Origin of the sequence: Streptomyces sp. Alt3 (assembly GCF_030719215.1) — a bacterium.
In the GTDB taxonomy this organism is placed as follows: domain Bacteria; phylum Actinomycetota; class Actinomycetes; order Streptomycetales; family Streptomycetaceae; genus Streptomyces; species Streptomyces glycanivorans.
Genome location: NZ_CP120983.1, coordinates 1,660,012 through 1,714,627, shown reverse-complemented (window position 1 = coordinate 1,714,627; position 54,616 = coordinate 1,660,012). Strand labels below are relative to the sequence as shown.

Here is a 54,616-nt window from a genome sequence, read left to right as displayed (position 1 = left end):
AGGGCTGGCGGGCGGTGGTGGAAGCCGCGCGTATCGCGGAGCTCTGTGGCTTCCACTCTATATGGCTAACCCATGGTGACTGTGGCGTCGCCGCGGCCCAGCCGAATCCTGTGCTCGTAGCCGCAGCCGTATCGGTCAGCACCCAGCACATCCGGGTGCGTGTCGAAAGAGCGGAGCAACCGGAACATGACCCTCTGCGAATAGCGGAGGACTGGTCAGTCGTGGACAACCTCTCGAACGCGCGCGTAGAGCTGCTCTCGAGGGTCGGGCGCCGAAAGGAGGGGGCTCATTCCGATGGTATCGATCGTGCCCGTGCGCAGATCCTCTCGACCCGTCACCTTTGGAGCGGAAAGCACGTGCTACGAGCCGGACCCGAGGAGGAGGAGTACAGCGTTCACACATACCCTGCTCCGCAGCATGCCGATCCGGTGTTCTGGCTTGCCGAGTGTGGCGATGGGCTTGGACTCAAACTTTCCGCGGAGTTGAACACCGGCGTCTACATCACCGATGACCTTACCTTCGATCAGATCGCGGAGCGGGTCGTGCTGTCGGAAGAACAGTTCCGGGCAGTGAACGGAAGGCCGGGGAGAGTGGCTGTCGCGGCTGGCACGGCACTGAGCCCGGAAGAGATCCAGGGAATCCATGCCCTCGGCGTCGAGGAAGTCGTACACGAGCTCGACATCGAAGCGGCCCGCGGCCGTCTCACAGAGGCCATTACAGAGCTCGCGCACACCAACGACTTGATGGCGATGAGCGCGATCGCGCGGCGAGACTGATCTCATCTTCATTACGCTTCAAGGGTGAGTGGATATGGGATACGACGACGTAGGTTCGCAAAGACTCAAGCAAGCCGTAGATCGTGCACTGGTGAAACCTGAGTGGTGTAGGTCGTACAGCGTATCGCCGGCTGAGGCGCGTACGCTCTACGGCGTCAACAATGAGCTTGTCGACGCGCTGATCGGTATGGGTTTTCCCTATAAGGGCAGGGGTGAGCAGGTCACATTCGATCCGCTGGACCTTGAAAATCTGGGGCTGGATCTGGAGCTGCCATCGGCGAGTCGTACCGCCATGTCGCTCTGGGCGAGGACATTCAAGAACCCGGCTCGCCTGGCCACAGCCCGCTGTGCCATACAGATTTCATGGTCCTGTCCGGTCCCAGAGCATACAGGGGATTGTGGCTGCGACTTCACCATGAGCCCTCGAATCAAAAATCAGTCAGCAGGTCTGGCAGTGCATGACAGTTCGGGCTGGAACGCAGACCTGGACGGACAGCTGTCGAATGACGACCATATATTCCAGGACGGTTTCGCCGCTCTTGTCGAGGAGGCGGAAAAGCTCCACTTCCATAGGCTCAGTCGCGAACTCGCGCAAGATATGGATTTTCTCTGCGAGCACCGCATCGCCGACTGCAGGTCAGCAAGCATGCATCTCGCTGGCGTGGCCGCCGAAGCCGGACTGGTGGTGCGTCAGGCATCGGGATACTTCGTGGGTACCCCTTTTCTCGTACCGCACATATGGCTCGACGTCGACGTGAACGGGCAGTGGATCGCTGCGGACCCGTTTTTTCTTCAGGCTCTCGCACGCTGGGGCGTGGTCAACCCGGAGGACTGGCCACCCACGAGATCTCCGCGCAACGTTCTGTGGCGGATTCGAAGCGACCACTTCGAAGAGCCCTTGATACGACATGGGGCAGCAGATGTACCCGTGAAACTTGTAGCCCGGATGAGTTATAAGCGCTGCATTTAGAGGCTGGAGGGTGAAATCTTGTTCAAGTTCAATTTCGGCGAGGTCGACCTGGTTGCCCTTGATATTCCAGGTGACTCCTCTGATCCTTCTTCTCCACCCGAAGATCTATACGACGTCATAGGAACCGGTGGCGACCGCTATCGCGATTGGTTCACTCGCATGTGTCTCTATACGGTGGGGAGGTCCTTCGACGCGGCCCAAGATGCCGCCAACCAGGTCATTGTCATCGGCACCGAGTACGGAAATACCCCTGCTCTCCTGGGACTTCAGCGTGCGGCAGAGTCCCAAGGGCGGCGAATGTCCTCGCAGTACTTCCCGAGCGCAACCTCGAGTTCCGCTGCGGCATTTCTGAGCATGCGCATCGGAGCCACCGGCGGAAACTATACGATCAACGCTGGCTTCCTCACTCCGATCATGGCATTTTGGCAGGCGCTGTGTGGTCTGGGATACCCGGAGAGCTCCGGGAGTAGGCTGCTCGTGGGTGACGTCTACTGCCCGGAATCCCGTGCGGACGCCGGGAAAGAAACACCGGAGCTCGTATGTGAGCCCGGGCTCGTGCATACATGCCTCACGGCGGGCTCCGAATTCGAAGCAGACTTTGAGTTCGATGCGCCGGACGAAGAAGACGAGATCGGCGAGCCGCCGCTTTCTCGGATATACCTGCGCGGGCCGATCGGGGCTACCCGCGATCGCTACGGCCGTAACAGTGCCTTCGCCCTGGCAGATCTTCTCCGGGCCTCCCGCCGCATGGAAATCGGAGAGAGCGTCAGCATGGAGTACCTCAGCTTCAGAGGGCCTCGCGGGAAAGTGACGATCACCCGCCTGTCAGAGCAAGGTGCGAATATGGGACGGAGTGGCCGATGACAGCCACCGTGTCGAGGGTGTTTGTGACGGGTGTCGGAATTATCTCACCCGCAGGAGCAGGCAGGCAGGCCTACTGGGACGGCCTCTGCTCAGCAGCACCCCACTTCGACGAACTGCCGCCCCTCTACGCGGGAATGAAGCCCGGAGCGCTGGGAGCATGGGTACCGGAGTCGGCCCGCGAGGCCGCTATCGCTGCGACCAAGAGCGAGGCGGGTGCGAAGCCTCGGTTGGCGGAGGTCTACGCCATGTACGCCGCGACGGAAGCCATCGAGGACGCCGGCTTCCTCGCCGGAGACCCCTCGCTGTCCCGATCTGTGGTGTGCGTCGGAACCAGTGACGGCCAGGCCGACGCCCTTGAGGCGATCTACGCGGGCAATGGTGACGGATCCTCACGTTTCTCGAGCGCCGGCATCCCGTCCTCCGTTGCCCAGGTCGTCGGAAGTGCCGGGCCGGCCTTCGCGGTACAGGCGACCTGCGCATCGACGAACGCCGCCCTCTCATGCGCGCGGGATGCGCTCGTTTCGGGCATAGCCGAGACTGCGGTGGTGGTGGGCTGCGATGCCTATTCGCAGAAGAACATTATCGGTTTCAGCAGCCTGCAGGCCATCGGTCCGACGGGATGCCGACCCTTCTCAAGGGACCGACGCTTCGTCACCCCCGCCGAGGGTGCAGGAGCACTGGTCCTTCAGACGGAGCGCTCCTTGCGGCAGGACCAGCATCCCTACGCGGAACTAGTTGCGGCATCGATCAGCAACGACGCCAGCCACCCGACAACGCCTGATCCTGCAGGGGTCAGGAGATGCCATCGCCGTGCGCTTGAAGAGGCGGGCCTCGAAGCGTCCCACATCGATGTCATCTACGCCCACGGCACCGGCAGCCGCATCAACGACGAGATTGAGGGACGCATCTTCGTCGACGACTTTGCCCACGCCGCGGTGACGGCCGTGAAGGGAACAATCGGGCACATGATGGGCGCTGCGGGCGCAGCCGGTGCCGTGGCAGCCTGCTTGACGCTGAGGCATTGCCTGGTGCCGCCCACCGTGGTCGATCCAAGCGAGATCGAACTCGACCTGAATCTCGTCACCGGGGCCGCCCGACCGGTTCCGAATGTCTGTTACGTTCAGAACAACGCATTCGGATTCGGCGGAAACAACGCGATCAGCATCTTTCGGCGGATGTCGTGAACGATCCGGTGCCCAAATCTGATTCGGGCGGCACTGCGGTGCCTGGGGCCCTGGGCGATCCCAACGCTCCGTTGCGTCTGTCGTTCGACGGACCCCTCGCGGTGATCACGATGGACAATCCGCCGCACAACCTCTTCGACGATGGAATGTGGCAGGCGTGGTTCGCAGCCGCCGACTGGCTGGAACACAATGTGCCGCGGGCCTTGTTGATCAGGGCAGAGGGGCGTGTCGTCAGCGCGGGTGTCGATGTCCGGATCTTCCGCGACACCCCTGCTGACAAGGTTGAGGAGTGCTGGCGCCGCAATCTGAGTATCGTCCAAACCTTGGAGTGGCTGCCGTGCCCTACGGTGTTCGCAGCCCATTCACTCACTCTCACCGCCGCCTTCGAAATCGCGCTGGCCTGCGACTTCATCGTTGCCGTGGGTGGTGCGCGGTTCGGATTGGTCGAGCGAAGAGTGGCGTTCACGCCTGCGATGGGCGGGACGCAACGCCTCGCTGAACGGGCAGGGGTCTCAAGAGCCCGGGAGCTCGTGATGACGGGCAGGCTGTACCGAGCATCGACGCTTGCGGACTGGGGGGTCGTCAACGCCCTGTTCGAGCCCGCGTCGTTCGCGGATGAAGCACACGCATTCTCGTTGGATCTCGCCACCGGTCCCACTCAGGCGCACGCGGCGACGAAGCAGGTCATCAGGGAGTACCTCCGTGGCGGCGTGGTGGCGGCTGACGTCGTCCTGCCGACAGTGGCGCACAGCGTCTCGAGGACCGCAGATCACGGTCACGCGGTGGCAGGATTCCTGACTCATGGTCCCGATCACGGTACCGAGTACTTCGGCCGATAATTCTTCTCACAACATCCTCAACAATCGGCCAGGCCGGAGAAAGGAAGCCTGATCGTGGATCTTAGTCTATTCTACTTCGCGGATGATTCGAACCGGCAAGTCGCACAACGTTACGAACTGTTGCTGCAAGGTGCACGGTTCGCCGACACTCATGGCTTCACTGCTGTGTGGACGCCCGAGCGTCACTTTCATCGCTTCGGTGGAAACTATCCGAATCCTGCTGTCACCGGGGCAGCCGTTGCGGCCGTCACGGAAAGGGTTGCGGTACGTGCTGGAAGCGTTGTCGCGCCGCTTCACAACCCCGATCAGATCGCCAGGGACTGGTGGCTGATCAACGCCTCCTCGAATGGGCGGGCCGGTGTGTCGCTTGCTTCAGGATGGAATCGTGGTGATTTTGTCCTGAACCCGACCAGATTTGAAGACCGCGTTCGGTCGACAATGGAGGCCGTGCATGCTCTGCGTAAAATGCGACAGGATGGCGACCCAGGAATTCCGCTCTGGCTTTCTTCCGGAGGCAGCCCTGAGACCTTTGCTGCAGCCGGCCGTCTCGGCGTCGGCGTGCTGACCCATCTGGCCTCCCAGTCCCCTGCGGTGTTGGCTCAACGGATCCAGGAGTACCGCAGAGCCTTTCGGGGCAGCGGAAGCCCGGGCATGGGACATGTCACGCTCATGCTCCACGCCTACGTGGGGCAGAGAAAATCCGAGGTTGAGCAGGAGATTCGCGGCCCGCTGGAGGAGTACCTCATGAGCGCGATGAACCTGATGCGGCCCGCTGATGGCTCCCGCGTGGATGCCCAGAGTCAACTTAGGCTCGCTCGCCTTGCGGTTCAGCCAGCGTATGAGAAGTACATGCACGATTGCAGTCTCATCGGCACGGTCGACCATGCCCTTTCCGTCGCCGAGGAGTTCAGCCGGATAGGCGTCGATGAAATCGCCTGCCTCATCGACTTCGGCCTTCCGGTGGAAGCCGTGTTGAGCGGTTTGAAGAATCTGGACGTCTTGCTTCGAGAAATGCAGGGAAGGACCTTGTGTTGATCTTTATTCAGACTCTTGACGTGCTGGCGGTGCGCGGTATTCCGGAGGTATGGATGCCAGGCCATTGAGCCTTTTCCAACCTCAGGCTGAGGCGTGGTGAAGGACCAGGACGGCCTTCACGATGTCGGTGATCCGGTTGGTGATGCAGCGGAGTTTCCGTAGCAGGCGCCAGCTTCAGGATGGCCATGGCCTGCTCGCCGAGGCAGCGGATCTTGGCGTGGGTGCTGTTGTAGCACCGTCTCCATCCCTTTAGGCGGCGGCCCCGGAACGGCACTCGCACGAGGCGGCCGGCGCCTTGATATGCCTTGTCCGCCCAGCATTTCAGCCCGGCGGTAGCGAGGGCTCGATGATTCCGTGGGTTCGGGCGGCGGTCAGATCGTGGGTGGCTGGGTGGCTCCGGGCAGGGCTGGCGGGGCCCACATCAGCCGCCCGAAAGGGTCGGTCAGGACCTGCACGTTCATGCCGTGCCGCTTGTGCTTACCGGAGTAGTACGGGGTATCGGCTGCGATCCGGTCGATCGTCAGCAGGGTGCCGTCCAGGATGACGAATGCCTTCGCCCGGATCACCTTCATGGCCTCGTCCAGGGTCGGCGCGAGGGCAGCCAGCGCCTCGACAGCCTCGTGTATGTAGCGGAACACGGTCGCGACTCCGATGCCGAACCCCGCGGCGAGCTGGGCATACGTATCGCCGCACCGCAGGTGGGCCAGGACCAGCAGAGCTTGGCGGCCGGCCGACAACCGACGCCATCGTGTCCCGATCTCTCGCCGCCGAGCGGCGAGTTGCCTGCTCAGGTATCTCAGGGTGCGGCTGGACAGATCGATCGAGGATGGGTAGACAAGCACGTGAAGCTCGTGGCAGACACGGGTGATCTTGGTCGAGAACCCGTCTACCAGGAGCTTCATCGTTCCGTACAGCCCTCACTCGTCAGCACCCTGACGCAGACATCAGGTTGGAAAGGGCTCACTCTCGGTCGGCACCGATTGGGCGCCGTGCGGACGGCGGCATTCGACGGCTCTCCAGGGGTGGTCGGCCTGGGGTGGTCTCCCACTGACTACCACCCGCTGGCCTGTGTCGAACAGATGGATAGGGTCGCGGTACCCGAGCTGGAGAGGTAGCCGCATGGACCACGAGATCGTGATCGCGCAGACGACGAGTGACGACGAGGATCTGGCGAAGTCCCTCGCCAGAGGCGCTGTTGAGAGCAAGTTGGCGGCGGGCGTCCACATTGATGCGCCCATCAGCGCCTTCTACTGGTGGCAGGGGAAGGTCGAGGCGGCTCAGGAGTGGCGGATCTCCTACATGACGTCGTCGGATCGCCTCCCCGCGCTTGAGGCATGGCTGCACGAGAGGCACCCGTACGACGTCCCTCAGTGGGTCACGCTGCCTGTGACCGGAGGGTCGGAGGCGTACCTGTCCTGGGTCGTCGACGAGACGCGCCCACGGTAGAGGTCTCCACTACAGCGCCTCGCTCTCACCGAGCCTGTGCGCTTCGACGCTTCACAGCGACGCGAACGTCAGCAGGTGGCTGGCCAGGTCATGCTCAGTGTCGGGGAGCCCGGCAGCGATGGCCTGGGCCCGCTGCCGGCCCATGGTGTTGGGCTTCGACTCCGCCGCCACGGCGAACTGGTGCGCGACGTAGGCCCCGCGCTCTACGTCGCCGCCGCGCAGGAGGGCGGACGCCAGGTCACCCAGGACGACCACACCGGACTCGGGTAGTCCACCGCCGAGGCGCTCGACTGCGGAGTCGGCGGTGGCCGAAAGTTCCTGACGCTTGAGTTCGCCGTAGACCGAGAGGGCCAAGGAGTCCATCCGGTACGGCGTCACGAAGCGGACCCACGCCTGCTCGCTCGTATGATCGGCGAAGTCATAGGCGAACTTGGCCTGGTCGAGAGCACGAAGGGCGCCAGCGTCATCGCCTGACTGAGCGGCCTCCTCCGCGTACCGGCCCAGGGCCCACGCTGCGGCGGTTGCATTGCCACGTCCGCGTACGTCTTGAGCTGCCTGCGAAAGCATCTCCAGCGCCTTCGCAGGGCTGGGGGCACCGTGGCTCGCGTAGCCCAGAGCGAGGGCGCGTAGCGGGGGGTGTCCAGCCTTCTTCGCGCACTCCGAGGTCACTCCGTAGTAGGAAGTGGCCTTGTCGTGCTCGCCGAGGTCCCAGGCAACCCATCCAGCAAGAGCAGCGGTCTCCCCCGCCGCGATGGTCAGGGCTCGCTCGTGGGCTCCGGCGCGGGGTAGGGCTGCGGTGATCGCGTCCAAGTGCGCCTCGACCCGAGCCTGCAGGCTGAGCGCGCTCTCGTTCAGCTCGGCCACGTGCAAGCGGGCCGCATGATCGATAAGCACCCCCGCGGACTCAGGGTCGATCTTGGAACCCTTGCTGAGTGCGTAGGCCAGCCGGCCCCACGGCTCGGCAGCCGCAGCCGCACCGATGGCCGCGCCTCCCAGCAGCGTTCGGCGTTTCACGTCGTCCAGGTCCTCCGCTTCGGCCTTGTTCTTCTCGCGCCGCCTGGCGCGGGCGGCTTTCGCCTCGCGAAGCAGCGGCTCCAGCGGGACGCCGCAGGCCAAAGCGATGTTCCCCAGGGTGTGGTCCGTCGGAACGTTGGCACCGTTCTCGTACCGATTGACCTCTCGGCGGGTCACCGTTGCCCGGCCGGAAGCGGCGTTGATCGCACCGGCCTGCTCGTCCTGCGTCCGATTCGCGTTACGCCGCAGGTGACGGAGCAGCTCGGCAAATGGATCCACTGCCATGAGTCTGACCCTATCCGTGGGAGAGAGCCAATACTCCCCTCAACTCCCCCTGTTTTTCCCCCTTGACAAAAAATTCCCCCCTCCGGTTTCCCCTGTTCCGGATCGCGCAGCCACGGTGCGATATGCGCATGACCACGCACCGGACAGCATCGCCACCCCGACCTGGGGGCGACGACGGTGGCGCCCACGTCGTCGGCGCCGCGACCGCTCGGTGTCCACTGGCCTCTCACGTCTTCGAGATGGTCATGAAGCCGGTGGATAAGCACGTCGCTCATGCACGACGAACCACGGCCACCGTCCTGAAGCAGTGGTCGTTGCCGGAGGCGTCGGCAGAAGACGCCCGGCTCGTCGTCTCGGAGTTGGTATCCAACGCGATCATCCACGGTTCCGGGGATGTCCGACTGCGACTGCGATACGACGACCACGAGCTTCGAATCCGAGTCACTGACGACAGCACCGCACCGGCGAGGCGACGACGTGCAAGTGCCGCCAGCCTCGGTGGTCGAGGGCTGCACCTCGTCGCCTGCCTGTCGCTTCGGTGGGGCGTCGCGGGCGGCGGCCGAACTACGTACGCGGTCATCCCCACTCTCACGGAGGCACCTCCATGTCGCCGCACGACGCAGTCAAGCACGGACCTGACGTGTTGAGCCTCGTTGCCTTCGACCGGGGGCGTGAGAAGCACACGGGCGGTGGGTCGCCGATTGCTGGCAATGACACCCGAGAGGGCCCTGCACCTCTCCCGGTGAAGCGCCAGTCCCGAGCTGGCCATCTCGGAGGCATCCGACAGCACTTCTACCGACAGGTCGTTGACACGCAGGACGATCAGCCGCTGCGTGTGCTGGCGTACAGCTTGGTACCGAGTCCGAGAACCCGACCCGACGAGGACTGGGGGACGCTGCAGGCTGAGGCCGACCAGCTCGGTTACGCGATCGCCGCCCGGCTCCACGATGTGGCTGTCCCGGTGACCACGACGTACTTCCCGGCGTCCAGTGCGAGCCAGGGCGTCTACATGCCGCCTTGGGATCGACCTGGTTGGCGGGAAGCCGAGCGGCAGCTCCGCGAGGGCTTGGCCGACGGCGTTATGGTCCTCGACCGGCACAACATCAGCTCCGATGACGACGAGTACCACGCCGTGATTAAACATCTGGGCGAGCACTGCCGGGCGTTTCTCCACCTCGTGATCTCCGAGGAGCCCGTCGCGCCGACTTGAAGGCGTCCACTGCTCTGGATGGACAGGAAGGGCTGGGGCTGGCGGCAGATCAGCGCCCAGATCGCCCTGATCGCCACCGCGAGCGTCGCGCTCGCCTTCACCTTCAAATACACCTGACCGAGGGCTGACCATGACTTTCGAGGGACACACCGATCGTGCGCCGCGCCTCCTGCCGCACCGCGAGCAGGGCGAAGCGCTCCTCGCCATCCGGGAGGCCGCCCCATCGGCGCCCAGCGAAGAGGGCATCGATCTCTTCGCCGTGCCCGCCGGTGAGGTTCGGGGGCGTGGCTTCAACCTCTCGTGCTTTCACTGGCTCTCGCGCCTGCCGGCCGCGCCGAACGGATCGGTCTCGCCTTCGACTGACGACCCGCAGGAAGCGGCCTGATTGGCCCGGCCCGGTATCCCGAGTTGGAACTCGAGCCGGCCTCGGCCCCCTGAGGCGCAACAGCCACCCTGACGAGAGGATGATCATGACCGTTCCCACTCACGAATCGCCACCGGCTCCGGCCGCGCCGAGCGACCACAGGTCGCGCGCTCTTCTTCTAGACCTCGACGGCGTCCTGCTCGACACGCGTCCGGTGATGCGGAAGGCGTGGCAGAGGGTCCAGGAGTTCCATGGCGTCGCGCTCCCCTTCCGCGACTACGAGCGCCACCTGGGTCGCGAGTTCGGGGACATCATGCAGCGATTGGGCCTGACTGACACCGAGGCGGTCCGCCAGACGTACGAGGCGGAGTCCGTGGCCACCGCGCATCTCGCGGAGGAGTTCGCCGGCATCGTCGAGACGCTCCACGCCTTCGTGGCCGCCGACTGGCGGCTGGGCGTCGTGACGTCCAAGCACGTCGACCGGGCGGCCCCGCTCCTCGCGCGCCTCGGGTGTCCCTTCGCGACCATCCGCACGCCCGCAGGAGCGGGCCGGACGAAGCCGGCCCCGGACCCGCTCCTCCTGGCGCTGGTCGACCTGGGAGTCGACCCTGCCTCCGCCGTCTACGTGGGTGACATGGCGGTCGACCAGGAGTCGGCCGCACGCGCCGGCGTCCCCTATGTACACGCTGCATGGGGCTACGGGCAGCCGACGGCTCCCGACCCCGAGACGGCCGCGTCGCCCAAGGAACTGCTGAGCCTCCTCCTCCCCGCCAAGCAGCTCGTCGAGGGGAGCACGGTGTGAGTCCCCGCACGACTGGCGGCCTCGGCCTGGTCCGCTCCACCAACACCGGGAAGCCGATGTGGGCTCTCGTGGGAACCGGTGCCCTGGCGCACGCGCGAACCGACCACGTCCACACCACGAACCTGGAAGCAACGACCGTCGACAAGCAGGTACTGCGCTCCGGCGTCGAAGACGTCATGGCAGCCCTCGACCACTACAGCGCCACACTGGCCTCCACCCCGGGCGGAGCCGGCTGGCTCCACGTCCAGCACGTCCCCGTGCGACGCTTCGTCGCCGAGATCGTGCGCAAGCTCCTGGCCCTGAACGGCTGGGCACCGTTCGCCTCGACCCCAGGGCCCCTGACCCTGGCCCCGTACGAAGGACTCGTGGGACTGCGTTCGAGCAGCTCGCGTGAGTACCTGGCCTACACCGTGACGTGGTCCGGCGTCGCGTACGTGCTCGGTGCTGCGGCACCGCACAACCCGACCCGCTCCGCCCAGCTCCGCAACCGCGCCCGGACGAGTACGGCGAACACGGAGCCGAGTCCGCTCCCCTCGGATCTCGGACGGCAGGACGTTCTGGCGCTGTCGTGGACCTCCCGTCACGCAGCCACGCTGACCCCGGTTCTCGCCGAACTGGCGCGCGGCGGGCAGAGGAGTCTCCTGCTCGATCTCGCCACTGATGCCGCCGAGCGGTGCAGCGCGGGATCGGTCACGGGTATCGAGCTGCGCTCGGCCCCGAGTGACCTCTTCACCCTCTCCGGCACCGCCGAGGGCCTCCACCGTCCCGACGACGAGCAAGTCGTCCAGGTGGAAGGCCACGGTGTCCAACTGGCCCGGCTCATAAGGCTTCTGTCGGTGCTCTTGGAGACCAGCGGGGGCTGCACCCAGCCATCGTGGCGGACGGTGGTGCGGGCGGAGAGCTGGCTCGACGACATGTTGTCGAGCACCCGGCCGCACACCGTCCTGCTGAGCAACGACACCAGCCCCCTGGGCGTGCTGGCCGCGCACGCCGCCGAGCGGCGCGGGGCGAACTCGGTTCACGTCCAGCACGGGGCCTGGACGGCGGAATCGGTCGCCTGGCCGGCCCTGCACAGCCGCGACATCATCGTCATGGGCGAGCGGGACCTCGCCCTGGGCCGAGGGTGGGCGCGCCACCCCGAGGCCGAGGTGCACGTCCTCGGGCAGCCCCGCTTCGACGTCCTCGCCGGCCTGAGCCGCCAGGCACAGCGCCGATACCTGGAGAAGCTGCTCGCCTCGGGGGGCCGCCGCGCGCCCGCCCGGATCGCGGTGTGGGCCTGCCAGCCCTTCAACCCCGATCACCTCAACTCCCACGCGGACCTCCTCCTGGACGGGCTCGCCGAGGCGGACGGCGACTGGGGGCTCGTCATCGCTCCACACCCGGCGCAGGGAGCCGACGCCTTCAACGCTCTGGTGAAGCGGGCCGGCGGGACGCCCCTCGCGGTGGCCGATCCCCGGGTCGGAGCACGAGGCTGCCTCGCCGGCGCTGACGCAGTAGCGAGCGCGTACTCGACGTGCGGGATCGAAGCCGCGCTGCTCGGCATCCCGGTCCTCGAAATCGGCCCGCCGGGCGAACGCACCCTGGGTCTGGCCGGTCACGGACTGGCGACCCGATGCGAGGCCACCGGTGAGGTCGCCGAAGCACTCTCCGGCGTGCGCGGGGGCCCCGCGCCGATCCCGCGGGCGGCCCTGGACGCGGTCTGCCGGTGGCGCGGAGACAGCGCCGCTCGGATCGCCCGACTCATCACCGACCGGGCCACCTCCGGCCCGAGGGCCGACGACTCCACCCACCACCACCCGGGCGCCGCTGCGTCGCCCAAGGACGAAGGAGCATCCGTCCGATGACATCCCTTACGGCCGACAGCATCGCCGAGCTGTTCTCCGGCGCCGTCACGCTGGCCAAATCCGGCGAGAAGATCAGCCCCCGGGGCATGGCCACCCACGAAGTCCGCGACGTGCACCTGCTGCTCACCCAGCCGCGTGCCCGCCTGCTCTACGCCCCGCCCGCCCGCATCGTGAATCCGGCCTTCGCCGTCGCCGAGACGGTCTGGCACCTGTCCGGATCCGACGCATCGTGGATCTTCGACTACAACAACCGGCTGCGGCAGTTCGCCGACGAAGGCGTCCTCCTGGGGGCGTACGGCCCCAGGATGCGGAACTGGGCCGGCAAGGTCGACCAGCTCGCCCGCGTCGTCGAGATCCTCCAGGCCGACCCCGACTCCCGGCGAGCCCTGATCCAGCTCTACGACCCGGCCCAGGACGCCGTCGGGCACAAGGACGTGCCCTGCACCCTCGGATTCCGGTTCCACCTGCGCGCCGGCCGCCTGCACATGGCGACCACGATGCGCGGCCAGGACGTATGGATCGGCATGCCGTACGACGTGTTCTTCTACACCGTGCTGCACGAGCTGGTGGCCGGATGGCTCGACGCGGAACTCGGCGAGTTCCACCTGCACATCGGCTCGCTGCACATCTACGACGAACACATCGAGCAGGCCGACACGCTCACCTCGCTGCCGGCGAGTGAGATCATGCCCGACCTGCGAACACCCTGGAACGGCTTCGACGGCCTGCTCGACCAGGTCGAGGCCCGTGACGTGACCGGCCACCCCGGCTGGGACGCGATGGCCGAGACCCTGCGCAGCTACCGGCTGTGGAAGGACGGCAAGCGCGAGCAGGCGTGGCGGGCGGCCGACACGGTCGACGGGCCCCTCGGCCAGGCCCTCACCGCCTGGTACGGAGAGCTGGAGCGACGCTCGACCAATCGCGCCGCGACGGCCGGGGCAAGGTGACCGCCGCCATGAAGCGCACCCCCTCCGTCGTCCTCGGCCTGTGCTCGTACACCCACGACTCGTCGGCCGCCCTTCTCGTGGACGGTGAACTCGTCGGCTTCGTCGAGGAGGAACGCCTCTCCGCGCAGAAGCACACCAAGCTCTACCCGGCCCGCGCCGTGGGGTGGCTCCTCGACCAGGCCAAGCTGAGTGCCAGCGACGTGGACGCCGTCGCCTACAACTTCCAGCCCGTCCGCTACCTCGCCGAGTCGCCCGCTGCCCTGCGCATGGCGCTGTCGCCGATGACCCGCGACCGCAGCCTTGCCCGCGCTCACGGGTTCGCCAAGGTCGCCCTGCGGACCCGGCGGCGGCTGCGCGTCCTTGGCAGCCAGTTCCCCTCGGCCCGCGTCACACCGGTCCTGCACCACCGAGCCCACCAGCTCACGGCCTTCGCTGCCTCCGGCTGGGAGGAAGCCGCCGTACTCGTGGTCGACAGCCTCGGCGAGCGGCAGACCACCACCATCGCCCACGGCCACGGCATCCAGCACCCCCGCCTCCAGCCCTTGGAAGCGATCAACGACCCGGCCTCCCTCGGGTACGTGTACGGCGCCGTCACCGAGCACCTGGGCTGGAGGCGTGGCGACGAGGAAGGGACCGTCATGGCGCTGGCCGCCCTTGGCGACCCCGCCCGCTTCCGGCACCTGTTCACCACGGCCGTCCGCACGACGGCCACGGGCTTCCGCATCCACCCCGGCTACTTCCCGACGCGCACCCTCACCTCGGGATACCCGAGGACATCCCGGTGGTTCGTCGCCGAGACCTGCCCCGAGCGGCACCCGAACGAGCCGCTCACCGACGTCCACCGAGACCTGGCGGCTGCCCTCCAGGAGCGGACCGAGCAGGTGATGGTTCACCTCGCCCGCCGCGCCCGTGTGCTCACCGACTCCCGGCGCCTGTGCGTGGGCGGCGGCGTCGCCACGAACTGCGTCAGCATCGGGAAGATCATCGAGGCTGACATCTTCGACGAGGTGTTCGTCCCGCCGGCACCCGGAGACGCCGGAACCGCCATCGGGGCCGCCCTCGCCGTACACGTCGATGGGCGCAGCCCTCGCCCGGTCGCCGGCATCGCCCGCCACTGTTACCTCGGCCCCTCATATGAGGACCAGCCCCTCGACCTGACCGCCTGGCCCGGCCTCCGCCAGAAGACCCTCGGCATCGAGACCGCCGAGTTCCTCGCCGACCAGCTCGCCCACGGCATGATCGCCGGACTCTTCCAGGGAGGGGTCGAAGCCGGACCGCGCGCCCTGGGCAACCGCTCGATCCTCGCCTCCCCGCTGGAGCCCGGCGTCGTCGAGCGGCTCAACGCCACCGTGAAGTTCCGCGAGCCGTTCCGGCCCTTCGCCCCCATGGTCCCCGCCGAGCGCGCCGCCGAATTCTTCACCCTCGGCCAGCCGGCCCCGTACATGTCCATGGCCTCCGGAGTGACAGACCTGACGCGCGAGCGGGTGCCGGCCATCGTGCACGCCAACGACACCTCCCGCCTGCAGACCGTCACCCGGTCGCAGAACCCGTTCATGCACGCGGTGCTGAGTGCCTTCGGCCGCCGGACCGGCATCCCCGTGCTGATCAACACCTCCCTCAACGTCAAGGGCAAGCCGATTTGCGGGACACCCGAGATGGCCCTGGACTGCCTGGCCAACTCCGGCCTCGACGCCCTGCTCCTCGAAGGGCGGTGGATCACCAAATGAAGATCGGATACAGCTTCTGGGGCTTCCTCGGCAACGGCGTGACCGACACCCCCGACGGAGGCCGCAGCCACCGCCGCCCCTTCATTGACGCCCTCCTTGCCCGCGGTCACGAGATCGTCTTCCTCCAGCCCGACCGCGACCGCCTCGAAGCCGGTGACGACCTCGGCGGCGCGTACGCCTTCGACGACGGCCTGCCCGGCATCGACGCCCTGTTCCTGGAGTGGCGCTGGGCGATCCCCGGCCGCAACACCACCGTGTGCGGCAGCGAGGGGCACACCTGCGACCTCCACCGGCAGGCCCAGCTCATCAACCACTACACGGCCCGGCACCGGACGCCCACCGTGATCTGGGACAAGGACCGCACCCTGCGCGCCGAGAGCGTGTGGCGCCGCACGGCCCACGCCCGCGTCTGCGAGGCCGCGCTCGCCCCGACCCTCGGCGCGCACTCGCTGCTCTTCCCCGTCGCCGAGGACCTCCTCGCCCAGGCCGATCCCCTCACCCTGGCGGCGCGGCCTCGGGATCTCGCGCTCGGCTACGTGGGCAACCAGTACGACCGCGACGAGCCCTTCGACCGCTTCTTCGCCCCGGCAGCCGCCCGCGTCGAGCACCTGGTCGCCGGCAAGTGGACGAAGACCGGCCGCTGGCCGCACGTCCGCTTCGCGGGCCGGATCCCGTTCGAGGACGCCGCCGCCGTCTACGGCCGGTCCCTCGCCACGGTGCTCATGCTGCCCGAGCGGTACGCCGCCGTCGGGCAGATGACCCAGCGCATCTTCGAGGCCGTACTCGCCGGATGCCTGCCGCTGGCCCCGGCGGATATCCGCTTCGCCGACCGGTTCGTCCCGAAGGAGCTGGTCGTGCGCTCCGGCAGCGAGGTGCTCGAACGCCTCTCCTACCTGCGCGAGATCGCCGGCACCGAGCAGCACGCCGCCCTGATCGCCGCGTGCGTGGACCGGCTGCGCCTGTTCGGCCTGTGCAAGCAGGTCAACACCCTGGAGTCCGTCCTGCACGGCCTCCCCCAGGCCACCGCGACCGAGCGGGGAGCTGCCTGATGCAGACCGCTCGATCGACCACGGCGCGCGGATCCTCCGGGCGCGTCCCGGAGGATGGGTCCGCCGGACACCCGAACCTCTCTACGCTGGAGCACCATGAAGAAGGTCGCCATCGTCGGCTGCGGAGGCAGCGGCAAATCCCACGTGGCCCGCGAACTGGGCAGGATCCTCGACGCCCCGGTGACGCACCTGGACGCCGCGTTCTACGACGACGAGTGGAACGCATTGCCCATGGACAAGTTCACCGACGTCCAGCGCGAGCTGGTAGCGCAGCCGCGGTGGGTGATCGACGGCAACTACAACTCGACGCTGCAGGTACGGCTCGAAGCCTGCGACACGGTGGTCCTGATGGACGTGTCGACCGTGGCGGCGCTGTACGGGATCTTCTCCCGGCAGATCCGGCACGGCGCGGGGCACAAGGGCAACGGGGTGCACAACCGCATCCACTGGGGCGTGATCAAGTACGTCGCCACGTACCGGCGCAAGATGCGGCCCCGCGTGATGGCGAAGATCGAGGAGTTCGGCTCCGCCGCCGATGTGGTGCTGCTGGCCAACCGGCGTCAGACTCGCCGCTGGCTGCGGAAGGTCGCCGCCGAGCAGTCCTGACCGGTCCGCGCCCCCTGCCAGGGGGTGCGGCATGAACGAGCCCAACCCGTTCCTGGACCCCGCCCGGCAGTCGGAGCTGTACGGACACGCCTCGCGGCTGGCCGGGCGGACCAGCGCCCTGATGCGGGCCAAGACCGCCGGCCAGCCCGTGCCCGAGACCATCGTCAGCCTGGTGCAGAGCCATCACGCCCGGCCGGACCGGCTCGGCGTCGTGCTCGACATCGGCTGCGGTCGCGGCACGAGCAGCCTCGTCATCGCCGAGCAGCTCCGGCCGCAGCGCATCGTGGGCCTGGACGCCGCCCCTTCCCTGCTTGCCCAGGCCCGCAAGCGCGCCAAGGACCTGCCCGACAGCACGGTGGAGTTCATCGAAGGGGACTTCCACGACCTGCCCCTGCCCGACGGGTCGAGCGACATTGTCGTCGCGGCGTTCTGCCTCTACCACTCGCCGCACCCCGAAGACATCGTCGGGGAGATCGCCAGGGTCCTCGCCCCCGGAGGTCTGGCCGTGCTCGTCACCAAGGGCCTCGACAGCTACCAGGAGATGGACGAGCTGGTCGCCTCCGCCGGCCTCGATCCGCGTGCCGCCCAGCATGAGAGCCTCTACACCGCAGCACACAGCGGCAACCTCGCCGAGGTAGCCGCCTCCTCGCTCGACGTGATCGCCGTCTTGGACGAGGAACACGTCTTCACCTTTGACGGTCACGACCACGCGGCGCAGTACCTGGCCACCAACCCCAAGTACGACCTGGCGCCGGGCCTGTACGGCAACCCCGGGGCCCTGGCGGCGACCCTGCACGAGTTCCTTCCCGACCAGCCGCTGGCCACCCGGTCCCGGATCACCTTCGTCGTCGCCCAGTCGAACGAAGGGCGGCCAGCATGACCCTCGTGCCCTTCACCAAGCCCTACGCGGAACCGGAGCGTGCAGCGGCGGCAGCGCGCCACCACCAGTGGCTCACCGAGCACGCCAAGCCGCTGCGGCAGCCGGCGCTCCTCACCGTCCGACCGAACAGCCTGACGTTTGAACGGATCGAAGGTCGCTCCGTACGCCCGGACGACCTCCCGCGCGTCGCGGCACTGCTGGGCCACGCCCACGGAGCCGCCTGGGCCAGCGACCTGCGGTCCGCGTCGCTGGACACCGCGCACCGCTTCCGGGACGGCACTACGTTCGACGACTACCTCGGCCCCCGGAAGCGCGCCCTGCGGCGCCGCCATGAGCAGGGCTACCTGCCGAACAAGACCGCCCTGCACGCGATGCTCGGCCTGCTGGAAACAACGGCCCAAGGGCCCTGCGCCTTCTACAAGGACAGCAACCTCCGGAACTTCATCGTCACCAGCAAGCAGGACATCGTCGTCGTCGACACCGACGACTTGTCCCTGGCCCCGATGGGCTACGACCTCGCCAAGCTCATCGCGACGCTTCACCTGACCTACGGACCGCTCACCGACCGAGCCGTCACCAACGCCCTGCTCGCGTACAACGCGGCCGCCCTACGACACGACGCCCGGCTGGGCACGACGGATCGAAACCAGCTTGATAGCTCCCTGGCCCTGCACGCCGTGCTCACCGCCCCGTACGTCGGCCGCAACGGTTACCGCTACAGCCTGCCCCTCCGTTTCTCCCACCGAGGAGCCTCATGATCACCACCGAACTCGTCTTCGTCCGGCACGGCCAGGCCCAGTGCAACGCCGACGGCCTCGTCGGGGGGCCGCGCACCTGCACCGGCCTGACCAACCTCGGGTACGCCCAAGCCGAACAGGCCGCACGCCGCCTTGCCACCGAGCACCTGAAGAAGCCGTTCGACGTCATCTACACCGGCCCGCGGATCCGCCTCGTCCAGACCGGCGAGATCATCGCCCAGACGCTTCAGATCCCCGTGCACCACGACGACCGGCTCGACGGCCCGGTCCACGGCGACGCCGACGGCCAGCCCTGGGAGGCGGTGAAGACGGTCGCCGACGGCGGGCCGCACGCCCACCCCGACACGCCCTGGGCCAACGGCTCCGACACCTGGAACGGGTTCCTGGAGCGCGCCAGCAGGAACCTGAGCCAGCTCATCGAGGAGAACCACGGCAAGCGCGTCGTCTTCGCCGCCCACGGGGAGACGGTGATCACCGCACACACCCTGCTGCTCGGCATCCCGATCGGCTCGCCGTCCGGGTTCACCCACAACCACGCCTCCATCACCCGCTGGCAGCACCACCGCAACCGCCTGGGCCAGACCCGCTGGATGCTCGACCGGCACAACGACACCGAGCACCTCAGTCTCCTCACGCCGGAGCCGACCCCGTGATCGCGACCTCGCGCGACCCTCGGATACAACTGGCGCACCTCCTCCTCGGCGCAGTCGACATCGCAGCGGACCCCGCGCTCCCGCCCCGCGTCGTACGCCTCGTGGCCGGCGACGGGCGTCAGTTCATCGCGAAGCAGCACGCGGAGCGAGACCGGTACGCCGGAGAACTCCACGCCTACGGGGCGTGGGTCACTCATCTGAACGGCCATGCGCCGGAGTTGGTCGGCCGGGATGACGCCACCCGCACCCTGCTGCTCACCGCGCTCGCAGGCGACCGCGCGGATGCCTTCGCTCCGGGCTCACCCGAGGAGGAACTGGCCCACCACGAGGCTGGGCACGTGCTCGGCAAGCTGCACTGGGCCACGGCCATGCCCCAAGGCGGTGCCGTCGGCGCCGCACTCGCCGAACGGTTCCAGGGGTGGATCGACCGGGCCGTCCACGCTGACCTGCTCGACGCGGCCGAGGAGAACCTGCTGAAGCACCACGCGGCGATCCTGGGCAGCAGCCACATGGAGAGCGCGATCTGCCACCTCGACTACCAGCCGCGCAACTGGCTGCTCGGCGACACCTTCGGCATCTACGACTTCGAGCACATGCGACGCGACGCCCGGGTCCGCGACTTCGCCCGGCTCGAATTCCGACGCTGGCAGGCCGCACCCCACCTCCGCACCGCCTTCTTTGACGGCTACGGGCGCCCGCCGAACGACACCGAACGACGCCTCCTGGAGTCCTTCGGCGCCATCGAGGCGGCCACAGCCCTGGCCAAGGGCCACCAGGAGAACGACGCCGCCCTCAGCGCGCACGGCAGAACCGTCCTGTCCCGGCTCACCTGACCAGCCCCCTAGACGACACCCCTCTGGAGATCCCCGTGCCACAGCACGAGCAGCCCCCGACCAACGCTTCCCCCCGACGGGCCGTGGTGACCGGCTCCGCCGGATTCATCGGCTCCCACCTCGCCCACGCCCTCGTCCAGGCCGGCGCCACCGTGATCGGCGTGGACCGCCGAGATCCATCTACCGACCCGATGGCCGCCGCCAACCTCGCCGCGCTGCGGGGTCGCCCGGGATACCACCACGTCACGGCCGACCTCCTCCACTGCGCGATCGACCCGCTCCTGATCGACGCCGACGCCGTCTTCCACCTCGCCGGCATCCCCGGCGTACGGCCCTCCTGGGGACCGCAGTTCGGTGACTACCTCGCGTCCAACGTGCTGGCCACCCACCGCGTCCTCGAAGCCTCCACCCGGATCGGCGTCCCCCGACTGGTCGTAGCCTCCTCCTCCAGCGTCTACGGCCCGACCGACGGCGACGCGAGTCGCGAGACCGACCGCCCCAACCCCGCCTCCCCGTACGCCGTGACCAAGCTGGCCGAGGAGCAGCTCTGCCTCGCCTACGCCGAGCGCCCCGGCGGCCCCAGCGTCGTCGCCCTGCGGTACTTCACCGTCTACGGCCCCCGGCAGCGCGCCGACATGTTCACCCACCGCGCCCTGTACGCCGCCCTGACCGGACAGCCCCTGCGCCTGTACGGAGACGGCCACCAGCGCCGCGACTTCACCTACATAGACGACGTGGTCACCGCCACGATCGCCGCCGGCGTCAATCCGAACGCTCACGGCCCCATCAACGTCGGCGGCGGCTCGAACGCATCACTGCTGGACGTGGTCAACATCGCCAACAGCCTCACCGGCCGCGAGATCCAGCTCCACCAGGACCACGTGCGCAACGGGGACGTCCTCGTCACGCGCGCCGACCCCAGCCGTGCGGGAGAGGTCCTCGACTGGCAGCCGCGCGTCGACCTCCACGGCGGACTGCGCGCTCACATGCAGGCTCTGGCCGCCCCAATGCCGGACTACAGCCGGGCCGCGTAGCCCTACGCCTCGGAACCCGAGAGGAGTGCCCATGGAAACCCCCGAGCGAGCACGGCTGGACGCCTTCTTCCGGAGGATCACCGCGCAGTTTCCCGCCGGGCAGGCGATCACGACGCTGGTCATCACCCACCTGCTCCCGGAACGGCCGGCGTTCTTGCACGCCATGACCGCGGTGTCCACGATCGGCGCCGTCCTCCCCAAGCCCCGGTCGATCCACCAGCCGACCCTCGACACCGTCCGCCGCACCCTGCCGGTCCACGACCTGAGCCGGGAGCGGTTCACCGACGAGACCCAGGCCCTGCACTACCTGGAGGACACGGCCGGCGGCCAGGATGTCGTCCTGGTCGACATCGGCGGGTACTTCGCGGCCAGCCTCGACACCCTCGTGAACAAGTTCTCCGGCCGCATCCTCGGCGTCGTCGAGGACACCGAGAACGGACACCAGCGGTACGCGGCTCTCGGCTCGCTGCCGTGTCCGGTCGTGTCCGTGGCCCGCTCGCCGCTCAAGGACTGCGAGGACCACCTCGTCGGCCGGTCCATCGTGTTCTCCACCGACGCCCTCGTCCGCGCCCGCGGGGACATCCTCACGAGCCGCAGCGCCTGCGTCATCGGTTTCGGCAAGATCGGCCGCTCTATTGCGCAGACCCTGCGCGCCCAGGACCTGCGCGTCACCGTGTACGACAACGACGCGGTCAAGCGGGTACAGGCGCACGCCCTCGGTTTCCGCACCAGCGCGTCCACCACCGAGGCCGTCCACGACGCGGAACTCGTCCTGTGCGCCACCGGCAATCTCGCCCTACGGCACGAGGATTTCGCCGCCCTGCGCAACGGCGCGTACCTCGGATCGGTGACCTCTTCCGAGGAAGAACTCGAACTCAGCAGCCTTGATGACCTCTACGAACGCCAGTCTGTGGGACCGCAGTTGACTCGATACGAGGTCACTGGCCACTACTTCTACGTCCTTGCCGACGGGGGCGCCGTCAACTTCGTGCACGGCGCCGCCGTCGGCACCTACATCCACCTCGTCCAGGCCGAGATACTCGCCGCCACCGCCGCACTCAGCCACGCGCGACTCCAGCCCGGACTGCACGAGATGCCGGCGGCCGACCGCGACACCATCGCCAGAACCTGGCTCCGCCACTTCGAAAGGTGACCTCGTTGCCACCCTCCACCGAACACGTCCGTGCCGTCACGGAGGCGTACCTCGCCCGCCACCCGGACGAGCGCGCCTCCCTGACGATGCTGTTCGCCGTGCTTGCCGGCGCGGACGATCCCACCAGCCGCAAGACCTTCCCCGCCCACGTGACCTGCAGCGTCATCCTCATCAACGGTGAACGGCACGTGCTCCACATTCTGCACAAGGCGTCCGGGAAATTGCTGGCGCCCGGCGGGCACAACGAACCGTCCGACCAGCTCCTGCGCGACGCAGCCCTGCGCGAACTGCACGAGGAGGCCGGCATCCCGCCCAGCGCCGTCGTCGCCCTCGCTGGCCACGAGGACATCCCCCTCGACATCGACGTGCACGCGATCGACGCGAACCCGTCGAAGAACGACCCGGCCCACCACCACGTGGACTTCCGCTGGGCCTTCCACCTCGGGGCCGATCATGCGGTGACGCTGCAGGAGGAGGAGGTCGACGGCTACCAGTGGCGGCCGTTCGCGACCACCGCCTCACCCACCATCCGCGCCAAGCTCGCCCAGCTCACCTGAAGCCCCCCGAACCCGACCACCAGGAGGACGCCGTGGCCGCCACCACAGCCCGACCGACCACCGCCGAACGGCGCCGGCACATCGCCGTCATACCCTGCCGCTGGGGTGCCTCCCGATTCCCCGGCAAACCACTGGCCCTCCTCGGCGGCATGCCGCTGCTCTGGCACGTCCACCAGCGCTGCCTGGAGGCCAAACGCCTCGACGGAGCCATCGTCGCGACGGACGACGAACGCATCGAAGCGGCGTGCCGCGAACTCGGCATCGACAGCATCCGTACCGGGGAGCACCTCACCGGCACCGACCGCGTCGCAGAGGTCGCCGAACGCCTGCCAGCCGACGGATACATCAACGTCCAGGGCGACGAGCCGTTCATCTCGCCGACCGCCATCAACGACGTCTCCGAGGCCCTGGAATTCACTCCGCCCGGCACCTGCGCCGTGAACGCCTACACCGAGCTGGTCGACGTCGGCGCCGTCCTGGACCACAACGTCGTCAAGGTCGTCGTCACGGCCCGCAGCGAGGCCCTCATGTTCTCGCGCCAGCCCATCCCATACCCCAGGGGCGACCGGCCGAAGTACCTGCGCCAACTGGGCCTCTACGGCTTCACAGGCGAGGCTCTCCAGCACTTCTGTCGGCTCCAGCAAGGACCCCTGGAGCGTGCCGAAGGAGTAGAGATGCTGCGTTTCGTCGAACACGGCCACGCCGTACAGATGGTCCCTGTCCTGGACGACGGTGTAGCGGTAGACACCCCTGAGGATCTGACGCGAGCCGAGCGCTTCCTCGATCAGCTCGACGGAGCGGTTCATAGGCGTGGGACCGTACGACCTTCTGCACGGTGGGACGGAATCACCTCATCCGCGACTCGTGTCCGATCTTCGGAAAGCCCCGCTCTCACTCCTAGCGAACAGCAGCTCCGGGGCCTGCCTACTCGCCCCCCAGAGCGGCTCACTCGCTAAGCGACCCTCCGGCTAATTAAGGACGGGAAGCGAGGTCAGACCGCGTACAAGACGGGCGTGCCGCCACTGAAGCTGGTCGGGCGGTACGGCGAGGCGGAGGCCCGGGAACCGTGTCAGTACCGCGCGCAGCGCGATTTCGGCCTCGGTCTTGGCCAGGGGAGCGCCGACGCAGCGGTGGATACCGTGCCCGAAGGCGAGGTGGCCGACAGCGTCCCGGTTCGCATCGAGCTGGTCCGGTGACGGGAACCGTTCCGGGTCGCGGTTGGCGGCTCCGAGGGCGACCAGGACCGGTGCGCCTGTCGGGATGTCGGTGCCACCGAGTGTGACGGCTTCGGTGGTGAACCGGAAGGTTGCCGTGCTGACGGGGGAGTCGAATCGAAGCAGTTCGTCCAGCACCGTAGGGATGTCGTCCGGGTTTTGGCGGAGGCGGTCGAGTTCGGCCGGGTGCTGGAGCAGGGAGAGGGTTGCGTTGCCGAGGAAGTTGGTGGTGGTCTCGTGGCCGGCTACGAGCAGGAGCACCGCGAGCGAGACCAGTTCCTCCTCATTGAGCCGGTCGTCGCCGTCGCGAGCCGAGATGAGGCGGTCGAGGAGCGAGCTGCCGGGGTGTCGGCGCTTGGCGGCGATGAGGTCTGTCATGTAGTCGGCCAGGGAGTGCGAGGCCGCGTCGATGACGCCCGGCTGTCCCGCCGCGAACAGTTCGCCGGACCAGCGCCGGATGTCGGGCCGGTCTTCCTCCGGTACTCCGAGCAGTTCGCAGATCACAATGACGGGTAGCGGGACGGCCAAGCCGGTCATGAAGTCGAAGGGCTCGCCGACAGGCCACTGGTCCAACAGGTCGTCGGTGACCCTGGCGATGAACGGGCGCAGTTCCGCGACCGCCCCGGTCGTGAACGCCTTGGTGACCAGCTTGCGCAGCCGGGTGTGCTCGGGCGGGTCGCTCGACAGCATGTTGTGCGCCACTGCGGGGTGGAGGCGCCGCTTTGATTCCTTGCCCGCGAAGAACGCGGAGGTGTCCTTCGAGAGCCGGGCGTGGGCGAGCGCTTCCCTGGCTTCGGCGTATCCGGTGACCAGGTAGCTGAGGCGACCGCCGGATCCGCTGGCTACGGCTTGTACGGGGTATGCCGAGCGCATGGCCGCGTAAGTGGGGTAGGGGTCCTGGAGGAAGCCGGGGTCCTGAGTTGGGTCGGTCATTTCTTCAGGTTCCAATCACTCATGGCCGGCCGTCGTCGCCGACACGCTCGACGTAGGCGTCGGCCACCAGGAGGAGCCACTGTGTGTCGGCACGTAGATCCTCGCGGGCGGCGGCGTCTACCGACGGAGGTGCGACTTCGTCTGCGTACCGGCCAGCCTTCGAGTCTGCCAGTGCAGCTCGTACGACAGCCGCCTCCACGGCGGCGGCGCCCTGCTCGGTAGCGGTGTGGAAGTTCGACGCCGCGCTCTCCTGCACCCTGCGCGACCGGTACGGCCGGAGGGCGAGGATGCCGTCGCTGATCTCGATGACGCGCCGCTGCAGCCCGAAGTCGGAGTCGTCGGAGATGCTGTCGACGTCCTCGGCCGACGATAGGACGATCTGCGGCATCGCGGCTGACAGGTCCTGCCAGAGGGGGCGGAGCGACTCGAAGGACCGGGTTTCCCAGCGGCGACGGCGGGCTTGGTTGATCGGGTAGAGGACAGCGGGCCACGTGAGGCCGAGGCAGATCAGCAGGACGGCGAGTGCCGGGGAGGTGACGCTGAAGGCGCACGTCGAGGTCACGAGCGATGAGCACTGCGCGTGCGTTTCGTCGCCCAGTCCCAGACCGAGGCCGACGATGCGTGTCAGCTTGTAGACGACGTAGACGAGAGCGAACACGCAGCCTGCCGCGGCCACCCGCAACCCGCCCCGGATGCTGTCGCGCCGAGTCGCCTTCGACTGGCGTACGGCCTGCATCAGGAAGTCGACCACGGAGAACCCGAGGAACGAAATGTAGGGGAGTAGATAGAGCGCGTAGACCTGTGGAGAACGAGCTGTCAGCTGCTCGTAGGCGAACAGCGCGGTCATGGTGACGACCGACGCGGTGAGCAGGGCGAGACGGACCCTGATGCGCCGCCGCGCCTCGTAGGGTTCGAGGTTGAGCTGGAAGGAAACGGCCAGAACCGCTGTGGCGGCACCCAGAGAAGCGCAGTTACTCAGCAGCCGACCGACGTGCGGCACGATCGACTCCGCGACGTTTCTGAACAGCGGCGCATAGGAGGCGAAGGCCATGGCGAAGGAGCCGAGAAGCGCGCCCATGGCCCAGGTACCGGTCGGACGGGGCGTTCCGCGTCCGAGCACCCAGTAGCCAGCTATCGACGCGAGCAGCAACGCCATCCCGAGGAAGACAGCATTCGTCATGCGCGGAAGCGGCCTCTCCTGATGGGTTGGGCGAAGAGAGCTTCCCAACTGTCCGGGCCCCTCTCGGGGCGGTGCGAAGGGGCCTCGCGTTCGCGGTAGATGCGTTGGCGGACGACCGTCGCCATCATCTCCGCCTCGCGCTCGTCAGCAGTCGAGTAACTCGTCCGCCCGGACATACGCATCACCAGCGTCGGGTTGACGCTCAGGGAGCGGGCCGTGTCCGCGTTGACCTCCAGGCTTCCCGGATGGTCGCAGTACACGTGGCACAGCTCGTGCGTGAGGATGTGCCGCTGGTGGTGGGCGGACGTGCCCTCCTCGTAGAAGAGGAGATCGGCGTCCGGGGTCTCGATTCTCATGCCGCACGGCGCATCGACCGCGCCGAGCGTGCTCAGCGGCCGCAGGACGATGGGCTTCCCGCGAAGCTCGGCTATGGCCTCGCTCAACTGGCGGGTGGTGAATCGGTGCGGCAGACGTAGGAGGTCGATCTGCTCTTCGCACGATGCGCGCAGTCGACGCGTGTCGACTTCTGGCAAGGACACGGTGCTCCCCTTCGGCCTCGGCGGTGCGTCAACTTGTGGGTGGACGGAAGCCCCGAGGATGCCAAGAGAAGGCAGGAACTCACTCTTCCTGGAAGTGGCAGTTCCGATTACGCATGGTGATTGACGGAGGGGGGTGAGCCTTCCCGGTCGCACCTCCTCACCGTTTGCCGGAAGCGCACGGGGCCGGTGATTCGGGCGCGAGGCGGTTCGTACTCTGAGTAGTTGATTACTTGATTATCCGTTATGTCTGACTACGCTGAATGACTGAACCATGATCGACTGGATGGGAGGTTGGGCGCCCTATGGTGCATGTCACCCGGCGAGCGCATCCTAGGCTCGCCCTTATGGACGTGCGGGGCGGGCGGGTCGCGGGTGGCGAAGGTGGCGGCGAGTCGCTGCCTGAGCTGCTGCGGTCGTGGCGGCGGCGGGTGAATCCCGATGAGATCCCCGGGTTGGCCTCTCCGGGCCGCAGGGCGAAGGGTCTGACGCAGCGTGACGTGGCTCGGCTGACCGGGGTGAGTGAACGCTGGTACGGGGCGCTGGAGCGGGGCATGGAAGCCAAGTACTCCGCTGACTTTCTCGATCGACTCTCGTCGGTGCTGGGGCTGAGTCGCGCTGAGCGCGATGCCCTGTACCTGATGGCGGTGGGCCATCCGCCGGTGGTCGCCGCGGTTCCGGAGGCCGATGCGGCGGCGGAGATGGACGAGCTGCTGCAGCGGTTTCTGGACGGCCAGGCCCCCGATCCCGCCTTCGTGACGGACCTCGCCTGGAACGTGATCGGCTACAACGAGCCGCTGCTGGAATGGTTTCCGTGGGCGGCTCACCAGGCGAATCAGATGCGGTGGGCGTTTCTGAGTCCGGAGGCCCGCGAGCAGCTCGTGAACTGGGAGCAGGACTGGGCTCGCTCCTACCTCGGCCAGATCCGCTACGAGCGCGCCCGCCATCCGGACCACGAAGCACTGCAACAGTTGGAGCGCGACATCCTCACGAGTTCCCCGGCCGCACGGCGGATGTGGGACCGCCGCGAGGTGGTCGAACACGCCGACGGAGACCTGCGTAGGCTTCGACTTCCCCACCATCGGGGCCGAGAAGTCGGCGTGCGGATCATGGCCCTGCGGCCCATGCGCAGCGACCGTCTCCGGGTGATCGTGCTGATGGAAGCAGACTCTGAACCTGCCGAGACGTGATCGACGGGAGCGGTGCGCGCTGCTCTGTGTGCGGCCAAGCCCTTACTTGTCGTCGAGCAGTCCCGACGCTTCCGACTCGTCGGGCATTCCTTCCAGTCTTCGGGCCTGGTCGATCACGGTGTTCACCATGTTCAGGCTCGAAGCGCTGAGGCCGTTCGCGCGCAGAGCGACCCGGCGCACCCCCTGGTCGCGCATGGCGGCGACCAACTGGATCTCGGCACGCTGGCGCTCCGCCTCCTCCTCGTCGAAGAAATAGCCCGGGTTCACGCCGAAGAAACCGGCCAGCGCACGGATGGTCTGCATCTTCGGGTTTGAGTTGGTGCCGGTGCGGAGCTGCTGGATGGCGCTCGCGGAGATGGTGACGCCGGAGGTGTCACGGATGCCCTGCGAGACCTCCGCGTAGGTGTAAGGGCCGCGTCCCTTCGGGTGCACCTCTCGGAACAGGTAGTCGAGCAACTCCGAGAAGGTGCGCTCGCGCGATTCGGTCATCTCCAGATCTCCGTCATGGCGGCCATCATATCCACCTCAGTGGTGATCAGGGTCAGCCAGGACCAGCGTCTCGCCATTGCAGTTGACGGGATGACGTAACTGCAATGTACGTTGTCCAGTGAAAGCATCCATTGCAGTGTTCCACCGCTGGTGGGGGCTGGTCTGAAAAGCTGGACTTGGCCCGAGGACCGCCCTATGGTCCTGGTGCCCACAGGCAGAGATCACTGGCCGACGGAACAGCCGGGAGGGGAAGGAGACGAGCACACGCGGGTCATGAAGACCGCAGGGTGCAGGGGTGGATGAGACCGGCGCCCGGGAGCTACCAACTCCCGAGCACCGGGCCGGCACCCCGAGGGGTGCCGATCCACATCTCGCGGGCGGCGGGGCTTTTGCACGAGAACCGCCGCACCGCGTTCCTACGAACAACGGAGTATCACATGCTCGCCACGCCGAGCGTCAACCCAGCCTGCCCGGATACCCAACGACAGCACCGCCTCGCTGCTCAGCTCGCAGAGATGATCCCGGGCGCGGCCACGATCCGAGTTAGCCTCACCGACCCGAGCCGGGCGTGGCCCCACCCGCGTGCCGCTATCCGGGACGAGGGCGGGAAGGCCCTGGAGGTGAGCCGGACGACGGCGACGGTCGCCGCCCGCTGGATCCGGCGGGTCTGGCCGGAGGCGGACTGGACGCGGCCGCAGACGTTCGACATCCAGCGCGCCGCCCTCACCTGCAGCGACCTGGTCGCCGCCGACCGGAGCTGCTGACATGGCCCGGATACGCACCATCAAGCCCGAGGCGTTCTTCTCCGAGTCGCTCGCCGAAGTGAGCGTCGAGGCCGAGCGGACCTTCTTTGGCCTCCTCACGCAGGCCGACGACCACGGACGGCACCGCGACAACGCCGCGATCATCGCTGGGCTCCTGTGGCCCCTGCGCGCCGAGCACACCTCGGTCCACGTCGAGGACGACCTCCACCAGCTCGCGACCGCCGGTCTGATCTGTCGGTACACGGGCTGCGACGACCGCCGCTACCTCCACATCGTGACCTGGTCCGAGCACCAGAAGATCGACAAACCGAGCCAGTCCCGCCTGCCATCGTGCCCGCAGCACCAGGCTGCCGGCCGGTGCGGCCTCTGCAAGGGCAACTGCACCAAGCAGACCGGGGGCTCGCCCACCACTCCCGGAGGACTCGCCGAGACCTCGCCGAACGCTCCCCGACCCCTCGATCTGCCCGCCCAGGCCACCTCGACGTCTCCCGGGCACGCGATTGTGTCCCCGGCCGACCGGCAGGCAGCCACCGATCACTTGGTCGACGTCCCTGGCGGCTCCCGATCGGAAACCCCAGGTCAGGAGGCATTCCTCGAGGACTCCTCGAACCTTCCCCGAAGCCTGCCCGAAGGCTCGGCGCCTGGATCTAGGATCTTGGATCCTGGATCTTCTCTCCCTACGGGGCGCACAGCGCCCGCAGCCGGCATCTCCGCCAAGGATCTGGTCAGGGAGTACGTTGCCGGGTGCGACCAGCGCCCCCCGAGCGACGTGATCGGGCACCTCGGGCGGATCATCAAGAAGCTCCTGGACGAGGGCATCGCACCGGCGCACATCCGAGCCGGGCTGGCGAATTTCACGGCCAACCCGAAGCACCCGAGCGTGCTGACCAGCATGGTCAACGAGGCGATGAACGCTCGCCCCGGCGGTTTGGCGCGGCCGGGAATCCGGCCTAACGCGCCCGCCCACCAGGCGTGGACCAACCCGGCCAACGCGTCTGCCGCCTACGCCGAGGAGCTGTGATGCACACCCGTCACCGCGAACCGCAGCTCCTCGGCAACGAAGCCACGCTGGAGCGCATGGCCAGGATCCTGGCCGCCCGCAACATCGAACCGGCCGACGCCGCGCTGCCGGACGACGCCGAGCCCTTCTCGCCGCTTGACGCCCTGCTCGCAGGGATGCCCCCGCGCTATCAAGCGGCTGTAGCCGACCACCCCATGGTCCTGGAGTGGGTCCGGAAGGTCACCGACGCGGCCGTCGCCCCCAGCCGAGGAGCCCGACGACAGGTCACCACCGGACCTAGCCTGCTGATGGCCGGGGTCGTCGGCGCGGGCAAGACACACCAGGCGTACGGCGCAGTCCGAGCGCTGGTCAGCAGCGGGGTCGGTGTTCGCTGGCGCGCGACCACCGCTGCCGACCTCTACGCCGATCTCCGCCCCCGGCCCGGGGTCGACAGCGAGCGGGAACTGGCGGCGGTCAGCCGCTGCCCGCTGCTGATCATCGACGACCTCGGCGCGGCCAAGGCGAGCGAGTGGGTCGAGGAAGTGACGTACCGGCTGATCAACCGGCGGTATAACTACGAACTCCCCACGCTGATCACGACCAATCTGGCGATCAAGGACCTGCGCTCCTACCTCGGGGATCGCGTCGCCAGCAGGCTCGCGCAGATGACCACCCGAGTCGAGTTCGAGGCCGTCGACCGCAGACGCCACAGCGCCGCCGCCTGACCCTCCACAGGCCACCCCGCCGGACCGCGCCCTCGCAGCGCTGCCCCCGGGCACCTACCGCCAGCGCACCTCTCCGCCGACGCCCCTGCGCGCGGAGAGCGATCGGAGCACCCCGCATGACCAGCACGATGAACGGCCCTGCCCACCACCGCCAGCTCGGCGACCAGACCTGGCAGGCCGACGCCGTCTGCCAGAGCACGGAGTACAACCCGGTGGACCCCGAAGTCTTCTTCCCCGAGCCCGACGAGACCGCCAAGATCGCCACGGCCAAGGCGCTGTGCGGCCAGTGCCCGGTCCGCCGAACCTGCCTGGACGCCGCTCTCGAAGGGGGTGACACCGACGGGATCCGTGGCGGCCTGACGGAGGAGGAGCGCGGGCCGCTGCACGACAAGCTCGCCAGCCGCCTCGACTACAGCCGCGTCAACGCCACCATCGCCGGGCGCGACGTGCACCTCACCCATGCGGAGCGCCGCGCGGTCGAGTACGCGGCCTACCGCCACGGGGTGAGCGAGCAGCGCCTGGCCTGGCTTCTGAAGGTCACCGAGGAGCACGCCAAAAAGCGATACCGCGAGATCCGCCGGGCCGAGCGCAACCGAACCCTGAACCAGCCCACCATGAACACCCCACCCCCCGAGACCAGCGGCGAGCGCCTGATCCGCGACGACTTCGGGACGGCGGCATGAACACCGCAAGCGCGCCGAAGACGGCGCACATATCCGGGTGGGACCGCGCGGCTGTCGTGGCCCTCGGGGGCGCGGGATGCGCGCTGTCGTACGACGCCCTGCAGCAGATGGCCGTCGCCATCCATATCCGAGGCTTCCTCACCTACCTGTTCCCCCTGGTGATCGACGGGTTCATCGCCTACGGCATCCGGGCCCTCCTGGTCTTGCGCAACGCACCCCTGCGCGCCCGGCTCTACGTCTGGACGCTCTTCGGCACGGCCACCGCCGCCAGCATCTGGGCCAACGCACTCCACGCGGTGCGCATCAACCAGGACACGGTCGCCGGCACCGGCCTCCGGCTCGGTGACGCGGTGGTCGCGGTGCTGTCCACCATCGCCCCGCTCGCCCTGGCTGGAGCGGTCCACCTCTACATCCTCATCGCCCGGGGCCCGGTCAAGGACACTGACCGGCAGAACCTCGGTCAGCCCGGTCGCCTCGGTCAGACCGATCGGGGCGACGCCATCGAGGTCACCCGGACCGACCGAGCCGGTCAGCAGCGGTCAGCGGCCGGTCAGGGCAAGTCCGGTCAGTCGGTCACCGCTCTGACCGACCGGTTGCCGCTGTCCCCGACCGACGAGGGCACCGCCACCCGGTCAGTGACCGGAGACTCGACGCCGGCCACCAGCAGCCAGTCGGTCACCGACCACCGCAACCGGAGCCACGGTGCCCCTGACCTGCCGGGACAGGTGGACAAGGGGCGGACGGTCGCTGACCGCCCCGACAGTGCGGCCCCGGTCGGTGATGGCCAAGGCAGCCCGGCGACGGTCAGTACCCCGCCGGTCACCTTGCCGCCGGCCACTGACCGGGCCGCTCGGCCGACTGGTGACCGGCGTCCTGACCCGGACACCGAGGAGCTGCTGAAGATCGCCCGGTCGGCGGTCAGGGCCGAGGACAAACTGACCCGCAAGGTGGTCGCCCAGGCGATCCGAGGTCAGCAGATCCCGCTGTCCAGCGACACCCTGACCGCGCTGATGGCCCAGCTGCGCGAGCAGCACCGCCAGCCGGTCACCTCCTCCCGGCCCTGACCGAACCTCCACGGAGCGGGTGACCAAGCCGGTCACCCCGGCCGGTCACCCGCTCCGCATGTCTCCGAGCACCCCGCCACAGCAGAAGCGGAGAGCACCCGATGCGCACTCACCCGGCCACGCCCGCCGAAGTCGACTCCTGGCTGACCGTCCTGCACCAGCACGGACACCTCCACCGCGCCCAGTTCGGCCCCGACACCACCTGGATCGTGCAACGCGAGCAGCACGACCGGCCCTGGACCCTGCACCACCCCATCCTGGCCATGGACTGGATCGAGGAACTCGTCCGCGAACTCCAGCAGCAGGACCCGGAGACGAGCCGGTGAACCCCAACGACCCGGTGGCCACCCCCGCTGGACAGCAGCGTGACCCCACCACGGCTCCTGGCGGAGCAAGCTATCGCGTACGACGGTCCTACGGCCCGTCGTACGCACTTGCCCCCGCCCAGGAGGGCGGGGGAAGCCCGGCTGGTCCCCGAGCGAGGGCGCACGGGGACCAGCCGGGCAACCGGCATCAGGGGGCGCCGGTCATCGGGGGAGAAGCAGATGACCCTGCCGACCGTGAGCAGCCGAGCCCGAGCACGCCCGCCTTCCCCGACCGCACCCCGCGCCGCCGTAGCCGCAACCCGAGCGAGCGCGCCCGCAAGACGACCACCCGCCTCTCCGACACCGAGAAAGCCGAGATCACCGACGCCGCCACCCAGCGCGGCGTCACCGTCGCCCGCTTCCTCGCCACCGCCGGCCTGAGCGCCGCCCGCGGACGTGCCGCCGTGCACAGCAACGACCAGCTCGACACCGCCATCGACGAACTCGCCGCTCTACGCACCGCGCTGGCCCGGATCGGCAACAACATCAACCAGATCGCCTTCGTCCTCAACAGCGGTGGCCAGCCGCGCGCCGGTGAACTCGAACACGCTCTGGGCACGCTGACCGGACTTCTCGCCCGCGTCGATGACGCGGCGAACGACCTGGTGACCCGGCGGCTGTGATGGTTCCCGACATCGGACGTGGCTCCCGCACCCACGGCCTCCTCGTCTACCTGTACGGCCCCGGACGGCGCGAGGAGCACACCGACGCGCACCTCGTCGGCTCCTGGGACGGCTTCGCCCCTGACCCCGGCCTCGACACCGGCCTCGACCCCGACCCGAAGGTCACCCTCGCCCGGCTCACCGCCGCCCTGGACCTGCGGGTCAAGCAGGCCGGCGACCGCGCGCCCGCCAAGCACGTCTGGCACTGTTCGGTCCGTACCGCCCCCGGGGACCGGCGGCTGGACGACGAGGAGTGGAACGCCGTCGCCCAGCGCATCGTCCACGCCACCGGCATCGCCCCGGCCGGAGACCCCGACGGCTGCCGGTGGACCGCCGTCCGCCACGCGGAGGACCACATCCACATCGTCGCCACCCTCGTACGCGGCGACCTGCGCAACCCGCGCCTGAACTACGACTTCAACAAGGCCCAGGCCGAATGCCGCCGCATCGAGAAGGAGATGGGCCTGCGGCGCCTGAACGCCGGCGACGGAACCGCAGCGAAGAATCCCAGCAGCGCCGAGAAGTTCAAGGCCGAGCGCACCGGCCGCCCGGAGACCTCGCGCGAGACGCTCCGTGAGGCCGTTCGTCGAGCCGTGGCGGGAGCGGATTCGGAAGAGGAGTTCTTCACGCGGCTCCGAGAGGCGGGAGTGCGGGTGAAGCTGCGGCACGCTCCGTCCGGTGACGCGCTCGGCTACAACGTGGCCCTGCCCGGCGACCGCAACCGCGACGGAGACCCGGTCTGGTACCCCGGCTCCAAACTGGCCCCCGACCTTTCCCTTCCGAAGATCCGCCTACGCCTCACTGGCGGGGCCGCCGAGCCGAGCGCGCCCGCGGTCACCGCTGACCGGACGAACTGGTCACCGCCCGCCCGGCAACGACGCAACGCAGTCGTCATCGCCGAGCGCGCGGCCACGCTCCTGGAACGCGACGAGGACGGCGAGGCCGCCGCCCAGCTCGTCGGCGTCGGAGAACTCCTCGACGCGGTGGCCCAGACCTCACCGGCCACCACCCACGCCGAGCTGGCCGCCGCAGCTCGCGCATTCGAGCGGGCGACCCGCAGTCATGTCCGCGCAGAACGCGCCGACACCAGGGCTCTCCGCTCAGCCGCCCGGGGCATTGTCCAGGCCGGCGGAGCGCTCGGCCGAGGCGAGGACGGCGGCACCACCGCCATGCTCGTCTCCACCCTCGTCCTGGTCACCCTCGCCGCCGCCCGCTGGCACTCCGCGCGCGGACACGCCCAGCAGGCCCACGCCTCCCGACAAGCAGCCGCGCACCTGCGCACCGCCTACCGGCAGGCCGCTGCCACCCCTATGCGAGTGCTGCACGACCAAGGTCGGGCCCTTCCAGAAGCCCAGCGCCGCACGCACGAAGCCAGCCTTCGCGCCGTCCTGCCGGAGAAGGTCGTGCAGGCAGAGGGCATGGAAGCGAGGACCGACGCCTTGATCGCCACCCTCGCCCAGGCCGAGCGGGCAGGCCACGACTCCGAAGCCCTTCTGCGCCAGGCCATCGACATGCGCGAACTCGACAGCGCCGATGACGTGAACGACGTCCTGGTCTGGCGCCTGCGGCGCATCGCCCAGCTCCCGGCACACCCGGGCGAAGGTGCCCGTCGGTCGCAGGCCGCCACCCGCCAGGCCACCACGCCGAGCAGCCGCACCAGCGAACGGAACGCGACGGCAGCCGCACCGCTCGGGACTGTTCAAGACCCCAACCGCCGCTCGCCACGTCGCTGACCAGGTCGAACCGGTAGTCGACCATCGACCGAGCGGACGCCGCGAAATGTATGGACAGCCGGTTCCACCGGCTGTTACGGATGAAGACAGGACCGACAACCGGGAGATGACGCTCGTGCTCAGAACCACCACCCGCACCACGGAGCCGGCACCCGCGCTGCCCGTCCTCCCCACTGGCACCGACCCCCTGCTGCAGCTCCAGGCCGAGACGCGGCCCGCCGACGGACCCGGGGCGATTCGCTGCGTCGGCCACTCACGCGAACTCGCTCTCGGGGGTATCCCTGTGATGTGCTCCGCCTGCCGTGCCCGACGCGACTGGCTGCTCATCAATCATGGGCGCAACGTCTGGGTCCGCTGCCGGTGCGGCAACCAGTGGCTCGAGCCCGAGATCGGCCGCGCCGGCTTCGACGCCCTGGTTGGCCGCCCGCACGGGACGACCTACCCGAGTGTCGAGGCGGGCTTGACCGTGCTCGGGTTCGACGGCGTATTCGCTGGCATCTACCTGGAGTAGCGAGCGCTGCTGCAGCGCATACAACGGCAGCATCTGCTTGCCGTCCGCGCTCTTGAGACGAGGTACGGCTACATCTTTCTGGGGCGTCCCCGCATCCACAAAGCCTAAAGAGAATGTGGCGGCTGGTGTCACGCGAGCCGGAGGCGCTGGTCGGGGGCGTCTCGACGCAGAGGGTCGGGGGATTCGTTGATGCGCATCAGCCAGTCATAGGTGCGTACCTGGATGTGGGAGCGTCGGGCCTGCAGTTCCCGGATTTCGGAGGCTGCGTCGTCAGAGGTCTCGCGGGCCATGATGATCAAACCTGGGACTTCGGCCGTGATGCCTGGCAGGCCCAGTCCGTCAGCGTCGCGTGCGGAGCGCGCGTAGTGCAGGTTGGCGGATAGCCACCTGCGCCAGTCCTCGATCTGGTCGACCGCGTGCCGCAGGGTGGTTGTCGCCCGCTTGTTGCCGGGGTTAGTCAGGCGACTGACTGGGCTCTCTAGTTCGACCAGCGTCCACCGAACTCCGAGTGAGGTCTGGCCGGCGATCATAAAGTCGGCCATGTAGTGGTTCCCGAGCTGGACCTGTGGCCGGATCCAGGTGTCGTGGGTGCCTACCACGGTACCGGCCAGCAGTGCTGGGTGCTTCTCCAAGAGCCGCTGCATCGCGGCTTCGTCGTCAGCTGTCTCCAGTGCGTCGCGCAGCGCCTCGATCGCCGCTGGGGTCGCCGGAAAGTTGATCCGCCAGCGTTCCAGCTGCGCTTCTTGGGCTCGGGTGATCCGAGCCGGGTTGCTCTGAATAGCAGCGGCGTATTCGCGGGCCAGACGGAGCTGATCGAGATACTCATCCTCACCGGGGCGGGTGAGGCGGGTGACCCTGTGCGGGGCAGTGCCGAGCCCGTGACCGCCCCGGAAGTACAGTCGGCCATTGGAGCCGACTGATGAAATCTCGCCGTGTACATCCGGCCCCTTGCGCCGGTCGCGAGCGGTGACAACGTCATCGACCGCAGGCTCCAGCCGACGTAGGGCGGCGGCGGACTCGCGGTCACGCGCGACGCGCAACCAGGCGTTGAGCACCTCTCGGCTCCCGAGTTTGTCCATGTCGGGAACTGCCAGATCGGTGCGGCGCGCGAGATCGAGGAGGACGTCGTACTCGTCGTCGCCGAAGTCCCCGGCGAGCGTCAGGTCCAGAGGCCCTCGAAGCAGGACTCGCAGCTCAGCGGCAGCGACCAGCGAGGGCGTGGCCTGACCTACGGGTAGGGCCAAGGCGCGGGCGATGTCTATTTGTTCGGCCGTCGGCGCCTTGCACTTACGTTCGAGACTCTCGGCCACGACACGCCACCGTAGCTCTGGCACTGACCCTCCTTTGGAACGACCAGCTCACCGTAGCCGCAAGCAGTGACGTGGTGTGGCGGTTTCTTCCGGCTGTGGTAATGGACTGCCAGAGAGGTCACATGTCGTATCCGTCCGCTGCATAGGCTTGAGATCGTGCTGGATGCCCTCCTCTGCGATGGCTTCACCGCTTCGGACCGACTCGATGGCGTTGCTGGCCGAGCATCGCGGTGGTGGTCGAACGGAACGGTAGGGAGAGGATCTGCGAATCGGGCGTCGCACGCGCACCCCATGGCGACTAGGGAACCGGTCAGATGGCGGGTGTGTCCTCCGGTCGGGCGGCGCGGTGCAGGTCGCTGCGAAACCCCCGGCCGACCGGCCTCCAATTATGGAATGTGGACGGCTCCCAGCGGGGACGGTCCGGCGTGCTGTCGTCGTCGGGCGAGGGCAGGCTGCCCCGGCTCTTGCGGCTGCGGGTCGCGCCGACGCTGATACCCAGGTGGGCGGCGACCTCCGGGTATTCCCAGAGCCTCTGGTCGTCGGCCATGGTGTTCTCCTTCGTCAGGTCGAGCGTACGCAACGAACGGGTGGACGCACGACGAGGCCGCCCCTGCCTGAGCGGCATGGGGCGGCCTTCGGCGGTCCTCGGTCAGACTCCGGAGAGCCGGTTGGAGAGGTCGAGTGCGTCGGTCGCGAATGAGAGGGCGGCGCATAGGCCGGTCACCTCGTACAGGGTCGGACGGACCAGGCGTGGCCAGTCGTCCGGGGCGGCGAGCCAGGAACCGAGGAGCACCTCGGTCGTGGTCAGCCCCAGGTACGCCGTGACGTCCCAGCCGCTGCGCGAAGCGGGCTCCCAGCGCAGCCGGATGCGCCCGAGGGGAAGTTGGGGGGTTTCGGCAGCGAGCCAGGTGATGTCGAGGGGGCCGTCGGGGCGGGCGGAGATGCGCTGGAGAAGCGCGCTGTGCACGCCGTACGGCATGGGGCGCGCGGCGACATCGTGCAGCGCGAGACGGGGCGCGGGGCGCGAGAGGGACGAGATGGAAGCCTCCGTGGTGGTAAGGGAGCGATCAAGCCCAGTTGAGGGCATCGCGCGCCCCCACCGGGAGGTAGTCCTCCTGACCGTCATCGGCGATGTACGCCTTGCCGTCACGGACGACGACTTTGGCTCCGACGAAGTGGGCGAAGGGGAAGTCGGGGTTGATGGCGAGACGGACAGGCAGGTTGGGGTCGAGTTCCTGGAGCTGGCGGAGCAGGTGGCCGACGGTCAGATACTGAGGCAAGGGAAACTCCGAGAGCAGTGGGGGACAGGGCCGGAACCAGCGCGGTGCAAGGGGCGGCCGTCGTTGGCCCGCCCCGTGGTCTGGCGGTCAGCGCGAGGAGTGGGTGACGAGGGCGGCGAGGAATCCGGCGACGGCCTCGGAAGGGGTATGGACACCGAACTCCTGGACCCACACCTCGCCGTCGGCGGGCAGCACCTGGACGCGCCAGACGATCTCGCGCGCCCAGGCGGAGGGGTCTTCGGGAAGCCAGCCGACGTAGACGCCCCCGTCCGGGCTGGTCATGTGAATGTTGGCCTCCGGGGTCTCGGCGATCGTCCAGCCGAGAGCGTCCAGGAGGTCGAGCATCGGAGCGGCGCAGTGGTCGGAGGCGAGCCAGAGGCGGTCTTCCACGGCGGGGCGGACGACGGCGGGCAGGAGGGTGGCAGAGACGTTCACGGTTGGACGATCCCTTCGTTGACCTGCGGTTTTCCCGACACCCGTACGTTGGCATGTGGCATGCCGAAGTGCGTAGTCGTTTCCCCGGGGATGCCGTCTGCCGCGGGCGAACTGGAGACCACCAGCGAGCGGTCGGCGGGACGGGAATGGATCGGCGACCGCGGTTGTCGTACCTGGGTTGCGGTGAGGGACCGCACGTTGGTGAAGGGGAACAGAGGATGGCCGAGGCGAGCAGACACTGGGACGGCGCCGAACTGGAACGCAAGATCCGCGCCGCCGGAAGGCCCTGGACCGTGGGCGACATCGCGATGGTCGCCGACGGCCAGTGGGGAGTCGGCGCACAGCCCGACCGGTGGCCGGACGAGGAGACGGTGGAGCGCCGGGTCGCCGAAGGCCGGCGCGTGGAGCTGACAGTGGAGGAGCTGGTCCGCGCGGTGGGCCCCCGGGCCGAAGAGGGCCCCCGCGAGGGAATCAGAGCTAAGCGTTCAACGTCGGGGCCCCGTGGTGGGCACTGACGGCCCTACGATCTCCGCCGGAGAGGACGGTTCGGGCACGGCCCCCGGGGCGTGCCGCGTCTGCCCGGAGCGGGCGACAGCGGCCTGAGCCAGCCGAACCGCCGGTGATTCAACCTCGGGTGCGGCGGCCTCCCGAGCCTCCACCACGCGCCGGATCGCCTGGAGGTACGCACGGCTCTCCGCGTGGGCGACGCGGAGCTTGACCGCCGTTTCGGTGATCCGGTCGAGTTCGTAGAAGTCAGGCACGTACCCATGCCGGGACAGGGCGTGAAGACGGTCCTCGTGAACGGTTACCGCGCTATCCGTGATGGCCAGGGCCGCGCGGGTGTACATGGCGCAGCGCAGGAGCGGGTCCTCGCTGGGGCGGCGGGCCCCTAGGACCTCAAGAGCTTCGATGGGCTGGCCCCAGGCATTCTCGATCATGGCCGTGGCCTGGTCGAGCATGGTGGTGGTGGGCATGGTGGAATTCCTGTTGGGCGGGGACGGTCGCGAGTGGAGTGCGGCCTGGGGTGGGAGTCAGCGTCCGCGCCGGGGCGCCGGCGAGCTGGCCGGCAGCGGGCAGAGGTCGCGGGCGCGGGGTGTCCCGTCCGTTTCTGCGCCGCCCCCGTGGAGCGGCTCTGCGCGGCCAACACCCGGAGGTCGGCTGCTGTGCGTGGTGCCCGCGCGGCACGGTGCACGGCCTGGGTGACCGCGGTGCGACGTACGTCCAGCGGAGTCGGAGCGCGTGAAACCTGAGCCTCGGCGATCGGCGTGGCCGAAGCGACAGGGGTCATCGTGACCAAGTGCTGCATCCGCCGGTCGACTTGGTGGCGTTCACGGACCACCGGGGTCGACTTCGCCATCACAGCGGCGGTAGCGGCGATCAAGTGGGAAGGGGTGCGGGCCGTGAATGTCGCCTCGGCACGAGTGCCCCAGCCCGGCGGGCCAGCCCACAGCTCAACGGTCGTGCGGTCGGAGCCGTAGCCGCGCCGATCGATAAAGATGCCCGCTTGGTCGTCAGGAGCGATGATCTCGACGGTGCCGAGTTCAGCAGCTCCGTCAAGGTTCCAGCCGGCATCGGTCAGCGGCCGGACGGTGTCCCTCCAGGGGACGGTTGGTCCTGTCAAGAAGCAGCCGGGGGTGTCGGAGGCGATGGCTTCGTCGTAGTCCTGGACCAGTGCGGCGGTGAGGCCGGCGACCATCTCGGCCGGGGTGACGTGGTTGAACGTCGCCGTCCAGCGAGGCGCCGAGAAGGCGTCCTCGGCTGCGCTGATCTTCCACAGTTCGAAGTCGTCGCCGAACCAGCCGATCCGAATCCGTTGGTCGGGAGAGGTCACGAGGAGCTGGCAGGGGCCCTCATCGAGGTACTGATGGGGCCAGTGGGCGACGGGCTCGAAGCCAGCCTCGCCGGTCCCGTTGGAACCAGCCAGATACATGGGGCTGACCAGTACCTCTTGGTACCGGGTCGGGTCATCAGGGGCGTACATGGTCGAGTCTCCGGAAGCGAAGGAGGAGAACGGATCCGCGTATGTAGCGGCGGGAGCCGCCGGAGCGCACGCGGATGCAGTAGCGGCGGCGAGTGGCCTTTCGTTCTCACCCCCGTCACCGGCCCCGGCCCGGTGCCGACTGAGCGGTCACGGCCGCCGGCACCCGCGGTTCCGGCTGAGGCGCGTGGCTGAACATGACGTTCGACGCGGCGGCGCTCCGTCGTAGGGCCGCCGCGGACCGGGCGCTGTCGGCTCCCGCCCCCAGCGGAATGCTGACGTGGGTGCGCGTGGCTGCCGCTGCCGGAAGCGGTGCCGCTGTTCCACCTCGCAGCGCGAAGGGCTGGCTCCAGTGCTCGACACTCGCGTAGACGGCCCCCAACGCCTGGCCGGCATCGGTGAGCACGTACGGGTCTCCGTGCCGGGAGCCCGTCCGCGTGACCAGGCCATCGGCCTGAAGCCGGACAAGTCGCTGCCGTGCGAGGCCGTTGTCCAGACCGGCCGCCTCGGCGATGTGAACGAACCGCATCTGGCCGTCAGCCGAATCGAGGGCCTGAATCACGGCAGTTGAGTGCCGAAGATGCAGGCGGCGCAGCGCGTCCTCGACACGCTCGGCTTCGGCCATCGGTTCTTGTGTCAGGTGGGTGCGGGACCAGTCCGAGACCGTGCGGAGGACGGGGGCCAGAGACGTGCCGAGCGCGCTGAGCCGGTACGGCGCGCCCCGCCGGTCGTCATCGCGGATCACCAATCCGTCAGCGTGCATCGTGGCCAGCCGTTTGCCGACGAACTGCTCACTGACGAAGGGGAGCTGCGCAGCAGCGTCCCGGACGCGCACGGGGCCGTTCACCTGGGCCAGGGTCATCGCGGACCAGGTGGTCCACTTGGGCCCGATCCGGGCGAGAGCCTCCTCGACGTGCTGGGCGTCGATGGAAGCGATGGAGAAGGTGGGAGGCAGGCCGGGGGTAGCCATGGTGGGGTCCTTATCGGGATGAGGTCAGCGTGAGCGGGGGGTCGCGAGGGAGGCCCTGGCGACGGGCACGGCGGCCGGGTCGGAGAGCGCGCCTGACGTGTTCCGCGTGGTGGTGCGGCCGAGGGCGGCGGACACCCGGGAGGTCGTCGCGCGACCATCACGCAGGGCGGCTTCCCCCTGCGCAGTGAGCGAGAGGAGCTGGCCGGGCCGGTACACGTTCTCGGTGATGTCCTGATGCAGTAGACCGTCGGCGACCAGCCGCTGCACGGTCTGCGGGAAGACCGCCGAGTCCTGCCACTGGGCCTTCTCCCGCGAGATGTACGGGTCCTCGCCGATCGCGTTGCGGCGAAAGCGAACACCTCCGGCCGCAACCGCTTCGAGGGCTACCAGCCCGCGCTCCCCGGCGACGGCCCAGCCGTCGTCCCGGTGGGGCCTCGTCTTCTGGCCCTGCCCGTGGCTCTTGTTGCTCGCGTGTTGAGCAGGCTCGGGCGAGGAAAGAAGCCGGCGGTAGGCGGACAGGGACTCGACGAGCTGGCTGTATGCCCGGTCCTGCTGGGCCAGGCCGTCTCCGAGGTCCGGGAGAGCTGTGCGCAGCAGCGCGCATGAGACCTGGGCTCGGCCGACTTCACCCCGACCAGTGCCTTCGAGCAGCCGCTGAGCGCGCTGGACCGCGTTGAGCACGCTCTCGTGTCGCTCGTCCAGCGCCGCTGCGGCTTCGATGACGCGTGTAGCGGCCTGGTGCAGCGGCTCCTCCGGACCATGTGCGAGGGCGTGCACGCTGACATCCCCGACACCGAGCACTTCGACGACGAGATAAGGCCCAGGGTTTGTGTCTGCGTCGTACGGGTTCACTCCGTCGTCTCCATCCGGGCGAGCAGGGAGCGGACCAGAGCGGGCAGGCTCCCGGGATCGTTGTCGAGCCGAGGACGGTCGCTCACTTCGCTGAGGAGATTGGCGTCATCGAGCAAGCCGCTGGAGATCTCCATGCAGGCGTCGGTGATCCGGGCGGCGGCGAGCAGCGACTGGGAGAGAACCTCGACGTAGTCGTCCGGCGCGAGGCCGGCGGCCTCGGCTGCGTTGCGGACCGCCTCCAACTCAAGTGCGTTGAAGACGAAGTCGAACTCGTCGTCCCGCTCCGTGCCACCGGGCGCGGCGACGATCGGGGCGCGTGGCTCCGTGGGTATGCCCACGCGGGTACAGATCTCATCGACCGAGGAGGTGAGCTCGGCGAACGACTCGGTGAGCCACCCCAGCGCGGAGGCGTAGGAGGCCAGAGCGAACAGGCCCGCCGAACCAGCAGGGCGTGGCTCGGTGGCCACGAAGCCCTCGAACCGGTCGTTCAGCTCGGTGATCACGCGGGGCCCAGCGGCCAGCGGACCCAAGACGGGATGCAGGTAGGAGCGGGCGGCGGCCGTCGGGTACTCGGCGGCAGGGATGCCGCCGACGTTCTGAGCGGCCTCGGTGAGGAGATCCGCCAGCTCTGAACTGGTGAGCGCAGTACGGTCGTTGGTCATCGCTGGGCAACCTTTCGAGAAGCAGTGGCCGAGGGCGGCGCTGGTGACGGGGCAGCCGCGCGGCCCGTTGTCGGCCGTTCGGTGGTGAGCGTCGAGCGAGACCGGGCGGCCTGCACGCGGGCCTCCGTGGCGGAGTCCGGGCCGACCCCTTGCTGGGGCTCGGTCCGTAGGTGGGCCGCGCGGTAGACCGCGTAGTCCTTCCGGCTGCCAGCCGCCACGAGGTAGATCTCGCGCTTGTGGGTCGAGGTCGGTGGCGCTTGGCGGAACTGGATGACCAGCCGGTAAGAGACCTCCGGGTCGACGTACACCTTGTGGAAGCCGGAGAGGCGGCCCTTCAACGGCAAGCAGTCGTCGCTTCCGTGGACCAGGTTCTGCAGCTCCAGCAAGGCCAAATCGCGCATCTCAGAGGGGAGTTCCCGCAGGTCGGCGATGGCGTCAGGGTGCGCGGCGAAGACGAAGCGGGCGCGGCTCACAGCAGCCTCCCTTGGACCGCGCGCTGGACCGGTACCGCCGCTGACGCGCGGGGCGCGTCGAGCCCGGTCTGCGGTGTCGGAGAGGTGCCGGCGGACCGGGAAAGGGCGATGCGGGCCCGGACGACAGCACCGTTGTGGTCGCTGTACTCCGGAGGCTCGGGCAGCGGTTCACTGCGCTCGTGCAGCCAGGTCTGGGCGACGCCGACGTCGGGGAATGCGCCTTCGCGCATCGTGTACGTGCCTGCACCGTGGTTCCACTCCTCGTAGAAGAGGCGAACCGATGCCTGAGTGGCCTGGGAGTCGTTGACGAGTGTCCACGCCTCGCTGGGGTTGTCGTCAGAGGTGTAGGTGTCGAGGACCTCGTAGCGGATGCCCGACTTCTGGATCTGCTGTTCCACCTGGAGGGTGAGGTCGTCGACGGGCTCGATGTAGTCGCCACCGTGCAGTGCGATCCGTTCGAGCGGGCAGCCGCGTTCTGCCAGCCAGTTCTGTGCGAAGGAAGCCGTGGCGTGGTGACTCGTCTCGAACGTGAACGTGGACTGCCGCAGATCCCGAGCGACCGCGATCGCAACGAGCTGTGGCTCGCCGGGTATCCCCCAGGTGACCGATCGGTCGTGGGCGAGGACGAAGCTGTGCGAACCGTTGGGCGTGGTGTGGTGCTGGGACAGCACCGTCAAGTCGCCAGACCAGAGGGCCTCCATCGCCTCCTCGGAGCCGTCGTTGACCGGCGAGAGATCGTCGAGGCCGAAGTCGAGAACGTCGTTCACGCCGCCACCCCCGCCTGCTCGGGCGCCGGGGTGGCCAGCACCCGGTGGTTGGGGCGAGTTGCGCTGGTCGTGCAGGCCGCGAAGGGTCCGTCGGGTGCACGCAGGTGCGCCAGGGTCTGGTCCAGGTGGTCGCGGTGCCAGGTCGAGGGGCCGGACAGGCCGGCCTCCGTGTCGGTGAACTGCTGCCAGGCGAGCCAGAGTGCGTGGAGCCGGGCGACGGCCTCGGGGTGTTCGTGCCAGTGCGCGCACCAGGGACGGCTCGTGCTGATCTCCCGGCCGTACACCGGCAGGAAGAGGTAGTTCACCCAGTCGCTGAGGGCAGCGAGTTCGACGGCATATTCCTTGCCGCCCAGGGCGAGCATGAACACCGAAGCGGGGCCGTCGGGCGTCTTCCCGTCAGCCGCCTCGGCTTCCGGAGCGCCGTCCGGCGGCTGGATGGCGCCGGATTCGGGCTCGGAGCCGAGGCGGTCGAGGATGACGCCGTGCTGCCTGACCTCGGCCATGGTCTTGGCGAGGGTGCTGGCGAGGTCGTCGAGGTCTGCGTCGGGGACGCGGTACGGCTCGGGGCCGGGGGAGGTCGGGCTGGTGTCGGCCATGGGGGTGTGCTCCATCTGTGAGACGGCGACATGCCCGAGAGGATCCGGAGAATCAGCGGTTTGGTCCGGCCGGAGGAACGCGGTAGTGGAGCGCTATCGGTCGGCGCAGCGGGGACAGCGGGGGAAGGGTGGTGCCAGCAACTGCAAGGCATGCGAAGCCTGTTGTGGGACGACGCCGTTGCCGAGCGCGGTGAGCTGCGCTGGACGGCCGAGCCCCGGAGTCGCGGTGACCCAGCCGGCGTCGAGGCCCTGCATCCACTCCACGAAGTCCGCGCGGAGCCGACCGGCCGTGTCCGTGGGGGCCGGGGCCGGGCGGGTGAGGCTCTCCCATCGGGTGATGGCGGATCCGTACGCTCCCCATCGCCGGTCCGCGCCCCCGCCTCCGGCGTCTCCTCCGCCCAGAGGGGCAGGACCACCGCCGACAAGGGAGGCCGCCATCCCTTCCCGGGGCGGCGGGCCGGGGTGCCCGTGTCGCTGGCCCTCGGGGTCGGCAACAGAGACGCAGCGGCACTGGGCAGGGTCATGTCGCCATTGCCGTGCCGCTGGTTCGGCGAGCCCTTGATTCCGTCCGACGCCTTCGGGGTCGGCAGCAGCCACTCGACCTCGTCGGCCAGGTTCGGACCGTGCCCCCCGCTCTTCCGCTTCGATGGATGCTGGCTGCCGCCGTTCTTCCCGATGTTGCTGGTCGGCGTCTTCAGCAGGGTGCCCGGCGGGCCATGCGGCGAGGAAGGTCCGCTCGCGGCGGTGCGGGGCCCCGACGTCGGAGGCGCGAAGCACGAGCCACTTCGCGTCGTACCCGAGGTCGGCCAGGGATCCGAGTACGGCACCGAGTGCCCGCAAGAGGAGGCTGACCTGCGGTGTTTCCCAGACACCACGGGCAGGGTTCCACGTCGCCAGGGGAACCGGCGGGGGAGGTGAGGAGGCCGCGCACATTCTCGATCACAACCAGGCAGGGTCGGAGGGCCGCGACCGCACGGGCGACGTGCAGCCAGAGCCCGGAGCGGGTCTGGGTGTTGAGTCCGGCCCGGCGGCCGGCGACCGAGACGTCTTTGACAGGGGAAGCCGGCCGTCAGGACGCACACCCGGGGGACGGTGGACCAGTCGACGGCGGTGATATCGCCCAGGTTCGGGACGCCGGGCCAGTGGCGGGCCAGGATGCGTGAGGCCTTCGGGTCGACCTCGGCGTGCCAGGCGAGCGTGCCGCCGAGCGCGGACTGCACGCCCAGGTCGAGGCCGCCGTACCCCGAGCAGAGAGACCCGATCAAGGGGGTGGCGAGGCTCGGGGCCGTGACGCGTAGGTCCGGCGCGGCTGCGGAGATGGGGTAGATCAAGGCGAGTTCCAGGGGCAGAAGAGGCTGTTGAGGAGGGGGTCTCACGGGTGGCCGCGCGAGGGTGGTCGGGCTATCGACAGCGTGGGGAGACGGCTGGCCGGGACTGGGGGTGACGCGCCTGGGCGTGGTGTGCTGCGGGCGCGGGCGGCCTTCACTCGGTCGGGCGGCGGCTCGGCCGTCGGCGGCGCGGATGCCGTGGCCTTCGGAGCCGGACTGCTGTTCGCGGTGGCCCAGCGGGCACGTAGCTCGTCGAGCGGACCGAGTTCGTGCAGGGCGTGGTTGATCAGCCGGCCGGGCCCCAGAACCTCGTCCTGGGCCAGAGTCCGGATGGCTCGCGCGGAGGCGGCGGCGGTGCGGGTGACGGCGGAGCGCATCACCCGCTGTCCGAACCAGTCAGCGCTTCCGGGGACCATGCCTTCGCAGACGGCGGTCAGCTGCTCGCTCGACACAGTGCCGTCGGCCAGCAGACCGCGTCGCTGGGCCTCCCAGAGCAGGGTGATCCGGTCGATGGGTTCGCCTCGGTGGTGCAGCGCGCCCAGGCACCGGTAGAGCTGCCCGTGGGTAGGGTGGGCGAAGTCTCCCGGCCGCAGCCAGGCCACCACCTCGCCCATGGCCCCCGGCTGTTCGGCGAGGACGGCCAGGAGGAACCGCTCGTCCTCGGCGACTTGGCCGCTCTGCGCCGGAGGCGGGATGTCCGTGGCGGCAGAGGGCCCAGCGGTGGGTGGGACCGGTCGAGGGTCGGTTCCCCAGCGTCGTGCAAGGTCGGTGAGTACGCCGGTCAGGACGTCCGCCGTGCGCAAGGCTCCCTCGACCTCGCCCTGGACGGCGTCGGCCCGAGCCGCTTGGTGGAGACGGATCGCGTGCTGGGCGACGGTGCGGTGAATCGCCCCCTCCAGCACCATGCGTCCGTACACCGGTGCGTGCTCGGTTCGGGGACACGCCTGGATCAGAGTGTGGGCGTACGCCGCGGTCAGCCCGCGCACGTGCTGTCCGGCCTCCTCGACTGCGTCGGTCACCCACGACAGCGGCAACGGACCATCGGCCGAGAGCGCGGGATGCCCGTCGTTGCGCAGCTTGCGGAGGGCGGCGAACAGCGCCTGGTGGACGGGCCGATAGAAGTGGTCCGCAGCGAGCCACTCCAGGTGCGTGAGCTGCTTGGGGTCGAGGAGGGCGGCACCGAGGACCGCCTGCTCGGCACTCATCAGTGGGTTCACCGCCGGCCTCCGGGATCAACGGAGGACGCCTCGTCCTGCCGGATGAGGAGGTCGGTGACTGCCTGGTCGGCAGCGGCCATCGACAGCGCGAAGTCGTCCAGGGCGGCGGTGAAGGCGGGATCGGAGGCGGGGACCGAGTCGGCCCCGCCGTCAAGCCACCACCGGCCACCGCGCAGGACGACCGGAGCGTGGGCCAACCGCCCTTGCTGTGGTGTGGGCGCGCTCATGCCGACAGTCCAAGGTCGTCCTGGTCGATGCTTTTCGCGAGGGCACGCTCGGTGATGGCCTTCGTGGCGCGAGCGGAAGCCGGGCCGACCACCTTGGCGGAGGGCTCCTTGTACCAGGGCTTGAGGTTGAGCATGGCGACCCGGATGCCGGTGGCCAGCAGCAGAACCTTGCCCTTGGGTAGGGCGCGGATGGCGTCCGGCGGAAGGATCCGCTCCGTGCGCATGCTCACCGAGGTGGACTTGCCGCCCTCGCTGGTCGACACCGAGGTGGTCTGGACGTCGTGATCGCCGACCTGACGGCTGAGCCGGTCGGTGAAGTCCGCGTCATCGATGCCAGATCCGATGATCTTGATGGTGGCGGCGGAGTACAGGGCGTCCATACCGGCCTCGCCCCAGCACCGCTGGCCCTGACGGTAGGACTGCAGGATCGTCATCGGGATGACGCCTCGGCTGCCCAGGTGGCTGTAGAGATCCGGGAGGTCCGAGATGCGGCAGACGTTCGCCGCCTCGTCGAGGACGCACAGGGCGGGCGGGTCGAGTCGCCCGCCGGAGCGCTCGGCCACGATCACGGCCGCGCGCATCACGGCGTCGGCCGCTGCCGCGATGATCGCGGACGCGCTGCCGCCGCCGTCCTTGCTCAGCAGGTACAAGGTGTCGCGGGACGTGGCGAAGGCGAACGGCCGGAACTCGGGAAGGTCGTCGTTGGGGGTGACCCAGGCGGCGACGTCCGGGTCGAGCAGGCAGCTCGCGTACTGCCTCGCGGTCTCATAGATGCCGTCGCGCGTTTCGGTCGCGCCGGAGACGGTGCCCTGGAGCTGGGCGGCGACCGCATGGTGGCCGGCGTCGGTGAGCAGGTCCACCGGGGTGCGGTCGGCCGGCATCGCGAGCCAGGCCAGGACGTCGGTGATCGGCCGCCGGTGGGACGCGGCGGCGAGGAAGAGGGCACCGAGGGTGTTGCTCGCGGCGGTGGACCAGAAGTCGGAGCCGCTGGACTCGTCCACGCTCGCGGTCACGAAGTGCCCCGCCAACCTCTTAGCCCCGGCGAGATCGCGGGCGTCAGCGAGGATGTCCCACCACATCTCGCGCGGGTGGTGGGCGATCTGCTGCGGATCGAGGGTCCAGATCGTGCCGACCTCGGCACGGGCGTCCACCGTGGTGGTGAAGGCGTCGTTCGCGGCTTTGTTACTGGTGAGCAGGACTGGGCCCGGTGCCGAGAGGATCGCGGGGATCGCCAGCCCGGACGTCTTGCCGGAACGCGGGGCCATGATCGCGACGATCACGTCCTCCCAGGACGCGCGGACCTCCGCACGACCGGGATCGAGGGTGCCGAGCAGGATGCCGCGGTCAGCGGGCAGGACCTCTTTTACTCTCCCGGCCGCCCAGGCTCGGGCGCAGGCTCTTCGCCTTGGCGACGATCTCCTTGTCCAGCAGCGGCGCCAGGTCCGCCTTGCGGGCGAGGCCGGACTTGGACCCGGCACGCCAGCGCATCCACAGCACGGCAGCGGTGACGACCAGGGCAACGGTGAACAGGGCGGGGACGACGCGGGCGCCGACCATCAGCATGCTGGTGCTCAAGGCCGGCCACATCACCTCCGGGCGCAGCAGCGCGTCCGTGACGCGGAAGGGGGCCCATGTTCCGCTCCCGACGAAGGTGTTGGTGAGATTTCCGGTCAGCCAGGCCAGGGAGCCGAAGGCCATGGCGGCGCCGAGGATGCCGAACAGGAGGTAGAGGAGCGCGTCCGACCCGGTGGTGGTCGAGGGCGCGCTGGTGCGCGGGGAAGGCACGGCGGTTCCTTGGGTGTGCGAGCGGGCAGGGGCGGGGCGCGCTCGGCTCTCGTGCAGCTCATGGGGGTCCTCCTGGACGTCTGAGGCGGAACGTTTCAGCGGGGTCGGCCGGCAGAACGAGGCGCGGGCGGAGGTGCTGCGGTGGCTGGCGGACTGCCGGTCGACGGCGATGTTCCGGCGCGCGGCGAGGAGGCGCGGGCCGCCCGCTGCCGGTCTGAATCGACGTTCCGGGCAGCGGACGGCACAGGAGCAGCCTCGGCACCGAGGACATCGTCGAGCAACTCCCGACTGCGCAAGACGTTGACCATCTGGTGGTGCCGGGGGTCCGTGCGCTCTGCGGGACAGGCAGCGAGACCGTCCTCGGCGACTTCCAACTGCTCACGGACGTCCTGGAGCATCCCGTACGCGGCTGCTAGTCGTGTCCACGTCTCGAAAGTCGGATTGTGATGCGGGTCGTCGAAGTCGAGACGGGCGCGAGTCCAATCGGCGGCAGAGGCGACGAGTTCGGTCAGCTCGGGCAGAGCCCCGGCCAGTGCGCCGTTGACCTCCTCGATGATGCCCGCCACCTCATCGGGCGAGGCGTCCTCGTGGAGGCGAGAGATCATTCCACGGACCGAGTACGGATCGGTGGAAGCGCTGGGCAGGTGCCTGACCTGCAGCGGCTTGTTGGAGCCCGGTGCCGCGCTGCGGTGGGCGAGCCGGATGTTGTGCTGCATGGCCGCACCGACGGCCTCGCCGATGCTGGAGTAGTACTCGGGCACGTTTGCCTCTTCGGGTGAGTGATCCTTGACGGGTGGGTCGAGCGGGCGCACCAGGTACGGGTGGCCGACGGCGAAGAGAGCCTCCGGGGTCACCGTCGGGGGGCTGAGGCGCGCGGCGGGTGACCCGACGCAGTGAGCGGCGCCGTCTGAGAAGTGGACGCCGAGGAGACCTTGGCCTGGTTCGCCGCAGGAGCAGTGGCCAGAGCGGCACCACGGTGATCACGCACGGTCTGTGCTGCGGCGTAACTCGTCGAAGCGGTGCCGACGCGGCGTAGCTCGGCCTCGGAATCGACAAGTTCAGACTGGGCCGAGCTGACGAACTCTGAGGCGAAGTCGAACCGGTCAGCGAGCGCATACGCGTCGTCGTCCAAGTCGTTGACCTGTTCGCCCGCCGCCTCCAGAGCCTCCCGGACACGCTCCAGCGCACCGTGCTAGGGGTGAAGGAGGTGGTCGACTGTGCGCCGAAGGCTGGCCTCGTCTTCGGCCGCACGAATCTGGTCCGTGATGCTGAGAAGCTCGGCTCCGGCGGCGTAGGGCCCCAGCGCATGCACCGGAGGGCTCATCCCAGCGGTGTCGAGAGAGGGCGGAAGGGCGACGTCATAGCGAGCGGCTCGAAGCATCTCGGCCGCATGGGTGGCGATGGCGACCTGCTCGGCGAGCGGAGTGGTGGTGGGAAGGCGATGGCGTCGGCCGTGCCAGTCGTCGATCTGCTTGAAACCGGCGTGGCGGAGGAGTTGCGCGGAGAGGTCATCGGTAGCGCCCTTGGCAACGACGCTGCCGCTGAACTCGGACGTGATGGTGATCGAGGTAGGCAAGGAAGCCTCCGGAGCTGGGGGAAACAAAGGACCAGGGGGGGCCGGGTCACCAGGAAGAGAATCCGGCGAATCCGGGATTTGGTCGGACCGGGGATCACTGGTAGAAAGTGGGTTCTCGATCGGCCGGTCGGCCCCGGGTGGCGGCCTGGAGCAGCTCGGTGAGGTTCTCCGGCTAGGAGGAGCCTGGTCGTCCACCACCCGGCGCGGGTGACCGTACGGGCGCCCTCATCGCCTCCCTTCCACTCCTCCTCGCTGGTTTCGCCTTCGGTGATCAGGGCTGTGTAGGCGGTGGTCAAGGTCTAGCGGCGACACCGCACGCCCCAGGGAACGGCCCGTTCGGTCCCCTCCAGGGGAGGCATCCGGTACTGCCTCGGGCTAGGCGTCGGTCTCCGCCTGCTCCTCGGCGCGCTTGGCCTTGAGGCAGGCGGCCACGTCCCGCTCGTCGCCCTCGTTGGAGGCACGCCAGCAGTCGGTGCTTCTCTGCACTTCACACGCATGGAGCGGGGATGGGTGCCGACGGAACTGAGAGCGGCGGGCCTGTTGGACATGGACGACGCAGCGGTCGACGGCTCGCATGTCGGAGCCCTCCAAGGAGGGCTCACACCGGGCCTTCGCCGGTCGACCGAGCACGTCCGGGCAGCTAGCACCACCTGATCACCGATCGGCACGGCACACCCTTGGCTGTCTCGCTGACCGGCGGCAACGGGCACGACGTCACGCAGCTGATGCCCCTGCTGGACGCCATACCTCGCATCCGTGGTTTGTGGCGGCCGGCCGCGCCACCGGCCGGCCCGACTGGCCGCTGCCTGGTTTGGGCACGGGGATCACAGCGAAGATCGCCCCGCCCCCCGCGGGGCCTCTCACGGGTCCGGCTTGGGCAGGGCCCGCTGAGGTGTCGAGCAAACCTTCACCGGGCTCCAGCAGTTCAAGCGATTCCGCATGCGCTACGAGATACGCGCTGACCTACGCTTGGGTCTCCTCGAACTCGCCTGCAGCATCATCTGCTTGCGGCGCCTCCGAACCTCATTCTGCAATGATCAGTTAGGGCGTGCAGATCATTAACTCGTAGCTTTCCGCTCGGTGTGTCGTTGGTGTGACATGAGCGGGTTAGAGAGACAACCGACTGTACTGGCAGCCAAGTTCGAGGCGATTCTGCCGCACCTCGACGAGCGGCAGCGTCGCTTGTTGATAGGGGCGGAGGCCCAGTCCCTCGGCCACGGCGGGATCAGAGCAGTCGCCCGTGCCGCCGGTGTCCGTGAGGCCACTGTGTCTGTCGGAGTGCGGGAACTCGACTCCGGAGAAGTGCCATTGGGACGCATTCGCCGGTCCGGCGCCGGCCGCAAACGCGTCGTCGACCGGAACCCGGCCGTTCGGGAAGCACTCCTCACGCTGGTCGAGCCGGACGTCCGCGGAGATCCCATGTCGCCGTTGCGCTGGACCACCAAATCCACCCGCAAGCTCGCCGAGCAGCTGACCCGGCAGGGCCACAAGATCTGTGCGGACACGGTGGGCGACCTGCTGCGCGAGGAGGGCTTCAGCCTGCAGAGCAACGCCAAGACGCTGGAAGGCAAGCAGCATCCCGACCGTGACGCACAGTTCCACTACCTCAACGAGCAGGCCCGTGATCACCAGGACTGCGGAGCTCCGGTGATCAGCGTGGACACGAAGAAGAAGGAACTGGTCGGCCCGTTCAAAAACAACGGCCGTGAATGGGAGCCGAGAGGCGAACCGGTGCGGGTCGACACCCACGACTTCCCCGACCGCGAGCTGGGCAGAGCGGTGCCCTACGGCATCTTCGACGTCGCCGCGAACACCGGCTGGGTCAACGTGGGCACCGACCACGACACCGCCGCGTTCGCCGTCGAATCGATCCGCCGCTGGTGGAACGGAGCCGGCCGGGCCGCCTACCCGACGGCCGACCGGCTCCTGATCACCGCCGATGCGGGCGGCTCCAACGGCTATCGCACCCGCACCTGGAAGACCGAACTCGCCCGGTTCGCCACCGAGGCCGGCCTGACGGTTACCGTCTGCCACCTGCCTCCCGGAACTTCGAAGTGGAACCGGATCGAGCACCGGCTGTTCTCCCACATCACCATGAACTGGCGTGGAAGGCCTCTGACCAGCCACGAAGTCATCGTCCAGAGCATCGCCGCGACCACCACGAAGACCGGCCTGACCGTTCACGCCGAACTCGACACCAACCTCTATCCCACCGGCGTCCAGGTCAGTGATGACGAACTTGCCGCCCTGCCGATCACCCGACACCGCTTCCACGGCGACTGGAACTACACCCTCCACCCGCAGCCCTCGCGGGAGGCGACGGCGATCAACAACACCCCCGACCAGGCCCAGGCGAACAGGCTGGATCACCTCACGCGGCGTTCGCTGCAGGACCCGGAACTGACCGGGATGACCCGCCAGCGGCTCAGCGAGCTCATCGACGAGCTGACTCCAGCGCTGGAGGCTCAACGCGAGGACGTGCTCCGCGCACGTCGTGGTCACGAGCGTCTGGTCGCACCGGGCACAGGTGCCAAAGCCAAGCTCACCCCAGCCGACCGGGTCCTGGCCACCGTGCTCCACCTGCGCAAACTCGCCACCATGGACCTCTTGGGCCAACTGTTCGGCGTCTCCGCCGTGACCATCTGCCGAGCGAACCAGGAAATTCGCCCACTCCTCGAAGCACACGGCCCTCGAGTCGATGCCTCCACCGCCCGCTTCCGCACACCAGCCGACATCACGACGTTCCTCGCTTCTGACCTGCTCTAGTGAAAGATCAAGAAGGCAAGTAAATGATCTGCACGCCCTTAGTTAGCTTCTCATGCGGCTCGGCCAGGGCCGGGCGGCTCACAGCAGGCTCCGTGCGAAGGGGCACCGGTGCTCTTCCTCCGCTGGCTGCACGGCTCCGCAGCGTTGGCACTTCTGCAGGTTGTCAAAGCTGGTTGCGCAGGCGAAGCAGAAGTCCACCGGGCGCTCCCGGTCAGCCGCCGTGGAGACTCCGCGGATGAGCAGGCCGTGTGGGCACAGCGGGCAGGTGTAGATGCCCTCTGGACCGTCGTACTCCTCGGCCTCCGAGTAGCATCCCAGGATGGCTGCGTTGTACTCGTGAGCCGCCTCGACCGCGTTAAATGACGCGCTGCAGAACAAGCACTCGACGTTGTAAGTGTCGTCAATGCGGTCGGTGTCCGGGCCGTCCTTGAATCCCGGCACGACCAGGGCCCACTGACCGCACAGCGGGCACTGGACGGTCATAGGCCGGACCGGTCCGAGCCGGGGCGCCAGAT

The 54,616-nt window shown here is 68.7% G+C and carries 62 protein-coding genes and 4 pseudogenes (2 of these 66 running past the window's edge); 37 read left to right on the top strand and 29 right to left on the bottom strand.

Features of this window, described 5'->3' with window-relative positions; genetic code table 11:
* The 6 genes in view from P8A20_RS07400 to P8A20_RS07375 are tightly spaced (at most 54 nt apart) and all read left to right on the top strand, a layout consistent with a single transcriptional unit that may run on beyond the window.
* Positions 1–776: the 3' portion of an LLM class flavin-dependent oxidoreductase gene (locus tag P8A20_RS07400; protein WP_306103154.1), read on the top strand. Its footprint begins 91 nt before the window's first position; 776 of the gene's 867 nt are visible here — the last part of the coding sequence; its start codon lies off the left edge, out of view; its stop codon occupies positions 774–776.
* Between the two features lie 34 nt (positions 777–810).
* Positions 811–1,746, top strand: a complete 936-nt coding sequence (locus P8A20_RS07395) for a hypothetical protein (protein WP_306103153.1) — start codon at positions 811–813, stop codon at positions 1,744–1,746.
* Between the two features lie 18 nt (positions 1,747–1,764).
* The gene (locus tag P8A20_RS07390) at positions 1,765–2,610 is read left to right on the top strand and encodes a hypothetical protein (protein WP_306103152.1); all 846 of its coding nucleotides are present in this window, start codon (positions 1,765–1,767) and stop codon (positions 2,608–2,610) included.
* Complete coding sequence (locus P8A20_RS07385) at positions 2,607–3,794, top strand: beta-ketoacyl synthase N-terminal-like domain-containing protein (RefSeq protein WP_306103151.1); 1,188 nt, start codon at positions 2,607–2,609, stop codon at positions 3,792–3,794. The genes P8A20_RS07390 and P8A20_RS07385 overlap by 4 nt, the downstream gene beginning before the upstream one ends.
* Positions 3,791–4,633: an enoyl-CoA hydratase/isomerase family protein gene (locus P8A20_RS07380; RefSeq protein ID WP_306103150.1), complete on the top strand. Its 843-nt coding sequence runs from the start codon at positions 3,791–3,793 to the stop codon at positions 4,631–4,633. The genes P8A20_RS07385 and P8A20_RS07380 overlap by 4 nt, the downstream gene beginning before the upstream one ends.
* Before the next feature lie 54 nt (positions 4,634–4,687).
* The gene (locus P8A20_RS07375; protein ID WP_306103149.1) at positions 4,688–5,668 is read left to right on the top strand and encodes an LLM class flavin-dependent oxidoreductase; all 981 of its coding nucleotides are present in this window, start codon (positions 4,688–4,690) and stop codon (positions 5,666–5,668) included.
* An 81-nt stretch (positions 5,669–5,749) separates the two neighbouring features.
* Here P8A20_RS07375 and P8A20_RS07370 read toward each other — a convergent pair.
* Positions 5,750–6,510 (bottom strand): annotated as a pseudogene (locus P8A20_RS07370) (transposase family protein).
* 277 nt (positions 6,511–6,787) lie between these two features.
* Here P8A20_RS07370 and cutA point away from each other — a divergent pair.
* Complete coding sequence (gene cutA / locus P8A20_RS07365) at positions 6,788–7,114, top strand: divalent-cation tolerance protein CutA (RefSeq protein WP_306103148.1); 327 nt, start codon at positions 6,788–6,790, stop codon at positions 7,112–7,114.
* A 51-nt stretch (positions 7,115–7,165) separates the two neighbouring features.
* On the opposite strand, the gene P8A20_RS07360 is transcribed toward cutA, so the two are convergent.
* Positions 7,166–8,413 (bottom strand): helix-turn-helix domain-containing protein, encoded by a 1,248-nt coding sequence (locus P8A20_RS07360; protein ID WP_306103147.1) that lies wholly within the window; start codon positions 8,411–8,413, stop codon positions 7,166–7,168.
* 122 nt (positions 8,414–8,535) lie between these two features.
* On the opposite strand from P8A20_RS07360, the gene P8A20_RS07355 reads away from it, so the two are divergent.
* The 17 genes from P8A20_RS07355 to P8A20_RS07275 all read left to right on the top strand — a co-directional run bounded on the left by P8A20_RS07355 (position 8,536) and on the right by P8A20_RS07275 (position 23,786).
* Positions 8,536–9,060, top strand: coding sequence for an ATP-binding protein (locus P8A20_RS07355; RefSeq protein WP_327435621.1), 525 nt, complete (start codon positions 8,536–8,538; stop codon positions 9,058–9,060).
* Positions 9,018–9,623: a hypothetical protein gene (locus P8A20_RS07350; RefSeq protein ID WP_306103146.1), complete on the top strand. Its 606-nt coding sequence runs from the start codon at positions 9,018–9,020 to the stop codon at positions 9,621–9,623. The genes P8A20_RS07355 and P8A20_RS07350 overlap by 43 nt, the downstream gene beginning before the upstream one ends.
* Positions 9,624–9,753: 130 nt before the next feature.
* On the top strand, positions 9,754–10,008 hold the full coding sequence (locus P8A20_RS07345) for a hypothetical protein (RefSeq protein ID WP_306103145.1): 255 nt from the start codon (positions 9,754–9,756) through the stop codon (positions 10,006–10,008).
* An 85-nt stretch (positions 10,009–10,093) separates the two neighbouring features.
* Positions 10,094–10,789, top strand: coding sequence for an HAD family hydrolase (locus tag P8A20_RS07340; RefSeq protein ID WP_306103144.1), 696 nt, complete (start codon positions 10,094–10,096; stop codon positions 10,787–10,789).
* Entirely contained in the window at positions 10,786–12,633 is a 1,848-nt protein-coding gene (locus P8A20_RS07335) for a hypothetical protein (protein WP_306103143.1), read from the top strand. Before P8A20_RS07340 ends, P8A20_RS07335 begins: the two co-directional genes overlap by 4 nt.
* Positions 12,630–13,580 carry a thymidylate synthase gene (locus tag P8A20_RS07330; RefSeq protein WP_306103142.1) on the top strand — a complete coding sequence of 317 codons (951 nt, stop codon included), beginning with the start codon at positions 12,630–12,632 and terminating at the stop codon, positions 13,578–13,580. The genes P8A20_RS07335 and P8A20_RS07330 overlap by 4 nt, the downstream gene beginning before the upstream one ends.
* A gap of 8 nt (positions 13,581–13,588) precedes the next feature.
* A complete protein-coding gene (locus P8A20_RS07325) occupies positions 13,589–15,307 on the top strand; it encodes a carbamoyltransferase family protein (protein WP_306103141.1) in 1,719 nt (572 codons plus the stop codon).
* Positions 15,304–16,356, top strand: a complete 1,053-nt coding sequence (locus tag P8A20_RS07320) for a glycosyltransferase family protein (RefSeq protein ID WP_306103140.1) — start codon at positions 15,304–15,306, stop codon at positions 16,354–16,356. Before P8A20_RS07325 ends, P8A20_RS07320 begins: the two co-directional genes overlap by 4 nt.
* 96 nt (positions 16,357–16,452) lie before the next feature.
* Positions 16,453–16,962 carry a P-loop NTPase family protein gene (locus P8A20_RS07315; protein ID WP_306103139.1) on the top strand — a complete coding sequence of 170 codons (510 nt, stop codon included), beginning with the start codon at positions 16,453–16,455 and terminating at the stop codon, positions 16,960–16,962.
* A gap of 31 nt (positions 16,963–16,993) precedes the next feature.
* Positions 16,994–17,842: a class I SAM-dependent methyltransferase gene (locus P8A20_RS07310; protein ID WP_306103138.1), complete on the top strand. Its 849-nt coding sequence runs from the start codon at positions 16,994–16,996 to the stop codon at positions 17,840–17,842.
* Complete coding sequence (locus P8A20_RS07305) at positions 17,839–18,600, top strand: phosphotransferase (protein ID WP_306103137.1); 762 nt, start codon at positions 17,839–17,841, stop codon at positions 18,598–18,600. Before P8A20_RS07310 ends, P8A20_RS07305 begins: the two co-directional genes overlap by 4 nt.
* Positions 18,597–19,253, top strand: coding sequence for a histidine phosphatase family protein (locus P8A20_RS07300; RefSeq protein ID WP_306103136.1), 657 nt, complete (start codon positions 18,597–18,599; stop codon positions 19,251–19,253). Before P8A20_RS07305 ends, P8A20_RS07300 begins: the two co-directional genes overlap by 4 nt.
* Entirely contained in the window at positions 19,250–20,086 is an 837-nt protein-coding gene (locus P8A20_RS07295; RefSeq protein ID WP_306103135.1) for an aminoglycoside phosphotransferase/kinase family protein, read from the top strand. Before P8A20_RS07300 ends, P8A20_RS07295 begins: the two co-directional genes overlap by 4 nt.
* A gap of 35 nt (positions 20,087–20,121) precedes the next feature.
* The gene (locus P8A20_RS07290) at positions 20,122–21,120 is read left to right on the top strand and encodes an NAD-dependent epimerase/dehydratase family protein (RefSeq protein WP_306103134.1); all 999 of its coding nucleotides are present in this window, start codon (positions 20,122–20,124) and stop codon (positions 21,118–21,120) included.
* A 31-nt stretch (positions 21,121–21,151) separates the two neighbouring features.
* On the top strand, positions 21,152–22,273 hold the full coding sequence (locus P8A20_RS07285) for an NAD(P)-dependent oxidoreductase (RefSeq protein WP_306103133.1): 1,122 nt from the start codon (positions 21,152–21,154) through the stop codon (positions 22,271–22,273).
* Positions 22,270–22,830, top strand: a complete 561-nt coding sequence (locus tag P8A20_RS07280; RefSeq protein WP_306103132.1) for an NUDIX hydrolase — start codon at positions 22,270–22,272, stop codon at positions 22,828–22,830. The genes P8A20_RS07285 and P8A20_RS07280 overlap by 4 nt, the downstream gene beginning before the upstream one ends.
* A 32-nt stretch (positions 22,831–22,862) precedes the next feature.
* Entirely contained in the window at positions 22,863–23,786 is a 924-nt protein-coding gene (locus P8A20_RS07275; RefSeq protein ID WP_306103131.1) for a 3-deoxy-manno-octulosonate cytidylyltransferase, read from the top strand.
* 12 nt (positions 23,787–23,798) lie between these two features.
* Here the strand turns inward: P8A20_RS07275 and P8A20_RS07270 are convergent, their stop codons facing one another.
* The 3 genes from P8A20_RS07270 to P8A20_RS07260 are packed head-to-tail and all read right to left on the bottom strand — an operon-like array spanning position 23,799 to position 26,696.
* The gene (locus tag P8A20_RS07270) at positions 23,799–24,977 is read right to left on the bottom strand and encodes a cytochrome P450 family protein (RefSeq protein WP_306103130.1); all 1,179 of its coding nucleotides are present in this window, start codon (positions 24,975–24,977) and stop codon (positions 23,799–23,801) included.
* 19 nt (positions 24,978–24,996) lie between these two features.
* Positions 24,997–26,157, bottom strand: coding sequence for an MAB_1171c family putative transporter (locus P8A20_RS07265; RefSeq protein ID WP_306103129.1), 1,161 nt, complete (start codon positions 26,155–26,157; stop codon positions 24,997–24,999).
* The gene (locus P8A20_RS07260) at positions 26,154–26,696 is read right to left on the bottom strand and encodes a regulator component (protein ID WP_306103128.1); all 543 of its coding nucleotides are present in this window, start codon (positions 26,694–26,696) and stop codon (positions 26,154–26,156) included. Before P8A20_RS07260 ends, P8A20_RS07265 begins: the two co-directional genes overlap by 4 nt.
* Before the next feature lie 344 nt (positions 26,697–27,040).
* Here P8A20_RS07260 and P8A20_RS07255 point away from each other — a divergent pair, with 344 nt between their 5' ends.
* Positions 27,041–27,883, top strand: coding sequence for an MmyB family transcriptional regulator (locus P8A20_RS07255; protein ID WP_306103127.1), 843 nt, complete (start codon positions 27,041–27,043; stop codon positions 27,881–27,883).
* Positions 27,884–27,925: 42 nt separating this feature from the next.
* On the opposite strand, the gene P8A20_RS07250 is transcribed toward P8A20_RS07255, so the two are convergent.
* A complete protein-coding gene (locus tag P8A20_RS07250; RefSeq protein WP_093798523.1) occupies positions 27,926–28,372 on the bottom strand; it encodes a Secondary metabolite protein in 447 nt (148 codons plus the stop codon).
* 437 nt (positions 28,373–28,809) lie between these two features.
* On the opposite strand from P8A20_RS07250, the gene P8A20_RS07245 reads away from it, so the two are divergent.
* The 9 genes from P8A20_RS07245 (at position 28,810) to P8A20_RS07205 (ending at position 35,879) form a co-directional block, all read left to right on the top strand.
* Positions 28,810–29,136, top strand: coding sequence for a transcriptional regulator (locus P8A20_RS07245; protein ID WP_306103126.1), 327 nt, complete (start codon positions 28,810–28,812; stop codon positions 29,134–29,136).
* Between the two features lies 1 nt (position 29,137).
* The gene (locus P8A20_RS07240) at positions 29,138–30,157 is read left to right on the top strand and encodes a hypothetical protein (RefSeq protein WP_306103125.1); all 1,020 of its coding nucleotides are present in this window, start codon (positions 29,138–29,140) and stop codon (positions 30,155–30,157) included.
* On the top strand, positions 30,157–30,861 hold the full coding sequence (locus tag P8A20_RS07235) for an ATP-binding protein (protein ID WP_306103124.1): 705 nt from the start codon (positions 30,157–30,159) through the stop codon (positions 30,859–30,861). Before P8A20_RS07240 ends, P8A20_RS07235 begins: the two co-directional genes overlap by 1 nt.
* A 116-nt stretch (positions 30,862–30,977) precedes the next feature.
* On the top strand, positions 30,978–31,544 hold the full coding sequence (locus P8A20_RS07230) for a WhiB family transcriptional regulator (protein ID WP_306103123.1): 567 nt from the start codon (positions 30,978–30,980) through the stop codon (positions 31,542–31,544).
* Positions 31,541–32,608 (top strand): DUF2637 domain-containing protein, encoded by a 1,068-nt coding sequence (locus P8A20_RS07225; protein ID WP_306103122.1) that lies wholly within the window; start codon positions 31,541–31,543, stop codon positions 32,606–32,608. Before P8A20_RS07230 ends, P8A20_RS07225 begins: the two co-directional genes overlap by 4 nt.
* Positions 32,609–32,709: 101 nt before the next feature.
* Positions 32,710–32,934 (top strand): hypothetical protein, encoded by a 225-nt coding sequence (locus tag P8A20_RS07220; RefSeq protein WP_306103121.1) that lies wholly within the window; start codon positions 32,710–32,712, stop codon positions 32,932–32,934.
* Positions 32,931–33,596, top strand: coding sequence for a MobC family plasmid mobilization relaxosome protein (locus P8A20_RS07215; RefSeq protein WP_306103120.1), 666 nt, complete (start codon positions 32,931–32,933; stop codon positions 33,594–33,596). The genes P8A20_RS07220 and P8A20_RS07215 overlap by 4 nt, the downstream gene beginning before the upstream one ends.
* Positions 33,596–35,368, top strand: a complete 1,773-nt coding sequence (locus tag P8A20_RS07210) for a relaxase/mobilization nuclease domain-containing protein (protein ID WP_306103119.1) — start codon at positions 33,596–33,598, stop codon at positions 35,366–35,368. The genes P8A20_RS07215 and P8A20_RS07210 overlap by 1 nt, the downstream gene beginning before the upstream one ends.
* A 106-nt stretch (positions 35,369–35,474) precedes the next feature.
* Positions 35,475–35,879, top strand: a complete 405-nt coding sequence (locus tag P8A20_RS07205) for a hypothetical protein (RefSeq protein ID WP_306103118.1) — start codon at positions 35,475–35,477, stop codon at positions 35,877–35,879.
* Between the two features lie 128 nt (positions 35,880–36,007).
* Here the strand turns inward: P8A20_RS07205 and P8A20_RS07200 are convergent, their stop codons facing one another.
* From P8A20_RS07200 to P8A20_RS07180, 5 genes are all read right to left on the bottom strand, one after another.
* Positions 36,008–37,189 carry a Shedu anti-phage system protein SduA domain-containing protein gene (locus tag P8A20_RS07200; protein ID WP_306103117.1) on the bottom strand — a complete coding sequence of 394 codons (1,182 nt, stop codon included), beginning with the start codon at positions 37,187–37,189 and terminating at the stop codon, positions 36,008–36,010.
* 310 nt (positions 37,190–37,499) lie between these two features.
* Entirely contained in the window at positions 37,500–37,736 is a 237-nt protein-coding gene (locus P8A20_RS07195; protein ID WP_306103116.1) for a MarR family transcriptional regulator, read from the bottom strand.
* A gap of 102 nt (positions 37,737–37,838) precedes the next feature.
* Entirely contained in the window at positions 37,839–38,156 is a 318-nt protein-coding gene (locus P8A20_RS07190) for an esterase (protein ID WP_306103115.1), read from the bottom strand.
* Between the two features lie 100 nt (positions 38,157–38,256).
* Complete coding sequence (locus P8A20_RS07185; RefSeq protein WP_306103114.1) at positions 38,257–38,469, bottom strand: hypothetical protein; 213 nt, start codon at positions 38,467–38,469, stop codon at positions 38,257–38,259.
* A gap of 87 nt (positions 38,470–38,556) precedes the next feature.
* Positions 38,557–38,904, bottom strand: a complete 348-nt coding sequence (locus P8A20_RS07180; RefSeq protein WP_306103113.1) for an SPDY domain-containing protein — start codon at positions 38,902–38,904, stop codon at positions 38,557–38,559.
* A 218-nt stretch (positions 38,905–39,122) separates the two neighbouring features.
* Here P8A20_RS07180 and P8A20_RS07175 point away from each other — a divergent pair, with 218 nt between their 5' ends.
* Positions 39,123–39,419, top strand: a complete 297-nt coding sequence (locus P8A20_RS07175) for a hypothetical protein (RefSeq protein WP_306103112.1) — start codon at positions 39,123–39,125, stop codon at positions 39,417–39,419.
* Here the strand turns inward: P8A20_RS07175 and P8A20_RS07170 are convergent.
* The 17 genes and pseudogenes from P8A20_RS07170 to P8A20_RS07090 all read right to left on the bottom strand — a co-directional run bounded on the left by P8A20_RS07170 (position 39,390) and on the right by P8A20_RS07090 (position 51,335).
* Complete coding sequence (locus P8A20_RS07170) at positions 39,390–39,878, bottom strand: hypothetical protein (protein WP_306103111.1); 489 nt, start codon at positions 39,876–39,878, stop codon at positions 39,390–39,392. The two genes, P8A20_RS07175 and P8A20_RS07170, sit on opposite strands and share 30 nt — an antisense overlap.
* Positions 39,839–40,885, bottom strand: coding sequence for an SPDY domain-containing protein (locus P8A20_RS07165; RefSeq protein ID WP_306103110.1), 1,047 nt, complete (start codon positions 40,883–40,885; stop codon positions 39,839–39,841). The genes P8A20_RS07170 and P8A20_RS07165 overlap by 40 nt, the downstream gene beginning before the upstream one ends.
* A 115-nt stretch (positions 40,886–41,000) precedes the next feature.
* Positions 41,001–41,852 carry a winged helix-turn-helix transcriptional regulator gene (locus P8A20_RS07160; RefSeq protein WP_306103109.1) on the bottom strand — a complete coding sequence of 284 codons (852 nt, stop codon included), beginning with the start codon at positions 41,850–41,852 and terminating at the stop codon, positions 41,001–41,003.
* Positions 41,853–41,876: 24 nt separating this feature from the next.
* A complete protein-coding gene (locus P8A20_RS07155) occupies positions 41,877–42,629 on the bottom strand; it encodes a large ATP-binding protein (RefSeq protein WP_306103108.1) in 753 nt (250 codons plus the stop codon).
* Positions 42,630–42,700: 71 nt separating this feature from the next.
* Positions 42,701–43,366, bottom strand: a complete 666-nt coding sequence (locus tag P8A20_RS07150) for a hypothetical protein (protein ID WP_306103107.1) — start codon at positions 43,364–43,366, stop codon at positions 42,701–42,703.
* Positions 43,363–43,839, bottom strand: coding sequence for a hypothetical protein (locus P8A20_RS07145; protein ID WP_306103106.1), 477 nt, complete (start codon positions 43,837–43,839; stop codon positions 43,363–43,365). Before P8A20_RS07145 ends, P8A20_RS07150 begins: the two co-directional genes overlap by 4 nt.
* Positions 43,836–44,606: a glycosyl hydrolase gene (locus P8A20_RS07140; protein ID WP_306103105.1), complete on the bottom strand. Its 771-nt coding sequence runs from the start codon at positions 44,604–44,606 to the stop codon at positions 43,836–43,838. Before P8A20_RS07140 ends, P8A20_RS07145 begins: the two co-directional genes overlap by 4 nt.
* Entirely contained in the window at positions 44,603–45,202 is a 600-nt protein-coding gene (locus P8A20_RS07135; protein WP_266413438.1) for a DUF4913 domain-containing protein, read from the bottom strand. Before P8A20_RS07135 ends, P8A20_RS07140 begins: the two co-directional genes overlap by 4 nt.
* Before the next feature lie 93 nt (positions 45,203–45,295).
* A complete protein-coding gene (locus tag P8A20_RS07130) occupies positions 45,296–45,979 on the bottom strand; it encodes a hypothetical protein (RefSeq protein WP_306105128.1) in 684 nt (227 codons plus the stop codon).
* Positions 45,897–46,199 (bottom strand): annotated as a pseudogene (locus tag P8A20_RS07125) (hypothetical protein); the annotation flags it as partial. The gene P8A20_RS07130 and the pseudogene P8A20_RS07125, both read right to left, overlap by 83 nt.
* 121 nt (positions 46,200–46,320) lie before the next feature.
* Positions 46,321–46,422: pseudogene (locus tag P8A20_RS07120) on the bottom strand (DNA cytosine methyltransferase); the annotation flags it as partial.
* Positions 46,423–46,574: 152 nt separating this feature from the next.
* Positions 46,575–47,747: a DnaB-like helicase N-terminal domain-containing protein gene (locus P8A20_RS07115; protein WP_306103104.1), complete on the bottom strand. Its 1,173-nt coding sequence runs from the start codon at positions 47,745–47,747 to the stop codon at positions 46,575–46,577.
* The gene (locus tag P8A20_RS07110) at positions 47,744–47,974 is read right to left on the bottom strand and encodes a hypothetical protein (protein WP_030125655.1); all 231 of its coding nucleotides are present in this window, start codon (positions 47,972–47,974) and stop codon (positions 47,744–47,746) included. The genes P8A20_RS07115 and P8A20_RS07110 overlap by 4 nt, the downstream gene beginning before the upstream one ends.
* Positions 47,971–49,239 carry a type IV secretory system conjugative DNA transfer family protein gene (locus tag P8A20_RS07105; protein WP_306103103.1) on the bottom strand — a complete coding sequence of 423 codons (1,269 nt, stop codon included), beginning with the start codon at positions 49,237–49,239 and terminating at the stop codon, positions 47,971–47,973. The genes P8A20_RS07110 and P8A20_RS07105 overlap by 4 nt, the downstream gene beginning before the upstream one ends.
* Positions 49,240–49,318: 79 nt before the next feature.
* Positions 49,319–49,759, bottom strand: coding sequence for a hypothetical protein (locus P8A20_RS07100; protein WP_306103102.1), 441 nt, complete (start codon positions 49,757–49,759; stop codon positions 49,319–49,321).
* 95 nt (positions 49,760–49,854) lie between these two features.
* Positions 49,855–50,613, bottom strand: coding sequence for a hypothetical protein (locus tag P8A20_RS07095; protein ID WP_306103101.1), 759 nt, complete (start codon positions 50,611–50,613; stop codon positions 49,855–49,857).
* A 338-nt stretch (positions 50,614–50,951) separates the two neighbouring features.
* The gene (locus P8A20_RS07090) at positions 50,952–51,335 is read right to left on the bottom strand and encodes a hypothetical protein (RefSeq protein ID WP_306103100.1); all 384 of its coding nucleotides are present in this window, start codon (positions 51,333–51,335) and stop codon (positions 50,952–50,954) included.
* A gap of 519 nt (positions 51,336–51,854) precedes the next feature.
* Between P8A20_RS07090 and P8A20_RS38650 the strand changes: the two are divergent.
* Together P8A20_RS38650 and P8A20_RS07080 are read left to right on the top strand one after the other, a co-directional pair.
* Positions 51,855–52,133: pseudogene (locus tag P8A20_RS38650) on the top strand (transposase); the annotation flags it as partial.
* A gap of 300 nt (positions 52,134–52,433) precedes the next feature.
* Positions 52,434–54,101 (top strand): ISAzo13 family transposase, encoded by a 1,668-nt coding sequence (locus P8A20_RS07080; protein ID WP_306102630.1) that lies wholly within the window; start codon positions 52,434–52,436, stop codon positions 54,099–54,101.
* 78 nt (positions 54,102–54,179) lie between these two features.
* Here P8A20_RS07080 and P8A20_RS07075 read toward each other — a convergent pair whose 3' ends face one another.
* Positions 54,180–54,616: the 3' portion of a hypothetical protein gene (locus tag P8A20_RS07075; RefSeq protein ID WP_306103099.1), read on the bottom strand. It continues 673 nt past the right edge of the window; 437 of the gene's 1,110 nt are visible here — the last part of the coding sequence; the start codon falls outside the window, past its right edge; it ends in the stop codon at positions 54,180–54,182.

Bases quoted from the DNA above. Each gene is read 5' to 3' on its own strand.
- P8A20_RS07395 (WP_306103153.1), top strand. From the start codon at position 811: ATGGGATACGACGACGTAGGTTCGCAAAGACTCAAGCAAGCCGTAGAT.
- P8A20_RS07385 (WP_306103151.1), top strand. From the start codon at position 2,607: ATGACAGCCACCGTGTCGAGGGTGTTTGTGACGGGTGTCGGAATTATC.
- cutA (WP_306103148.1), top strand. From the start codon at position 6,788: ATGGACCACGAGATCGTGATCGCGCAGACGACGAGTGACGACGAGGAT.
- P8A20_RS07360 (WP_306103147.1), bottom strand. From the start codon at position 8,413: ATGGCAGTGGATCCATTTGCCGAGCTGCTCCGTCACCTGCGGCGTAAC.
- P8A20_RS07355 (WP_327435621.1), top strand. From the start codon at position 8,536: ATGCGCATGACCACGCACCGGACAGCATCGCCACCCCGACCTGGGGGC.
- P8A20_RS07350 (WP_306103146.1), top strand. From the start codon at position 9,018: ATGTCGCCGCACGACGCAGTCAAGCACGGACCTGACGTGTTGAGCCTC.
- P8A20_RS07345 (WP_306103145.1), top strand. From the start codon at position 9,754: ATGACTTTCGAGGGACACACCGATCGTGCGCCGCGCCTCCTGCCGCAC.
- P8A20_RS07340 (WP_306103144.1), top strand. From the start codon at position 10,094: ATGACCGTTCCCACTCACGAATCGCCACCGGCTCCGGCCGCGCCGAGC.
- P8A20_RS07330 (WP_306103142.1), top strand. From the start codon at position 12,630: ATGACATCCCTTACGGCCGACAGCATCGCCGAGCTGTTCTCCGGCGCC.
- P8A20_RS07325 (WP_306103141.1), top strand. From the start codon at position 13,589: ATGAAGCGCACCCCCTCCGTCGTCCTCGGCCTGTGCTCGTACACCCAC.
- P8A20_RS07320 (WP_306103140.1), top strand. From the start codon at position 15,304: ATGAAGATCGGATACAGCTTCTGGGGCTTCCTCGGCAACGGCGTGACC.
- P8A20_RS07315 (WP_306103139.1), top strand. From the start codon at position 16,453: ATGAAGAAGGTCGCCATCGTCGGCTGCGGAGGCAGCGGCAAATCCCAC.
- P8A20_RS07310 (WP_306103138.1), top strand. From the start codon at position 16,994: ATGAACGAGCCCAACCCGTTCCTGGACCCCGCCCGGCAGTCGGAGCTG.
- P8A20_RS07305 (WP_306103137.1), top strand. From the start codon at position 17,839: ATGACCCTCGTGCCCTTCACCAAGCCCTACGCGGAACCGGAGCGTGCA.
- P8A20_RS07300 (WP_306103136.1), top strand. From the start codon at position 18,597: ATGATCACCACCGAACTCGTCTTCGTCCGGCACGGCCAGGCCCAGTGC.
- P8A20_RS07285 (WP_306103133.1), top strand. From the start codon at position 21,152: ATGGAAACCCCCGAGCGAGCACGGCTGGACGCCTTCTTCCGGAGGATC.
- P8A20_RS07270 (WP_306103130.1), bottom strand. From the start codon at position 24,977: ATGACCGACCCAACTCAGGACCCCGGCTTCCTCCAGGACCCCTACCCC.
- P8A20_RS07265 (WP_306103129.1), bottom strand. From the start codon at position 26,157: ATGACGAATGCTGTCTTCCTCGGGATGGCGTTGCTGCTCGCGTCGATA.
- P8A20_RS07255 (WP_306103127.1), top strand. From the start codon at position 27,041: ATGGACGTGCGGGGCGGGCGGGTCGCGGGTGGCGAAGGTGGCGGCGAG.
- P8A20_RS07250 (WP_093798523.1), bottom strand. From the start codon at position 28,372: ATGACCGAATCGCGCGAGCGCACCTTCTCGGAGTTGCTCGACTACCTG.
- P8A20_RS07245 (WP_306103126.1), top strand. From the start codon at position 28,810: ATGCTCGCCACGCCGAGCGTCAACCCAGCCTGCCCGGATACCCAACGA.
- P8A20_RS07240 (WP_306103125.1), top strand. From the start codon at position 29,138: ATGGCCCGGATACGCACCATCAAGCCCGAGGCGTTCTTCTCCGAGTCG.
- P8A20_RS07235 (WP_306103124.1), top strand. From the start codon at position 30,157: ATGCACACCCGTCACCGCGAACCGCAGCTCCTCGGCAACGAAGCCACG.
- P8A20_RS07230 (WP_306103123.1), top strand. From the start codon at position 30,978: ATGACCAGCACGATGAACGGCCCTGCCCACCACCGCCAGCTCGGCGAC.
- P8A20_RS07225 (WP_306103122.1), top strand. From the start codon at position 31,541: ATGAACACCGCAAGCGCGCCGAAGACGGCGCACATATCCGGGTGGGAC.
- P8A20_RS07220 (WP_306103121.1), top strand. From the start codon at position 32,710: ATGCGCACTCACCCGGCCACGCCCGCCGAAGTCGACTCCTGGCTGACC.
- P8A20_RS07210 (WP_306103119.1), top strand. From the start codon at position 33,596: ATGGTTCCCGACATCGGACGTGGCTCCCGCACCCACGGCCTCCTCGTC.
- P8A20_RS07205 (WP_306103118.1), top strand. From the start codon at position 35,475: ATGACGCTCGTGCTCAGAACCACCACCCGCACCACGGAGCCGGCACCC.
- P8A20_RS07195 (WP_306103116.1), bottom strand. From the start codon at position 37,736: ATGGCCGACGACCAGAGGCTCTGGGAATACCCGGAGGTCGCCGCCCAC.
- P8A20_RS07175 (WP_306103112.1), top strand. From the start codon at position 39,123: ATGGCCGAGGCGAGCAGACACTGGGACGGCGCCGAACTGGAACGCAAG.
- P8A20_RS07170 (WP_306103111.1), bottom strand. From the start codon at position 39,878: ATGCCCACCACCACCATGCTCGACCAGGCCACGGCCATGATCGAGAAT.
- P8A20_RS07165 (WP_306103110.1), bottom strand. From the start codon at position 40,885: ATGTACGCCCCTGATGACCCGACCCGGTACCAAGAGGTACTGGTCAGC.
- P8A20_RS07160 (WP_306103109.1), bottom strand. From the start codon at position 41,852: ATGGCTACCCCCGGCCTGCCTCCCACCTTCTCCATCGCTTCCATCGAC.
- P8A20_RS07150 (WP_306103107.1), bottom strand. From the start codon at position 43,366: ATGACCAACGACCGTACTGCGCTCACCAGTTCAGAGCTGGCGGATCTC.
- P8A20_RS07135 (WP_266413438.1), bottom strand. From the start codon at position 45,202: ATGGCCGACACCAGCCCGACCTCCCCCGGCCCCGAGCCGTACCGCGTC.
- P8A20_RS07110 (WP_030125655.1), bottom strand. From the start codon at position 47,974: ATGAGCGCGCCCACACCACAGCAAGGGCGGTTGGCCCACGCTCCGGTC.
- P8A20_RS07105 (WP_306103103.1), bottom strand. From the start codon at position 49,239: ATGGCCCCGCGTTCCGGCAAGACGTCCGGGCTGGCGATCCCCGCGATC.
- P8A20_RS07080 (WP_306102630.1), top strand. From the start codon at position 52,434: ATGAGCGGGTTAGAGAGACAACCGACTGTACTGGCAGCCAAGTTCGAG.